Source organism: Parvibaculum sedimenti (genome assembly GCF_009184905.1).
In the GTDB taxonomy this organism is placed as follows: Bacteria; Pseudomonadota; Alphaproteobacteria; order Parvibaculales; family Parvibaculaceae; genus Parvibaculum; species Parvibaculum sedimenti.
This window is the reverse complement of sequence record NZ_WESC01000001.1, coordinates 337,327-386,972: the sequence shown is the minus strand read 5'-3', so window position 1 is coordinate 386,972 and position 49,646 is coordinate 337,327. Positions and strand designations below refer to the sequence as shown.

46 protein-coding genes, 1 tRNA gene, 1 other RNA gene and 1 pseudogene are annotated in these 49,646 nt (G+C 63.5%); 18 read left to right on the top strand and 31 right to left on the bottom strand.

All coding sequences use genetic code 11. The features are described from left to right. The 3 genes and pseudogenes from F2P47_RS01890 to F2P47_RS01880 form a co-directional block, all read right to left on the bottom strand. Window positions 1–297: pseudogene (locus tag F2P47_RS01890) on the bottom strand (transposase); the annotation flags it as partial. Between the two features lie 320 nt (window positions 298–617). Next, a tRNA-Arg gene (locus tag F2P47_RS01885) sits at window positions 618–694 on the bottom strand. A gap of 102 nt (window positions 695–796) precedes the next feature. Then, window positions 797–1,840, bottom strand: a complete 1,044-nt coding sequence (locus F2P47_RS01880) for a P1 family peptidase (RefSeq protein WP_152214449.1) — start codon at window positions 1,838–1,840, stop codon at window positions 797–799. A 61-nt stretch (window positions 1,841–1,901) separates the two neighbouring features. Between F2P47_RS01880 and ggt the strand changes: the two genes are divergently transcribed. Continuing rightward, window positions 1,902–3,626 carry a gamma-glutamyltransferase gene (gene ggt / locus F2P47_RS01875; protein WP_152214448.1) on the top strand — a complete coding sequence of 575 codons (1,725 nt, stop codon included), beginning with the start codon at window positions 1,902–1,904 and terminating at the stop codon, window positions 3,624–3,626. Here the strand turns inward: ggt and glk are convergent. From glk to F2P47_RS01855, 4 genes are all read right to left on the bottom strand, one after another. After that, complete coding sequence (gene glk, locus F2P47_RS01870) at window positions 3,623–4,615, bottom strand: glucokinase (RefSeq protein ID WP_152214447.1); 993 nt, start codon at window positions 4,613–4,615, stop codon at window positions 3,623–3,625. The two genes, ggt and glk, sit on opposite strands and share 4 nt — an antisense overlap. Next, window positions 4,612–6,102 (bottom strand): sensor histidine kinase, encoded by a 1,491-nt coding sequence (locus F2P47_RS01865; protein WP_152214446.1) that lies wholly within the window; start codon window positions 6,100–6,102, stop codon window positions 4,612–4,614. Before F2P47_RS01865 ends, glk begins: the two co-directional genes overlap by 4 nt. 71 nt (window positions 6,103–6,173) lie before the next feature. After that, window positions 6,174–7,598, bottom strand: coding sequence for a dihydrolipoyl dehydrogenase family protein (locus F2P47_RS01860; protein ID WP_152214445.1), 1,425 nt, complete (start codon window positions 7,596–7,598; stop codon window positions 6,174–6,176). Window positions 7,599–7,627: 29 nt separating this feature from the next. Then, window positions 7,628–8,356 (bottom strand): TVP38/TMEM64 family protein, encoded by a 729-nt coding sequence (locus tag F2P47_RS01855; protein ID WP_246176695.1) that lies wholly within the window; start codon window positions 8,354–8,356, stop codon window positions 7,628–7,630. 305 nt (window positions 8,357–8,661) lie between these two features. Between F2P47_RS01855 and rpmH the strand changes: the two genes are divergently transcribed. The 6 genes from rpmH (at window position 8,662) to F2P47_RS01825 (ending at window position 13,914) form a co-directional block, all read left to right on the top strand. Continuing rightward, window positions 8,662–8,796, top strand: a complete 135-nt coding sequence (gene rpmH / locus F2P47_RS01850; protein WP_152214444.1) for a 50S ribosomal protein L34 — start codon at window positions 8,662–8,664, stop codon at window positions 8,794–8,796. Between the two features lie 70 nt (window positions 8,797–8,866). After that, window positions 8,867–9,310, top strand: a complete 444-nt coding sequence (rnpA, locus tag F2P47_RS01845) for a ribonuclease P protein component (protein ID WP_152214443.1) — start codon at window positions 8,867–8,869, stop codon at window positions 9,308–9,310. Next, window positions 9,303–11,135 (top strand): membrane protein insertase YidC, encoded by a 1,833-nt coding sequence (gene yidC / locus F2P47_RS01840; RefSeq protein ID WP_152214442.1) that lies wholly within the window; start codon window positions 9,303–9,305, stop codon window positions 11,133–11,135. Before rnpA ends, yidC begins: the two co-directional genes overlap by 8 nt. Window positions 11,136–11,139: 4 nt before the next feature. Further along, window positions 11,140–11,907: a ribosome biogenesis GTP-binding protein YihA/YsxC gene (yihA, locus tag F2P47_RS01835; protein WP_152214441.1), complete on the top strand. Its 768-nt coding sequence runs from the start codon at window positions 11,140–11,142 to the stop codon at window positions 11,905–11,907. A 19-nt stretch (window positions 11,908–11,926) separates the two neighbouring features. Continuing rightward, on the top strand, window positions 11,927–12,859 hold the full coding sequence (gene argB / locus F2P47_RS01830) for an acetylglutamate kinase (RefSeq protein ID WP_152214440.1): 933 nt from the start codon (window positions 11,927–11,929) through the stop codon (window positions 12,857–12,859). Window positions 12,860–12,906: 47 nt separating this feature from the next. After that, window positions 12,907–13,914: a DUF1036 domain-containing protein gene (locus F2P47_RS01825; protein ID WP_152214439.1), complete on the top strand. Its 1,008-nt coding sequence runs from the start codon at window positions 12,907–12,909 to the stop codon at window positions 13,912–13,914. Here the strand turns inward: F2P47_RS01825 and F2P47_RS01820 are convergent. After that, a complete protein-coding gene (locus F2P47_RS01820; RefSeq protein WP_152214438.1) occupies window positions 13,907–15,184 on the bottom strand; it encodes a DUF2336 domain-containing protein in 1,278 nt (425 codons plus the stop codon). The two genes, F2P47_RS01825 and F2P47_RS01820, sit on opposite strands and share 8 nt — an antisense overlap. Before the next feature lie 169 nt (window positions 15,185–15,353). Between F2P47_RS01820 and F2P47_RS01815 the strand changes: the two genes are divergently transcribed. After that, complete coding sequence (locus F2P47_RS01815) at window positions 15,354–16,046, top strand: pyrimidine 5'-nucleotidase (RefSeq protein WP_246176694.1); 693 nt, start codon at window positions 15,354–15,356, stop codon at window positions 16,044–16,046. Between the two features lie 3 nt (window positions 16,047–16,049). Here the strand turns inward: F2P47_RS01815 and F2P47_RS01810 are convergent, their stop codons facing one another. The 8 genes from F2P47_RS01810 to ileS form a co-directional block, all read right to left on the bottom strand. Beyond that, entirely contained in the window at window positions 16,050–16,469 is a 420-nt protein-coding gene (locus F2P47_RS01810) for a VOC family protein (RefSeq protein ID WP_152214436.1), read from the bottom strand. 168 nt (window positions 16,470–16,637) lie between these two features. Beyond that, window positions 16,638–18,455: a DNA mismatch repair endonuclease MutL gene (gene mutL, locus F2P47_RS01805; protein WP_152214435.1), complete on the bottom strand. Its 1,818-nt coding sequence runs from the start codon at window positions 18,453–18,455 to the stop codon at window positions 16,638–16,640. A 4-nt stretch (window positions 18,456–18,459) separates the two neighbouring features. Then, a complete protein-coding gene (locus F2P47_RS01800; protein WP_152214434.1) occupies window positions 18,460–19,791 on the bottom strand; it encodes a glucose-6-phosphate isomerase in 1,332 nt (443 codons plus the stop codon). Between the two features lie 142 nt (window positions 19,792–19,933). Beyond that, on the bottom strand, window positions 19,934–21,334 hold the full coding sequence (locus F2P47_RS01795) for a M16 family metallopeptidase (RefSeq protein ID WP_152214433.1): 1,401 nt from the start codon (window positions 21,332–21,334) through the stop codon (window positions 19,934–19,936). Then, complete coding sequence (locus F2P47_RS01790; RefSeq protein ID WP_246176693.1) at window positions 21,331–22,770, bottom strand: M16 family metallopeptidase; 1,440 nt, start codon at window positions 22,768–22,770, stop codon at window positions 21,331–21,333. Before F2P47_RS01790 ends, F2P47_RS01795 begins: the two co-directional genes overlap by 4 nt. An 87-nt stretch (window positions 22,771–22,857) precedes the next feature. Continuing rightward, window positions 22,858–23,442 carry a DUF3035 domain-containing protein gene (locus tag F2P47_RS01785; RefSeq protein ID WP_152214432.1) on the bottom strand — a complete coding sequence of 195 codons (585 nt, stop codon included), beginning with the start codon at window positions 23,440–23,442 and terminating at the stop codon, window positions 22,858–22,860. Window positions 23,443–23,519: 77 nt separating this feature from the next. Beyond that, window positions 23,520–24,056, bottom strand: coding sequence for a signal peptidase II (gene lspA / locus F2P47_RS01780; RefSeq protein ID WP_152214431.1), 537 nt, complete (start codon window positions 24,054–24,056; stop codon window positions 23,520–23,522). 3 nt (window positions 24,057–24,059) lie between these two features. Continuing rightward, entirely contained in the window at window positions 24,060–26,939 is a 2,880-nt protein-coding gene (ileS, locus tag F2P47_RS01775) for an isoleucine--tRNA ligase (protein ID WP_152214430.1), read from the bottom strand. Between the two features lie 254 nt (window positions 26,940–27,193). Between ileS and F2P47_RS01770 the strand changes: the two genes are divergently transcribed. Then, the gene (locus F2P47_RS01770; RefSeq protein ID WP_152214429.1) at window positions 27,194–27,961 is read left to right on the top strand and encodes a transporter substrate-binding domain-containing protein; all 768 of its coding nucleotides are present in this window, start codon (window positions 27,194–27,196) and stop codon (window positions 27,959–27,961) included. Between the two features lie 54 nt (window positions 27,962–28,015). Here F2P47_RS01770 and F2P47_RS01765 read toward each other — a convergent pair whose 3' ends face one another. From F2P47_RS01765 to F2P47_RS01755, 3 genes are all read right to left on the bottom strand, one after another. Further along, window positions 28,016–28,444 carry a PaaI family thioesterase gene (locus tag F2P47_RS01765; protein ID WP_152214428.1) on the bottom strand — a complete coding sequence of 143 codons (429 nt, stop codon included), beginning with the start codon at window positions 28,442–28,444 and terminating at the stop codon, window positions 28,016–28,018. Beyond that, window positions 28,444–29,319 carry an isocitrate lyase/PEP mutase family protein gene (locus F2P47_RS01760; protein WP_246176692.1) on the bottom strand — a complete coding sequence of 292 codons (876 nt, stop codon included), beginning with the start codon at window positions 29,317–29,319 and terminating at the stop codon, window positions 28,444–28,446. Before F2P47_RS01760 ends, F2P47_RS01765 begins: the two co-directional genes overlap by 1 nt. 498 nt (window positions 29,320–29,817) lie before the next feature. Further along, entirely contained in the window at window positions 29,818–30,393 is a 576-nt protein-coding gene (locus F2P47_RS01755) for a cupin domain-containing protein (RefSeq protein WP_152214471.1), read from the bottom strand. Window positions 30,394–30,585: 192 nt separating this feature from the next. On the opposite strand from F2P47_RS01755, the gene aptA reads away from it, so the two are divergent. After that, complete coding sequence (aptA, locus tag F2P47_RS01750; RefSeq protein WP_152214427.1) at window positions 30,586–31,914, top strand: omega-aminotransferase AptA; 1,329 nt, start codon at window positions 30,586–30,588, stop codon at window positions 31,912–31,914. A 66-nt stretch (window positions 31,915–31,980) separates the two neighbouring features. On the opposite strand, the gene F2P47_RS01745 is transcribed toward aptA, so the two are convergent. From F2P47_RS01745 to F2P47_RS01730, 4 genes are all read right to left on the bottom strand, one after another. Next, on the bottom strand, window positions 31,981–33,288 hold the full coding sequence (locus tag F2P47_RS01745; RefSeq protein ID WP_152214426.1) for an alkyl sulfatase dimerization domain-containing protein: 1,308 nt from the start codon (window positions 33,286–33,288) through the stop codon (window positions 31,981–31,983). A 110-nt stretch (window positions 33,289–33,398) separates the two neighbouring features. After that, entirely contained in the window at window positions 33,399–34,250 is an 852-nt protein-coding gene (locus F2P47_RS01740) for an SDR family oxidoreductase (RefSeq protein WP_152214425.1), read from the bottom strand. Between the two features lie 130 nt (window positions 34,251–34,380). Further along, window positions 34,381–34,830 (bottom strand): GNAT family N-acetyltransferase, encoded by a 450-nt coding sequence (locus F2P47_RS01735; protein WP_152214424.1) that lies wholly within the window; start codon window positions 34,828–34,830, stop codon window positions 34,381–34,383. 4 nt (window positions 34,831–34,834) lie between these two features. Beyond that, a complete protein-coding gene (locus F2P47_RS01730; RefSeq protein WP_152214423.1) occupies window positions 34,835–35,599 on the bottom strand; it encodes an SDR family NAD(P)-dependent oxidoreductase in 765 nt (254 codons plus the stop codon). A 178-nt stretch (window positions 35,600–35,777) separates the two neighbouring features. On the opposite strand from F2P47_RS01730, the gene F2P47_RS01725 reads away from it, so the two are divergent. After that, entirely contained in the window at window positions 35,778–36,443 is a 666-nt protein-coding gene (locus F2P47_RS01725) for an OmpA family protein (RefSeq protein WP_152214422.1), read from the top strand. Between the two features lie 20 nt (window positions 36,444–36,463). Here F2P47_RS01725 and F2P47_RS01720 read toward each other — a convergent pair whose 3' ends face one another. Continuing rightward, the gene (locus F2P47_RS01720; protein ID WP_152214421.1) at window positions 36,464–36,943 is read right to left on the bottom strand and encodes a glutathione peroxidase; all 480 of its coding nucleotides are present in this window, start codon (window positions 36,941–36,943) and stop codon (window positions 36,464–36,466) included. A gap of 98 nt (window positions 36,944–37,041) precedes the next feature. Between F2P47_RS01720 and F2P47_RS01715 the strand changes: the two genes are divergently transcribed. From F2P47_RS01715 to F2P47_RS01695, 5 genes are all read left to right on the top strand, one after another. Next, window positions 37,042–38,406: an Ntn hydrolase family protein gene (locus F2P47_RS01715; RefSeq protein WP_152214420.1), complete on the top strand. Its 1,365-nt coding sequence runs from the start codon at window positions 37,042–37,044 to the stop codon at window positions 38,404–38,406. A 111-nt stretch (window positions 38,407–38,517) separates the two neighbouring features. Further along, on the top strand, window positions 38,518–39,774 hold the full coding sequence (locus F2P47_RS01710; RefSeq protein WP_152214419.1) for an EAL domain-containing protein: 1,257 nt from the start codon (window positions 38,518–38,520) through the stop codon (window positions 39,772–39,774). A gap of 140 nt (window positions 39,775–39,914) precedes the next feature. Continuing rightward, window positions 39,915–40,760 (top strand): 2,3,4,5-tetrahydropyridine-2,6-dicarboxylate N-succinyltransferase, encoded by an 846-nt coding sequence (gene dapD / locus F2P47_RS01705; protein WP_152214418.1) that lies wholly within the window; start codon window positions 39,915–39,917, stop codon window positions 40,758–40,760. Between the two features lie 46 nt (window positions 40,761–40,806). Next, entirely contained in the window at window positions 40,807–41,988 is a 1,182-nt protein-coding gene (dapE, locus tag F2P47_RS01700; RefSeq protein WP_422562104.1) for a succinyl-diaminopimelate desuccinylase, read from the top strand. Beyond that, on the top strand, window positions 41,985–42,581 hold the full coding sequence (locus F2P47_RS01695) for a hypothetical protein (protein ID WP_152214416.1): 597 nt from the start codon (window positions 41,985–41,987) through the stop codon (window positions 42,579–42,581). Before dapE ends, F2P47_RS01695 begins: the two co-directional genes overlap by 4 nt. Here the strand turns inward: F2P47_RS01695 and truA are convergent. The 3 genes from truA to def are packed head-to-tail and all read right to left on the bottom strand — an operon-like array spanning window position 42,578 to window position 44,800. Next, a complete protein-coding gene (gene truA / locus F2P47_RS01690) occupies window positions 42,578–43,318 on the bottom strand; it encodes a tRNA pseudouridine(38-40) synthase TruA (RefSeq protein ID WP_152214415.1) in 741 nt (246 codons plus the stop codon). The genes F2P47_RS01695 and truA overlap by 4 nt on opposite strands. Further along, window positions 43,318–44,256 carry a methionyl-tRNA formyltransferase gene (gene fmt / locus F2P47_RS01685; RefSeq protein ID WP_152214414.1) on the bottom strand — a complete coding sequence of 313 codons (939 nt, stop codon included), beginning with the start codon at window positions 44,254–44,256 and terminating at the stop codon, window positions 43,318–43,320. Before fmt ends, truA begins: the two co-directional genes overlap by 1 nt. A 19-nt stretch (window positions 44,257–44,275) precedes the next feature. Next, window positions 44,276–44,800, bottom strand: a complete 525-nt coding sequence (gene def, locus F2P47_RS01680; protein WP_152214413.1) for a peptide deformylase — start codon at window positions 44,798–44,800, stop codon at window positions 44,276–44,278. Between the two features lie 79 nt (window positions 44,801–44,879). Here def and F2P47_RS01675 point away from each other — a divergent pair, with 79 nt between their 5' ends. After that, entirely contained in the window at window positions 44,880–46,004 is a 1,125-nt protein-coding gene (locus F2P47_RS01675) for a DNA recombination protein RmuC (protein ID WP_152214412.1), read from the top strand. A 6-nt stretch (window positions 46,005–46,010) separates the two neighbouring features. After that, window positions 46,011–46,538 (top strand): NADPH-dependent FMN reductase, encoded by a 528-nt coding sequence (locus F2P47_RS01670; RefSeq protein ID WP_152214470.1) that lies wholly within the window; start codon window positions 46,011–46,013, stop codon window positions 46,536–46,538. Here F2P47_RS01670 and recR read toward each other — a convergent pair. The 4 genes from recR to ffs all read right to left on the bottom strand — a co-directional run bounded on the left by recR (window position 46,535) and on the right by ffs (window position 49,608). After that, a complete protein-coding gene (gene recR / locus F2P47_RS01665; RefSeq protein ID WP_152214411.1) occupies window positions 46,535–47,134 on the bottom strand; it encodes a recombination mediator RecR in 600 nt (199 codons plus the stop codon). The two genes, F2P47_RS01670 and recR, sit on opposite strands and share 4 nt — an antisense overlap. Window positions 47,135–47,273: 139 nt before the next feature. Beyond that, window positions 47,274–47,591 carry a YbaB/EbfC family nucleoid-associated protein gene (locus F2P47_RS01660; RefSeq protein WP_152214469.1) on the bottom strand — a complete coding sequence of 106 codons (318 nt, stop codon included), beginning with the start codon at window positions 47,589–47,591 and terminating at the stop codon, window positions 47,274–47,276. A 5-nt stretch (window positions 47,592–47,596) separates the two neighbouring features. After that, a complete protein-coding gene (locus F2P47_RS01655; protein WP_152214410.1) occupies window positions 47,597–49,486 on the bottom strand; it encodes a DNA polymerase III subunit gamma/tau in 1,890 nt (629 codons plus the stop codon). A gap of 25 nt (window positions 49,487–49,511) precedes the next feature. Beyond that, window positions 49,512–49,608: signal recognition particle sRNA small type (gene ffs / locus F2P47_RS01650), an RNA gene on the bottom strand. Window positions 49,609–49,646: the final 38 nt, after the last annotated feature.

Here is a 49,646-nt window from a genome sequence, read left to right as displayed (position 1 = left end):
GAGCGACAGCCTCTCGCTTGGCGGCGGGCCCTACCATTTTTTTGCCAGAAGCTCGCGAAGAGCAGACGCATCGAGCACCGCATCGGCGAGCAACCGCTTCAGCTTCCCGTTCTCGTCTTCCAGCGCCTTCAGCCGTCGGGCCTCCGACACGTCGAGGCCGCCATACCTGGCCTTCCAGTTGTAAAGCGTCGCTTCCGAGATCCCGTGCTTGCGAGCCAGGTCCGCCGCCTTCGCGCCGGCCTCGTGTTCCCGCAAGACCCCGATGATCTGCTCTTCCGTAAAACGCTGCCTCTTCATCGTCCGTCTCCCTTCCATAGGGCCGGACTCTAAATCCTTCTGGACGAAAATCTCAGTGGCACGTCACCTCCATTCCTAAGGCCTGCCCTCCCGCACCCGCGCAGAGTTCAACTGAAAACATCATGATAAATACGCTTCCCTCTTCACCCATCGTCGGGCGATTTCGAAATTAACTTTACTAAGGATTCGACGGTTGGGGAGCAGATGTTTTGCTTTCTCTCGTAAGCAAGATGACCCTCGAATCCAAAGCGGTTGGGTACCTATGTGGTACTCAAGGCGCAGCGCCTGAACGCTAACCAGTCATAAGTGATTGATTTTATTGGTGCGCCGAGAAGGATTCGAACCTCCGACCCTCAGATTCGTAGTCTGATGCTCTATCCAGCTGAGCTACCGGCGCTTGACCCGTGACGTGGGCCCGAAGGCCTCGTCTCAAGGGCGGGCAACTCTTAAAGGGTAGCGCGGCCGAAGGCAAGGGGCCGATTCAGGCTTTTCGACAGGTTTATTTCCCGTACCGTTCCCGGTAACTCGCAGCCCCGCCTAGGCTTTCCGCCTCATAGACGCCTCGGGCCACCGATCTTGCCACGCAATCGGCGGCGATGGAGCCCAACCAGGCGAGCCGACCCGCCCGGTTTTCGGGGCCGAGCGCCACCTTGCCCGTCGCCAGCACGAAGATGACATCGCCATCCACCGGGGCATGAACGGGCCTGATCGCACGGGCGAGCCCGTCCTGCGCCATGATGGCGAGCCGGCGGGCTTCCGCGGACGTGATATCCGCATTGACGGCGACGACGCCGATCGTCGTGTTTGTGCCGGGAGTGATGCCGGCAAGGGCCGCCTTTGTCTCGTCGAAGGGGTCTCTGGCGGCCAGTCCCGACATCTCGCCCGGCCAGCCATGCCCGCCGAACTCACCGTCCATTTCATAAGGCGCCGCCCAGAAGGCGCGGCTGCCCGGCATGACGACCGAGCCAAAGGGATTGGAGGCGATCAGCGCGCCGACCTTGAGCCCGTCCTCGGACACGGCGGAAGCCGAGCCGAGACCACCCTTGAGCAGGCCCGCCCGCGCGCCGAAGCCCGCGCCCGCATTGCCGAGCGAGAAGTGCCGCTCCGCCTTTTCGCAGGCCGCCCGGCCGAGGGCACGGTAAGGCGGCTCCTCGCCCCAGTCCTTGTTCCCGCCATTGGTCAGATCAAAGAGAATCGCGGAGGGGACGACTGGCGCGACCAGCGGCGAATTGCCAAGCGCATAGCCGCGCCCCCGCGCGCCGAGCCAGGCGACCGCGCCTGACGCCGCGTCGAGTCCATAGACGGAGCCGCCCGAGAAGACGAGCCCATGCACCGCATCGACAAGACAATCGGGATCGAGCGCGTCGGTCTCGCGCGTGCCTGGTCCACCGCCGCGTACATCGACGGCCGCGATCGCCGCTTCATCGGGCAGCACCACGGTCACGCCCGTTCGCACATGCGCGTCCTCGGCATTGCCGACAGCAATACCCTCGACATCGGTGATGAGATTGAGCTTTCCCTTGCGGATGGTGCCGATGTTCATAAGCTGTCCCAGATTGGTTGCCCGCGCGAGCCGGACGCCACCGAGTGAAGGGGATCAACGCATGCCGCTCAAGCGAATTCTGCCCGTCATCGTCGCGGCGATCCTCGTCGTGGCGATTTCGCTCTGGTGGACCTTCGGCCAAGGTACGCGGCATTCCTACATGGTGGCTGCCGCCAACCCCTATGCGAGCGAGGCGGGCGCACAAATCCTGAAAAGAGGTGGCAGCGCCGTCGACGCGGCCATCGCCATTCAGGCGGTGCTTACGCTGGTCGAGCCCGAATCGTCGGGACTGGCAGGCGGCGCCTTCATGCTGCACTGGGCGCCCCGGACGGGCAAACTCGACGCCTATGACGGGCGCGAAACGGCGCCGGCGGGCGCGACGCCCGACATGTTCCTCGATGCGCAGAAAAAGCCCCTCGGCATTCGCGACGCGGTTCTGAGCGGACGTTCGGTCGGCACGCCCGGCGTGGTGCGCATGCTCTGGCTCGCACATGAGAAGTACGGAAAGCTCCCCTGGGCCGATCTTTTCAAGCCCGCGATCAAACTTGCGACCGAAGGCTTCAAGATTTCGCCAAAGCTCGCCGCAACGATCAAGCGCGACACAGCACTCCCCTCCATGCCGGTGGTTCAGGACTATTTCTACAGCAAGGATGCGAGCGGCAACCGCGTGCCGCTGGCGGCGGGCGCAATGCTCAAGAACCCCGAACTCGCTGAAACGCTGAAACTTATCGCGGCGAAGGGGCCAGACGGCTTCTACGCAGGCCCCGTGGCGCAGAAGATCGTCGATGCCGTCACCCATGCGCCGGCGCTCCCCGGCACTCTCTCGCTCGCCGATCTTTCCGCCTATCAGGCGAAAGAGCGCGAGCCGCTCTGCCGCGCCTATCGAGACTATCGGGTCTGCACCATGCCGCCGCCCACATCCGGCGGCATCACGACCTTGCAGATTCTCGGCATTCTCGAAAATTTCGACATGGGCCAGATCGAGCCCATGTCGCTCCCGGCCGTGCATTTCATCGCGGAGGCTGAAAAGCTCGCCTATGCGGACCGCGCGAAATTCATCGGCGATCCCGATCATGTGCATGTGCCTGTCGATGCCATGCTCGATGCAAGCTATCTGCACAAGCGCGCGGGCACCATAGATCCGAGCCGCTCCATGGGCCGCGCCAACCCCGGAGAGATCGACGACCAGCGCGCGGACGCCTATGGCATCAATGCCGACATCGCGCGCCCCTCCACCAGCCATTTCAGCATTTTCGATCCCGACGGGAACGTCGTCTCGATGACAACCTCGATCGAGGCGCCTTTCGGAAGTCATCTGATGGCGGCGGGCATGATGCTCAACAACCAGCTGACGGATTTCTCTCTTGTGCCCGAAGTGAACGGCGCGCCTGTGGCGAATGCCGTTGCGCCGGGCAAGCGGCCCATGTCGGCCATGGACCCCGTCATCGTTTTCGACAAAGGCGGAGATTTCTTCGCCGCCGTCGGCTCGCCGGGCGGCAGCCGCATCATCGGCTATGTAACGGAGACGCTGATCGGCCTGCTCGACTGGAACATGAACATGCAAACGGCGATTGCGCTGCCTCGTTTCGTCGACCGCAATGGCGCGCTTGAGATCGAGAAGGGAACCGATCTGGAAAAGCTGACGCCGCAATTGCAGCAGCTCGGCCACGAGGTAACGCCGGTCGAACTCAAAAGCGGACTGCACGGCATCAGGCTGACCTCACTTGGCCTCGATGGCGGCGCCGATCCGCGCCGTGACGGCATTGTCGTCGAGGGCGCGCGCTAGATCGCTTCCCTCGCCGCATGCGCGAGGCCCAGAAGCGCCGTGTCGCCGCGCATGATGACCTGCACGGGGATCGCGGCGAGATAAGGCTCAAATCGTCCCTTCGCCTCGAAATGTCGCCGGAAGAGCGCTTCATCGAAAAGCCCGCGACCTCTCGCAATCCAACCGGGCACGATGCCACCGCCAATGAAGATGCCGCCCTTCGCGCCCAGCGTGAGCGCGAGATTGCCGGCCACCGAACCGAGCCAGCCGCAGAACATCGACACGGCCTCGACGGCATGAGGCGAGCCCTTCGCCGCCGCCAGGTCCGAGATGTCGGCGCCGGTCGGCTGTCCATCGACGGCCACACTGTCGAGCGCGGCAAGCGTCGTGTAGAGCGCCACGAGGCCCGGCCCCGAAAGCACGCGCTCGACGGAGACGCGGCCGTGTACCCTCATGAGATGCGCCAACACCTCGATCTCGCGCGTATTGGTCGGGGCAAGATCGACATGACCGCCCTCGCCCGGTATCGCAATGTAGCGCCCGCCATCCGGCACAAGGCCCGCAACGCCGAGGCCGGTCCCTGCGCCGAGAATGCCGATGGGCGAATGTGGATCGGCCTTGCCGCCCCCTAGCCGGTGAAGCTCATGGGCCTTCAGCTCCGGCACGGCGCGGGCGAGCGCCGCGAAGTCATTGATGAGCACGGGCCTCGCAACGCCGGTCGCATCGGCAAGCGCCTTCACCGAGACATCCCATGGGCAATTCGTCATCTGAATGCGCGCGGTCGCGCCTTCGCCCTCCACCGGCCCCGCCGCGCAGACGGCCACGGCATCGAGGCGCGGCCGTCCCTTCAGATCGAGAAAGGCAGCAAGCGCCACTTCGAGCGCGGCATAGTCGACCGTGTGAAAAACCGTCGGTGCATCGACCGCAATGTCGTTGCCGGTCGCACGCGCCAGCGCGAAACGCGCATTGGTGCCGCCAATATCGGAAACGAGAAAGAGACATTCGCTCATTGCGCAGCGACACCGAGTTTCGATGCGTTCTGTCTTTCCGCCTCGCGACAGTCGAGCATACTATCCTCCGCTGGTATGCAGACGCGAAATGTCGTGCCCTTTTCGCCGGTCGTCAACACGTCGATGGCCCCACCATGGCCGCGCGCAAGCTCGTCCGCAATGGCAAGCCCGAGCCCCGTGCCGCCGGAGCGCGCGCTACCTGCGAAAGGCACGAAGAGATGGGCCCGCGCCTTGTCGGGAAGGCCGGGGCCCGTATCGGACACGTCTATATGGACATGATCGCTTGCGAGATGGCCGGCGATGCGGATTTCGCCCGCGCGGTTCACGCCCTCTATCGCCTGCACGGCATTGCGACCGAGATTGAGCAGGATGCGGAAGAGGTGATCGCGGTCGGCGACGAGCGACAGATCGGCGGGCACTTCGTTCACCCATTGGATGCGGCCATCTATCGGCAGGCCGACAAGCTCGCGCACTTCGTCGACAAGCGGCGCGAGTGCAAAGCGCGCGCGGCGCGGCGGCTCCTCATCCGCGCGGCCGAAGCGCAACGTCCTGGTGCAAAGGTCGATCGCACGGTCGATGGAGGCAAAGAGACGCGGTGCAAGATGTTGCACCGTCGGATCGTTCACCGCGCCGATACGGTCCGAAATCAACTGCGCATTGGCGAGAATGTTACGCAGATCGTGGTTGATCTTGCTCACCGCCGCGCCGAGCGACGCAAGCCGCGCCTGCTGGTTCAGCGTCGCGCGAATTTCGCGCTGCATGGCCCCGAGTTCGCGCTCGGCGACGCCGATCTCATCTTCGCGATCCGACGGCGCGATGACGCGGCGCGCGTCTTCCGGGTTCTTGCGAAAGGCGACCATGTTCTCCGTGATACGGCGCATGGGCCGCACGAACACAAGATGCAAAACCAGATAGACGAGGCCCGCGGTCATCACCGAAATCACGATGGAGAGCCAGAAGATATTCGCGCCGTAATGCAGCATGGCGTGACGCAGCGGCGTCTCGCTGATGACGATCTCGATGAAATCGCCCGCGCCGAAGCGTGGAAAATCCGTCACCTCGATCACGCGCCCATCGCGGGAGAAAAGCGTGTGAAAGGCATCCATGATGAGCGTCGTGGGCATGGCGTCGCGAAGATCATAGGTCGCATCAATGCTGGGTGGCATCTTCTCACTCAGCATCAACCGGTGCTGGTTGTCGCGATGGAGCGAGACGGCAAAGACTTGCGCGTTTTCCAGAAGCTCCTGCTGAAGCGCTGGCGAGACCATGTTGTCCGGCGTCGCTTCGAGGGCGAGCGCCGCGATCTGCGCCGCGCCCAGATTCTGCTCGAGCCAGGTTTTGCGAAAATTGGCGATGGAAGGAACGAAGATCAGCACTTCGCTCAGCATCACGAAAAGAATGGTCAGCACGAGAAGCCGCCGCGACAGGCTCTGGGCAAGGCCCAGTCGCCAGCGGCCGGTTCTTGCTCCTCCTTCGCCCTCAGCCATTGACAGCTCTCCCTCGCGACCCTATCGGCCGCAAGCGCCATTCTAACCCATAAGCGCTGGCTTGGGATGCCTCAGCCGAAAAGTCCGAGGAAACGGACGAGCGCCCTCGTCTTCATGCTGAAAAGCGTGGGCGTGTAGTAGGACGAGGCAGCACGCTTCGATATCTCCGAAAGCGTCGGATAGGGGGCGACGATACCCGCCATGGCCGAAAGCTTCAGCGCCTGCGACTTTGCCAGCACCCAGGGCAGGATCAGCTCGCCCGCATGGGGGGCGACGATGGTGCAGCCGAGCACACGGCCATGCACATCGGTGATGACCTTGATAAGGCCGTCGGTCTCGTGTGTCGCCTGTGCGCGGTCGTTTTCGGCAAGGTGCCAGCGCAGCACATTGATCTTCATGTGGCGGGCGCGGGCTTCTGCCTCCGTCTCACCGACATGGGCAAGCTCGGGATCGGTGTAGGTAACATAGGGAATCGCGCCGTAATCGACTTTGGCGGGCAGGCGGAACAGCGCGTTCCTGATGACGATGCCTGCGTGATAATTCGCGACATGGGTGAACTGCATCCCGCCGATGACATCGCCGATGGCAAAGACGCGCTTGTTCGCGGTGCGCAGCCGGTCATCGACCTTGATGCCATGCGCGTCGGCCACGATGCCCGCCTTGTCGAGATCGAGCCCGTCGACGGATGGCTTGCGCCCCGTCGCGACGAGCAGATGCGAGCCTTCGATGACGCGCCGCCCGCTCGCTTCCTCGACGGTGACGGAAATGCGGCCCGCCGCGCCTGCCACGCCCGTCACCTTCACGCTTTCGAGAATCTCGACGCCTTCACGGATGAGCCGGTCGATCACGAGCGCGGTGAGTTCGGGATCGTCCTTTGCCAGCGCCTTCGCGGCCTCGATCACCGTCACCTTGCAGCCGAGGCGGTGATGCGCCTGCGCCATTTCCATGCCGATGGGACCGCCGCCAATGACGATCAGATGATCGGGGCGCTCCGTCTGATCGAAGATCGTTTCATTGGTGAGAAAGGGGACTGTATCGAGGCCGGGGATCGACGGAATGGCGGGATGCGAACCGGTGGCGATGACGAAACGGCGCGCATGAATCTCCTTGTTGCCGGCAATGACGGTGCGCGCATCCTTGAACCGCGCATGGTCCTTGATGACGGTGACGCCGAGTCCTTCGAAGCGCGCGACGGAATCGTTCGGCGCGATAGCGGCGATAACGCCTTTCACATGCGCGTTGACCTTTGCGAAGTCGATCTGTGGCGTCACCGGCGCAATGCCGAAGGCTTCGCCCTCACCCATCATATAGGCGTGGGCTCCAGCGGCGATCAGCGCCTTGGACGGCACGCAGCCGGTGTTGAGACAATCGCCGCCCATCTCCCCGCGCTCGATCAGAACGGTGCGCGCGCCCATCTGCGCCGCGCCCGCTGCCACCGACAATCCGCCGGAACCCGCGCCGATGATGCAGATATCGGCCTTGATCTTGTTCGTCATGTCCGACTTATCCGTTCAGTGTTGTCCGCTCAGGGCTTGCGAAAGCGGCGATAGAGCGCCGGGACGAGGGAGAGCAATGCGAGCGCCAATATAGGCAGGATGACGCGCGGCTCGAATATCAATCCGAGGTTCGGCTCCTCGCCGCGCTCGAAGACCGCGCCGAGCCCGGCGCCGAGACTCGCGAAAACGAATGTGCCCGGAACGATGCCGATGAATGTCGCGCCCACGAACGTCGAAAGCCGGACGCCGAGAAAGGCGGGGGCCAGATTGACCAGCCAGAAGGGAAAGGCCGGGACCAGTCGCAGAAACAGAAGATAGCTGAAGGCATTGGCGCGGAAGCCTTCCTCCATGCGCGCGACGGCAGACCCCGCCTTGGCCCGCAGGAGATCGCCCAGCGCCGATTTCGCCGCGATGAAAAGAACCGTCGCCCCCGCCGTGGCCGCAACGACCGTCGCCGCGCCGCCCAGAACCGCACCGAAGAGAAAGCCGCCAGTGAGCGTCGCGACCAGCGCGCCGGGCAGCGAGAAGGCCACCATCAGCGCATAAAGGCCCATATAGACGACAATGGCCCAGAGCCGGTTCGCCTCGACCCATTGGGTCAGCGCCTGGCGGTTGTCGCGCAGCGTGTCGAGCGTTACATAGCGATGGAGCCCCAGAGCGAAGAACAAGCCGAAGCCCAGCGCGAGAATCGCCAGCGGCCAAAGCCTGCGGATCGAAAAACGCCTCGCCGCTTCGGGTGCCGACTGCTCTATGGTCATGAATAAGCCCTCCGGGTGAAACAAATAAGGAACAAACCCCTCATTTTCCCCGTTCCAGACCATACGCGAATTTCCGATACGCAAACCGGCCAAGGCCCCCACCTCACCCGATTGTGACCGGAGTTCAGCCGCGGTGAGGATGTCCCGTAGTTCATTGACTTGAGGCGGATTTATCGACTATACACCCCGCCAGACAGCCGTCAGGCGGCAACGCCGACGGCCTTTGTATTCTTGGCACCCATGAGTGCCGGCCGGGTGGCCCCGACAAGGGGGCAAAACTCGAGCAGATCCGCCGGAGAAGAGACGTGAAACGGACTTATCAACCGAGCGAACTCGTCCGCAAGCACCGCCACGGCTTCCGTGCGCGCATGGCGACGAAGGGTGGCCGCAAGGTTATCGCCGCCCGCCGCGCCCGTGGACGCAAGCGGCTTTCGGCCTGATCCGGCTATCCTTCCTCCGCGGATACACCGCGCGAACGGGCCCAATATCACAGGCCCACTGGACAGCCGCATGACCCGCCGCACCGACATCGCCAGATTGCGGAAGCGGCGCGACTTTCTCGCCGCAGCGGGAGGCCGCAAATGGGCGGCCATGAGTCTTGTCCTGCAGGCGCGCGAACGCGCCGATGAGGACGAGCCGCGGGTGGGCTTCACAGTCACAAAGAAAGTGGGCGGCGCCGTCGTCCGCAATCGCGCAAGGCGGCGCCTCAAGGCCGCTGCCAGCGAAATCCTTCCGCTTGCCGCAAAACAGGGCTACGACTACGTGCTGGTCGGCCGAGCGAGCACGCTGACGCGGGCATGGCCCGATCTCCTCGACGATTTGCGCGCCGCCATGACGAAAGTTCATGGGGCAAAACCTCACGGGTCGCAGCGCCCCGCGCGCGGCCGTCCCTCCCAACGAATTACCGAGGGCCAACCGAGCTCCGGGGGCAAGGAAGACACGTCTCATGGGTGATAATCGCAACTTCATCATCGCCATCCTCCTGTCGGTGCTGGTCTTTGTCGGCTGGCAGCATTTCGTGGTGACGCCGCGCATGGAGGCGGAGAAGGCCAAGCAGGCGCAAACGACAGCGCCCGCAGGCGCCGCCCAAAGCACAGCACAAGGCGGTGCGACGGCTCCGGCGGTTCAGGGCGGTGTGGCTTCCGTTCCCCCGACCGGCGCAACCATCACAGCCGCAAGCCTACCCCGCGAGGAAGCGCTGAAGCAGAGCCCCCGCGTCGAGATCGCCTCGGACCGCGTCGACGGCTCGATCTCGCTGAAGGGCGCGCGCATCGACGACCTCTCCCTGCGCGACTATCGAGAGACGGTCGAGAAGACGAGCCCCGAAATCGCGTTGCTCTCGCCCGCCCACACCGACAAGCCCTATTTCGCCGAGTTCGGCTATGTGGCCGCCCCGGGTGCCGCCGTGAAGCTTCCCACCAGCGATACGCTCTGGACGGTCGAGGCGGGTTCCACCCTCACACCGAAGACGCCGGTCACGCTCGCCTGGGACAATGGCGAAGGCCTCGTCTTCCACCGCACGATCTCGCTCGACGAGAATTTCCTCTTCACTGTCACCGACAGCGTCGAGAACAAGTCGGCAGCTTCCGTCTCGGTCTACCCTTATGGCCTCGTCTCGCGCACCGGCCAGCCCGAAGGCAAAGCCTTCTACATTCTGCATGAAGGCTTCATCGGCGAGTTCAAGGACAATGGCGAGACGGCGATCAAATACGCAGCGGCGATCAAGAATGGCCCGCAGACCGTTTCCGACACCGAAGGCTGGCTCGGCATCACCGACAAATATTGGGCTGCCGCCCTCGTCCCGCAGGCAGGCCGCCCCTTCGTCGCGAATTTCAGCGCGGAAGCCGCGCCCAATGCCGACCCGCAGCATGAACGCTTCCAGGCCGATTTCCGCTATGAGGCGCTCACCATCGCGCCGAATTCGAGCGCAACGGTCAACAACCGCCTCTTCGCCGGAGCCAAGGTCTCCAAGGTCATCAACCAGTACAAAGATCAGGGCATCTACCGCTTCAACCTGCTGATCGACTGGGGCTGGTTCTGGTTCCTGACGCAGCCGGTCTTCAAGGCGATCGACCTCATCGCGCGCGCCACGGGCAATTTCGGCATCGCGATCCTCATCGTCACCGTGCTCATCAAGGCCGCCTTCTTCCCGCTCGCCAATCGCTCCTATGAGTCGATGTCGAAGATGAAGAAGCTCCAGCCCGAGATGGAACGCATCAAGGAAGTCCATAAGGACGACAAGATGCGCCAGCAGCAGGAGATCATGGAGCTCTACAAGAAGGAAAAGGTGAACCCGATCGCCGGCTGTCTGCCGATGGTGATCCAGATTCCCGTCTTCTTCTCGCTCTACAAGGTTCTCTTCGTCACCATCGAAATGCGGCATGCGCCGTTCTTCGGCTGGATCCACGACCTCTCGGCGCCGGACCCGACGACGCTCTTCAACCTCTTCGGCCTCATTCCCTGGGCGCCGCCCGCCTTCCTGCTGATCGGCGCCTGGCCGCTCATCATGGGCTTCACCATGTTCGTGACCCAGCGCATGAACCCGGCGCCCGCCGACCCGGTGCAGCAGCAGATCTTCACCTGGATGCCGGTGATCTTCACCTTCATGCTGGCGAGCTTTCCGGCCGGTCTCGTGATCTACTGGGCCTGGAACAACACGCTGTCGGCTTTGCAGCAGGGTGTCATCATGCGCCGCCAGGGCGTGAAGATCGAAATCTTCAGCAATCTCGGCATCGACAAGCTCTTCGCGCGTCGTGGCGCTGATAGCGGAAAGTCGTGACACCATGACCGGCAAAGGGCCGAACACACCGGAAAGCCCGGAACCGGAAAGACCAGCACCGGAAAAATCAGCCCCGGACAAGGCAAGCCTTGAAGGCAAAGGGCTCATCGCCGGCGACATCGAAGCCGGACGCTGGCTCTTTGCCCAGCCCTGCGAATTCCTGCGCGGCGTGGTCGATCTCGACGGGCTGCCTCCCATGGGCGGCCCCGAAATCGCCTTTGCCGGCCGCTCCAATGTCGGCAAGTCGAGCCTCGTCAACGCGCTGACGGGCCGCTCGACACTGGCACGCACCTCGAACACGCCAGGCCGCACGCAGCAGCTCAACTTCTTCGCACTGGGCCAGCCAGGCAATCCGGCACTCATCCTCGTCGACCTGCCGGGCTATGGCTATGCGCGGGAGACGAAGGCGACGGTCGCCGCCTGGACGCGGCTCGTCATGGATTACCTGCGCGGCCGGACGTCGCTCCGCCGCGTGATCGTCCTCATCGACGCCCGCCACGGCTTGAAGGAGAACGACCACGAGACGATGAAGCTGCTCGACACGGCCGCTGTCTCCTATCAGGTCGTTCTCACCAAGATCGACAAATTGAAGCCGAGCGAGGTCGCCCCCCGGCTCGAAGAGGTGCGCGAGGGCATCCGCCGCCACGTCGCCGCCCATCCGACCGTCATCGCCACTTCGTCGGTCAAGGGCGAGGGCATTGCCGAGCTCCGGGCCGAAATTGCCGGATTGGCCGATCCGCAAGCCATCGGCTATAAAGCGCGGGAACAATAAAGCGGGGAGCGCGCGCTTCATGTCGTCGGACCACCACCACGGACATAACCCGGCCGATGAGGCACGGGATCTGGAACGGGCCAACGTGCTCTCCGAAGCGCTGCCCTACATGCAGCAATATGACAAGCGCACCATCGTCGTGAAATATGGCGGCCACGCGATGGGCGACGAGGCGCTCGGCCTTGAATTCGCGCGCGACATCGTGCTGCTCAAGCAATCCGGCATCGACCCGATCGTCGTTCATGGCGGCGGTCCGCAGATCGGCGCCATGCTGAACCGCCTCGGCATCAAGAGCGAGTTCTCCGGCGGGCTTCGCATCACCGACAAGGCGACAGTCGAAGTCGTCGAAATGGTGCTGGCGGGCTCCATCAACAAGAATCTCGTCTCGCTGCTCAACCGCGCGGGCGGCCAGGCGGTCGGCCTTTGCGGCAAGGACGGCAACCTCATCGTTGCCAGAAAGGTCGAGCAGAAGATCCACGACCCGGAATCGAATATCGAGAAGATCCTCGATCTCGGCTTCGTCGGCGAGCCGGCAAAGATCAATCCGGAAATCCTCAAGACGATCATCGCCTCCGACATCATTCCGGTGATCGCGCCGGTGGGCGTTGCGCCGAACGGTGACACCTACAACATCAATGCCGACACAGCAGCGGGCGCGATTGCAGGCGCCATGGGCGCGACACGCCTTTTGCTCCTCACCGATGTGCGCGGCGTGCTCGACAAGCAGGGCAACCTCATCGAGGAACTGACCGTCGACGAGGCGAAGGCCCTCATCAAGGACGGTACGATCTCGGGCGGCATGATTCCCAAGATCGAAACCTGCATCGACGCGGTCGAGGGCGGCGTCGAGGCGGTCGTCATCATCGACGGACGTGTGCGCCACTCGGTCCTGCTCGAACTCTTCACCGAGCATGGCGCAGGCACGCTGATCACGAAGAAAGCCTCGGCTTGAGCCGAAGGCGGCAACCTTCCTTCCTCTCACCTCCCCTCAGCGGGGAGGTGAGATTTCTTCTCGGCCTTTGCTTCCTTCTTTCCACGCTGATCCTTCTCCCCTCCCCCGCCCGCGCCGACTACAAGCTCTGCAACACGACGAGCTATGTACTGCAGGGCGCGGTCGGCATTCAGGGCAAAGGGCCGACACCGGAATCGCATTCGCAAGGCTGGGTTCGCATTCTTCCCGGCGATTGCGCGAGCGTTCTCGCAGGCCCCATCATCGACGCGAATTACTTCGTCTTCGCGCGGTCCATTGATGCCCATCAAGGTCCGACGAAATATTTTTCCGGCAACGAACGCTTCTGCACGCTGCCGAAAGACTTCCTGATCACGGGACGCGAGAGCTGCGCGCTCAGGAGCTATGAGTCGAACGACTTCATCCGCGTCGACACAAAAGCCGGCGACGACTGGACGACGACATTCGGCGAGCCGCGCAAATATTCGCTGGATGACGCGCGTATCGCAGGCGCGCAGCGTCTTCTCCACGACAATGGTTTCCGTATCGCGAAGATTGACGGCATTGCTACCAAGGCGACCACGCGCTCGGTCATGGCATTCCAGCGCGCCGGGGGAAACGAGCCCAATGGCGTGATCGACGATGCGCTCATCACCACGCTCATCGCTGGCGCCGAGGAAGAGCAGAAGCGCGCCGGCCTCGATCTCTGCAACAAGACAAATTACCTTGTCTGGGCCGCGATCGGACTGAGCGGGCCGGACGACGAGATGTCCAGCGGCTGGATTCGCATAGAACCCCGCCAATGCGCCAAGGCGATCAAGGGACGGCTCACTCAATCGAGCTACTACGTCTATGCGGAAGCAGCCGACGACAAGGGACAGACCGCGCGGCTGGACGGCCGTCCACTCGTCTGGTCGGGACGCGACACCTTCTGCACCAAGACGACGCGCTTCGAGATTACGGGCCGCGACGCCTGCACCGCGCGCGGCTTTGACGAAAGGCGCTTCATGCGTGTCGCAACGGGTGGAAAGCCGGTTTTCGCGGTAACGCTTAAGTAGACAGACGTTCCGGCACGCCGAGATAGCGCAGATGCCAAAGCATCTCGCTCTCATCCATCGGATAGTCGACGCCGCCACGCGGCAGGACGCGCGCATCGACCGGCACATTGGCGACGAAGATCTGAACGGCAAGCGCGGTTCGCATGGCAAGCCCTGCCCGCCAGCAAATCGCCGCGATGCCCTTGCCGCTTTTCACTTCGATCGCCCTTGCGACAGCCGGTTCGGGCGCGCCGCAGAGAAGCGACAGGGCAAGCGTCACCGCGCCCTTCTGCTTCAAGGAGGCTGCCTTTGTTACCTGATCGTCGCCAAGCGTTCCGGCCGCGAAGGCCTTCTTGATCGCGGCCGCCGCAGCGTCGGGCGTCGCATCCTCGACCTGGCGCTCCTCGATGCGCGACTGCGCGCGCGCCTTGAGCCAGGTTTGCGTTTCCGCGTCGAGCTGGTGATGACGTCCGATTTCGTCGACAAGCGCGCGGGAAACGAAAACCGCAATGCGCCGGATCGCGCGAAGCGACAGCGAGGGCCGCATGACAAGCGGCAAATGCCACGCCTCGATGGTCGCCGCCTCGCGGATTACCTTGTCGAGCGTTTCCTCGCGAATATCCGCTCGGGGATTGGCGAGGAGTTGCGCCACCGCCGGAATGTCGAGCGTGGCGACGATGGCATCGGCGACATAGCTGCTGACATTGCGACGGCGCGCGATCGATTCCAACGCACCATGAACCCGTGTCGTCGCAACGATCTCCACCAGATCCTCGTCGGAAAGGAGCGGCGAATATTCGAGCACCGGCCCGCAAACCATGATTTCCGCATCACGGGCAAGCCGGAGCGCAATGCGCTTGGGAATATGCGGGCAGGATTTTATTTCCTCCGCGACGATGCGGCGAACGCGGGCAAGCTCGTCCTGCGCGAGCTTTTCCAGAAGCACCAGCATGCGATCGCGCACCTGACGGCGCTCGCTCTCATCCATGTCGGGAACGATGCGGCTGATCTTGCGCGCAAGTTCCGAGCGCACTTCGCCATCGGCGTCGATCTGCAGAAGTTCGTCAGCCTGAATGGGCGTCGCATGATTGGCCGCGACCAGTGTGCGGATGGAGGCATCTTCATCGCCCGCGAGATAGTAGAGCGTCTCGGGCGGTGCGTCGGTTCGCGCGGCAAGCTCCCGCTTGATCTCCGAGGACTGGCTCTCGAGCGCCAGACGCGCATCCTCGTAGCGCAAATCCCGGGGGAGTTTGCGGCGGGAAAAGAACTGCTTCAGACGATCAAGGCGCATGGGGCACTCCGCTAGGGCAATCTTCCCCGTGGGGCGCTTAAAGGGGCGTTAAGAATTGCCGGCGCCTTGAAACGACTTGTCAGAAAGACGGCGAAGCGCCACATATGATCTGCTTCCGTTCCCCTTCGGGCCGAGCCTTATGAATTCGTCAACCAAAGCAGCCCTCCCCATGACTCCCGCAGCCGATTTCGAGCATGTGGAACATTGGGTCTTCGATCTCGACAACACGCTCTATCCGCCGGAATGCGACCTCTTCGCGCAGATCGATGTGAAGATGTGCGAGTTCATCATGCGGGCCCTCGACGTCGACGCCATCGAAGCGAAGCGGGTGCAGAAGGACTTCTATGTCGAACACGGGACGACGCTCGCGGGCCTCATGGCCGTTCACGAGATCGAACCCGCCCACTTCCTCGCCCATGTCCACGACATCGATGTGAGCGTCGTCGCCCCCGACGAGGCGCTCGGCCGCGCCATTGCAAGCCTTCCGGGGCGGAAGATCATTTTCACCAATGGATCGGTGACGCATGCGAAGAACGTCGTGGGCCGGCTCGGCATCGCGCATGTCTTCGACGGCATCCATGACATCGTCTCGACCGGCTACAAGCCGAAGCCGATGCGCGAAGCCTATGAGCGCTTCGTGCAGCAAAGCGGCATCGCGCCCGAACGCGCAGCCATGTTCGAGGATATTCCGCGCAATCTCGAAGTTCCGCATGACCTCGGCATGAAGACGGTCTGGGTCCGCCCCGCGGGCGAAGGCGGGACGGAACGCTACCAGCGGCTTTCGCATGAGGGCGGCGAGGCACCGCATGTCCACCATGCGACCGACGACCTCAGGACATTTCTGGAAAGCCTCGCTCGCTGACGCTCAGACGCCGAAGCTGACGAAGCCTTCGGGGTTGATCGCCCAAGCGGGGTTCCAGGCGATTTCCCAGGCGTGGTCGTCTGGATCGGCGACGTAGCCGGAAAAGCCCCCATGCAGCGGCGCGATTGGCGCCTTGAGCAGGCGACCTCCGGCACGGGTCAGCGTATCCATCAGCCGTTGCACGTCCTCCCGCATCGCGACGTTATGCGCAAGCGCGAAGGCGCCGGGACGAACGAGCACCCGCCCCATGTCGGCCTCGAGCGAGGCCTGCACCCAAGTGCCGAGCACGAAGCCGTTCATCTGATAGAAGACGATCTCCTCGTTTTCAAAGACCGGCGTCCAGCCGAAGCCTTCAACATAGAAACGCCGCGAGCGCGCGAGATCGGCGATGCCGAGCGTGATGACAGAAATCTGTTGTTGCATGGACCACGTACCTTTGCTGCGTCCGTGCGGTATCGCACGAGCTTCAAGGTCGCGGGACTTGGCGTGAACGCCAGACAGAGCCCCCTCGCGGGGACGACCGGGCTAACCACACCGGTCCGCCTTTTTCGACCGTGGAAGATTAGAAGTGCAAAGGGGAGGGAATCAAGCCTAGCGGCGTCCGAACAACCGCTCGATATCGGTGAGCTTCAGTTCGACATAGGTCGGGCGGCCGTGATTGCACTGGCCGGAATGGGGCGTCGCCTCCATCTCGCGCAGCAGGGCGTTCATTTCCTCGGCGGTGAGACGACGACCGGAGCGCACGGAACCGTGGCAGGCGATGGTGCCGCAAACGTCTTCGAGCTTTTCCTTGAGCGATAGCGCTTCATCCATCTCCGAGAGATCGTCGGCGAGGTCGCGCACGAGACCGCCCACGTCGAGCTTGCCGAAAATGGCCGGCACCTCGCGCACGACAACGGCGCCGGAGCCGAAGCCCTCAAGCACAAATCCAAGCTCCGCCAATTCTCCCGCGCGTGCGGCGAGCCTTTCGGCTTCGGCCTCGTCGAGCTCCACGACTTCAGGGATCAACAGAATCTGTCGCGTAACGCCGCGTTCCGCCATCGCCTTTTTCATGCGCTCATAGACGAGGCGTTCATGCGCGGCATGCTGGTCGACGATGACGATGCCGTCCGCCGTCTGTGCCACGATATAGGTTTCATGCAACTGCCCTCGCGCGACGCCGAGGGGAAGGTTTTCCGCCGGCGGCGGCGCATCGGTCGCGGCTTCCGTGACGACACGCGCGGCCTGCCCGCCGAGATCGGCAAAGGCACCCTGCCATTTCGGCGCAGTCTCGGCGACGCCCGGCGTCTGCATCGGCGCATAGCTGCGCGTAAAGCCGCCGCTTGAGAATGCAGGCTGCGCGACAGGCCGCAGCGCGCCAAGCGCGGCATCGGCAACAGTCGTCGAAGCACGGTGGCCGGCCTCGTGCAGCGCATGACGCAACGCACCGACGATGAGGCCGCGCACCAGCCCGGCGTCGCGGAAGCGCACTTCGGATTTCGCCGGATGAACGTTCACGTCAACCTCGCGCGGATCGAGGTCGACGAAAAGCGCGACGGCAGGGTGGCGATCGCGGGCGAGATAATCCGCATAGGCACCGCGCACCGCGCCGATGACGAGCTTGTCGCGCACCGGCCGGCCATTGACGAAGAGGAACTGCATCTGCGCGGTGCCGCGATTATAGGTCGGCAAGCCGGCAAAACCCGTGAGCGCGATGCCCTCGCGCATGGCTTCGATGGCGAGTGCGTTTTCCGCGAAGTCGCGGCCCATGATCGCGCCAAGGCGACCGAGGCGGCCCACCTCGCCCGGCATTTCGGCTTCGAGGCGGAGAATGTTTCGGGCTTCGCTCGTCAGCGAAAATGCAACTTCCGGATGCGCCATGGCGAGGCGTTTCACGATATCGGTGACTGCCAGCGTTTCGGCGCGCTCGCCCTTCAGAAACTTCAGGCGCGCGGGCGTGGCAAAGAAGAGGTCGCGCACTTCGATGCGCGTACCCATAGGCCCCGCCGCGGGCTCGACCGGCGACACATGCCCGCCTTCGACCGTAACGCGATGCGCGGCGTCGCTGCCCACGACTCGGCTCAGGATCGAGAGACGCGCCACCGCACCGATCGACGGCAAGGCTTCGCCGCGAAAGCCGAGGGTCGCAATGTCGAGAAGATCCTCGCGACCCGTCTCGTCCACCCGGAGCTTGGAGGTCGCATGGCGCTCAATGGCGAGCGCCAGATCTTCCGGCGACATGCCGCAGCCATCATCGGTGATGCGGATGAGATCGCGGCCGCCGCCCGAGATGATGATGTCGATATGGCGCGCGCCCGCGTCGAGCGCGTTTTCGATGAGTTCTTTCACCGCACTCGCAGGCCGCTCCACCACTTCGCCGGCGGCGATGCGGTTGATCGTTCCCTCGCTGAGACGATGAATGACGCCCATGGAGTTATTTCATCTCCGCCAGATATTTCTTCGCAAGGATCTTGCCTTCCTCGACGGCGGGCTGGTCGAAGGGATCGATGCCGAGCATCTTGCCGGCGATGATCGTCTCCAGCATGAAATGCATGAGGAGCGCGCCGAGCGTGCGCTCGCAAAGCGTCTTCATCTTGAAGGTGCGGACCGGGCGTCCGTTCCGGATCAGCGTATCGACGGTGGCGCGCGCCTCGGCATCGACGAGATCGCCGATGTGGTGGCCCGCAAGCGACGCGAAGGCGGGTTCATTGGCGAAGCCTTCCGCAACCTCCAGCCCCTCGCCCGCCGTTTCGGTCAGGAAAACCGAATACATCTTGTCCTTCGGCCCGCCGAGATAAAGCTGCAACTGGCTGTGCTGATCGACCGGCCCGATGGCGCGCACCGGCGTTGTGCCGTGACCGCTCTTGCCCAGGCTTTCGGCCCAAAGCTGCGCGTGCCAGGCGAGGAAACGTTCCAGCCGGTCGGCATAGGCCATGAAAACCGAGAGGTTCGCGCCCTTTTCGCGCTGCAGCGCCAGCGACAGCGCCGCGCCGATGGCAGGCGCGACTTCAGCGGCGGGCTTGCCTGCAAGGATAGGCGCGAGCACCTCGCCCGCGCCCGCGCGAACGGCTTCGATGTCGAGGCCGAGAATATGCGCCGGAAGCAGGCCCACATTGGTCAGCACGGAATAGCGGCCACCGACGCCGGTGTCGTGCTCAAGCGTCGCGAAGCCGTATTTTTCGGCAAGCGCGCGCAGTGGGTTGGCCTTGCCCGCCTGCGCTGGCTCAGTGAGCACCACGAAATGATGCTTCATGTATTTACCGCCACCGGCCTTCTCGATGGCGGTCATTGCGGCGAGCGTCTGGATCGAGGTTTCGACCGTGCCGCCAGACTTCGAGACGACGAGAAAGCGCGTGGTCCTGAGATCGCATGACGAGATCGCGGCCTGCATGGTCCGCGCGTCGAGATTATCGAGGAAGAAGATGCGCGGGCCCTTCTGCACATGGCCCTGCGTGCCCCAACTGGTCAACTGCGCAAGAGCCTGCGCGCCGAGCGACGAGCCGCCCGTGCCAAGCACAAAGAGATCGGTCGTGTTGTCGAGGAGCTTCGCCGCCGCAGCGCGCAAGGGCTCCAGATCGTCCTTGCGCTCCGGCAGGTGCAGCAGGGCGAGCGACTTCTTTTCGTAGGCTTCGCGAAGCCAGGCGAGCGCCCCTTCGGCTTCCTTCAGCGCCGCTTCATAGGCCGTGCGGGAAAGACCGCCCTGACCGATCTTTTCTTCCAGGCAGGCGTCAACATTCTGTTCGTAAGGCAGGCTCGTCTGAGACATGGCTTGCTCGTTGGTTCCACAGCAGATGGCCCCGGTTCATCCGAGAATCGGTCCGGGCACTCCCCTCGGGTTTTACTGATTCAACAATAACCCTTGGGCAGCAGCATCAACAGGGATCGTGACCATTTCGAGGCAGTTTGCTCTACTGCGACGCGCCGGGCGCCCCTTCGGTCGGCCGGCCCGTGGGTTCGGGCATGGGACGGAGCTTCGTCCCCTCAGGGAGCTTTTCCGACATGTTGGGTTCGCCGACGATCGAAACGATGAGTTCGTTGCCCGCCAGAAGCCGCTTGGCGACGCGAGCAATATCCTCCTTCGTCACCGCCTCGATCATGGCGTTGCGGCGGTCCACATAGTCGATGCCGAGATTCTCGGTCTGGATGCCGATCAGTTCGCCCGCGATCTTGCGGTTGGAATTGAAGCGCAGCGGATAGGAGCCGGTCAGGTAGGTCTTGGCGTCGGCTAGTTCCTTGTCCGTGACCCCGCCAGCCGCCATGCGCGCAAGCTCCTTGCGGATCAGCGAAAGCGAAAGCCCGACGCTCGCATTCTTGGTGCCGAGTTCACCCATCATCATCGCGCCATGGCGCAGCGGCACAAGATAGCTCGACACCGAATAGGCGAGCCCTCTCTTCTCGCGCACCTCTTCCATGAGCCGCGAGGAAAAGCTGCCGCCGCCGAGCACGTAATTCATGACGAAGGCAGGAACGAAATCCGGGTCGGCGCGCTTCAACCCCTGACGTCCGAAAATGACGACGCTTTGCGGGAAGGGACGCTTCTCGATGACGGTCTTCGTTTTGGCCGCCACCTTCACTTCGGGAATCTTCGGCAGCCGCGCATGTGCGGGCAACGCGCCGAATGTCCTGTCGAGCAGGGGGGCAAGTTCGGCGGGCGTGATCGGGCCGACGACCGCGATCTTCATATTGTCGCGGGCAAGCACATTGCGCTTGAAGGCATGGAGATCGGCAACGGTCAGGCCGGCAAGCGATTTCAGCGTGCCGTCGCTCGGGCGCGCATAGGGGTGACTGCCATAAGCGGCCTTGTACCAGTCCTGCGCGGCGATCCAGCCCGGATCCTCCATGTTCCGCGCGATGATGGTCGCGATCTGGGCCCGAATGCGCTCGACTGCATCCGGGTCGAAGCGGGGCTTGGTGACCGCAAGGCCGAACAGCGCGAAAGCCTCGTCGCGCTTGTCGGCCAGCGTCTTGAAGCTCGCCTCGAAATAATCCCGATCCTCGGAAAAACCCATGACGGCGCCGGTGGCCGCGAGCTTCTTCTGGAAGGTCTCGGAATCGAGGTCGCCCGCACCTTCGTCGAAGAGACCGGAGGCCAGATTGGCAATGCCCTCCTTGCCCTTGGGATCGCTGGCGGAGCCGCCCTCCCAGGAGACATGCATGACGATGACGGGCACCGCCGATTCCTCGACGAGCCAGGCCTCAATGCCGCCGGGGCTCACCACGCGCTCGATCTTCATCGCCTCTGCGGGCGCGGCCATGAGGGAGAAGGCCGCAAGCGCGGCGCAGAATGAAAGAAGGCGCCGGCGCATCATGGCTTTTCCTCCGGCAGAAGCTCGCCCGTGACCGTGTTCGATTTATCGAAGACCTTGTGCGCTGCGGCGAGAACGTCATCGGCGGTAACAGCCCGAATGTAATCGGGCCATTCAAAAACCTCGCGGGCGGATACGCCCGTCATCAGCGCGCTGCCATAGGCATAGGCGAGCGTCTGCTGCGTATCGCGCGCATAAATGTCGCTGGCGACGAGCTGTGTCTTTGCGCGGTCGAGTTCGTCGGCAGCAACGCCGTCCTTCAGGAGGCGCGCGACTTCAACGGCGATTGCCTTTTCCGCATCGGCGAGATTTCCACCGAGGCGCGGCAGCGCATAGATGCCGAAATCGCCCGCATCAAGATTGTCGCCGTCATACCAGGACTGAACGGAGCTCGCGACCTTCTCGCGCACGACGAGGGCCTGATAGAGGCGGCTCGTCGTGCCGCCACCGAGAATTTCGGCAAGCACGTCGAGCGCAGCCGCTTCGCGCGGACCGGCGCCTGCCTGAGAGGGCGCGGGATAGAAGCGAAGCCAGGTCGGCTCCTGCACGCGCGGGTCGTGCAGCGTGACGCGCTCGGGCGCCTTCGGCCATTCGACGGCGGGGCGCTTACGAACATAGGTCGGGGCGCGATCGGGGATGGAGCCGTAATACTTCTCGGCAAGCGGCTTCAGTTCCGCGCCGGTGATGTCGCCAGCAACGATCAGGATCGCATTGTTGGGCGTATAGAACCGGCGATAAAAATCGAGCGCGTCGGCTGTCGAGAGCTTCTCGACCTCCGACTTCACGCCGATCACGTCGCGGCCATAGGGGTGCTTGCCGTAGAGCTTCGCATTCATTGCGGATTGCAGCAGCGCCACCGGTTCGTTTTCGAGCCGCATACGGAGTTCTTCGAGAACGACATCGCGCTCGGGCAGAACTTCCTTGTCAGTGAGGCGCAGGCCGGTCATGCGGTCCGCTTCCATCGACATGACGAGGGGAAGGCGGTCCTTCGCGATCGCCTGGTAATAGGCGGTGAAGTCGTAATTGGTGAAGGCGTTGTCCTGACCGCCATTGCGGGCGATCGTCTTGGAAAATTCGCCGGGCGCGATCTTCTCCGTACCCTTGAACATCAGATGTTCGAGGAAATGCGCCAACCCCGTCTTGCCCGGCGTCTCGTCGGCCGCGCCAACGCGGTACCAGACCATGTGGGTGACGACGGGGGCGCGATGATCCGGGATAACGAGGACGCCCATACCATTGGCAAGGCGGAACATCTCGGGCGCCCGCGGATCTTGAGCGACCGGGCGCGGATCGGACCCGGGCTCCGCCCCTTGCGCCGAAGCGGCCGGGCTCGACGGTAGCGTCGCCTGCGGCGCGGCATCGGCTGCGGAAACGAGGAAAACAGCCAGAAGAGCCGTGGCTGTCAGATGACGAAGGCGGAATTCATGGGAAAGAAGCAAGCACTCGCTCCACTGCCGGAGGGGCGGGACGGAGAAGGCCCGCTCTATGGGAGCGAGCCTTCGTTCAACTTCTTTGCGATGGGTCTATCAGAAGATCGACGACCAGAGGCCGCTGAAGAACCCGGGCTTCTCCGGCGCCCTGGAGGGCGTATCGCCCTCTGTGACCGGCTTGCCCTGGGCTTCGTTCTGTTCGACGCGCTTCTTTTCGGCGGCCGCGTCGACCAGACGCTCATCCGGCGGCGTCTTCTGCTGCCAGAAGAGGATGTCGTCGGTGAGCTTCGCGTCCTTTTCAACCAGCGTCCGCGTTTCGTTGTTCACGACCGCGCGGATGTTGGGATCGGCCTCTGCTGCGCCCGTCTCGGCAAGCAGCGCCTGCTCGCCGGAACTGGTGGCGCCCGATGCGGCAGCGGCTTCCTCGCCGGTCAGCGCGGCCTGAGCCCTCGCCGACGGCTGCATATTGGCTTCCTGCGGCCGGGGTGCGCCGGGCTGCGGAGGACGGAGCGAGAACTCCGGCGGGATGACGAGCGGCGCCTTGGTGACGACCGAGAATTCGTCCGGGGCATCCTTGGAATAGCCGAGCGCATCCTTGATGCCGCCGCCGCCGCAACCAGCGAGCGCCAGAGACAGGGCGCCAAGCATACCCAGGCTAAAAATCCGCCTGCTCTTCAGCATTACCGTCATGTCCTTCAGCTTTGGGCCTTGTGCCGCTGGCCCTACCGGGCGTCTCAGGCACGCTCGTCCTTGCGCGCCTAGCCCTGGTCACTCTGTTCGGAGTTAACCGGTCCGAACACACCCGGAAGTGCGGATTCCAGCAGGATCAGGCCGACGCCCATCACGATCCAGATATCCGCTACATTGAAGATATACCAGTAAAAGCCGAAGGCGTGAAAACTAAAAAAGTCAGCCACCGCGCCATAGACGAAGCGGTCGAGGACATTCCCCAGCGCGCCGCCGATGACGAGGCCGATCGCCACCGCGGTAATCCTCAACTGCGCTTTCGCTAACCATAATCCCAGCCCTCCGACGACGAGCAGGGCGAAAAGAATGAGCGCGATGCGACCGATTGTCGTTTCGGCCTGGAAGAGGCCGTAGCTCACGCCCTTGTTCCAGGCCATGACGAGGTCGAAGAACGAGGTCACCTGATAGCGACCCCGATCGGCCATGTCGAAGACATTGAGCATCCACCATTTGTGGAAGCGGTCCGAGGCAAAGCCGAGCACGGCGACAAGCGCGCCCAGCCCCGAAAGGGGGCCCCAGACCGGCCTTCCTGCAATGGAGAGCGCCATGGCTTATCCTTTTTGGCGGGCGTCGAATTCCTGAACGGCGGCGGCGTCGCGCGGGGTCAGGTCCGGGAAACCCGGTACGGAGCCCACTTCGGGAAGGATCTTCCAGGAACGCGCGCATTTCTTGCCCTGCGCGAGCTGCGGCACGACGGCGACCCCCGGCACATCCTCCAGCCTGAACGCATCGGCGGGGCCTTCTCCGTCGATGAGCTGCGCCTGCGAGGTGATCGCGATTTCGGCGAGATCGAGGCCTTCCATCGCGGCCAGCAGCTCGGCGTTCGTGACATAGACGTCGGGTGCCGCTTCGAGGCTGGCGCCGATGCGCTTCTCGCGGCGCTCGACTTCCAGCGCGCCGGTAACGACGCGGCGGAGTTCGCGCACCATATTCCACTTTTCCCAAAGTTCACCATTGTGGAACTCGGGGCACGCTTCAGGGAACAGCCTCAGATGGACGGAGTCGTCGTCAGCTGGGAACCTGGTAAGCCAGACCTCTTCAGTCGTGAATGGCAGAATAGGCGCTAACCAGGTTGTCAGATGGGTGAAGAGAATATCCAAAACGGTGCGACAGGATCGACGCCGGATAGAGGACAGTGGGTCGCAATAGAGCGCGTCCTTGCGGATATCGAAGTAGAAAGCCGAGAGATCGACCGTCATGAAGTTCAACACGCGGTGTAAGACGCGCTTGAAATCATAATCATCGTAGGCCATCTCAACTTCGCCTTTGATGTCCTCCAACGCGTGCAAAATATAACGCTCGAGTTCCGGCATGTCCGCGAGCGGTACACGCTCCGCATCGCTGAAACCGGTGAGGCTGCCCAGCATGTAACGGAACGTGTTGCGCAGCTTGCGATAGGCCTCGACGTTCGACTTGATGATTTCCGGCCCGATGCGCTGGTCTTCCCAGTAGTCGGTGGACGCAACCCAGAGACGCAGAATGTCGGCGCCGTTCTGTTTGATGATCGCCTCTGGCTCGATCGCGTTGCCGAGCGACTTCGACATCTTGAGGCCCTTGTCGGTCAGCGTCATGCCATGCGTCAGCACCTGTTTGTAGGGCGCATGGCCGCGCGTGGCGCAGGACTCCAGCAGGGAGGAATGGAACCAGCCGCGATGCTGGTCCGAGCCCTCAAGATAGAGATCGGCGGGCGAACGCAAATCGGCGCGCTCTTCAAGAACGAAGGCATGCGTGCAGCCTGAATCGAACCAGACGTCGAGAATGTCGGAGACCTTTTCGAAATCATCCGGATTGTAGGCCTGCCCCAGGAAATAGCTCGCGGGCTTGTCGAACCAGGCATCGGCACCTTCGGCCCTCACGGCTTCGACGATGCGATTGTTGACCGCTTCGTCGCGCAGGATCGCGCCGTCATTCTTGCCGACGAACAGCGTCAGCGGCACGCCCCAGGCGCGCTGGCGGGAGACGACCCAGTCCGGGCGGCCTTCGACCATCGAATAGATGCGGTTGCGGCCCGCGGCGGGCACGAAGCGCGTCTTGTCGATTTCGGCGAGCGCGATTTTCCGCAGGTCATTCACCTCCATGGAGATAAACCATTGCGGCGTGTTGCGAAAAATGAGCGGTGCCTTGGAGCGCCATGAATGCGGATAGGAGTGGGTGAGCTTGCCCTGCGAGAGCAGCCTGCCCGCCTTCTGCAACTCCTCGATGACGGCGGCGTTGGCCGTTCCTTCCTTGCCCTGACGGGTCAGCACGAATTTGCCCGCGAAGAGCGGCACGTGATCGTAATAGACCCCTTCGGCATTCACCGTGTCGGGAATGCCCTTCTGGCCGAAATTCGACATCCAGAGTTCGTAGTCGTCCTGACCGTGGCCGGGCGCGATATGAACGAAGCCAGTACCGGTTTCATCGGTGACAAAGTCGCCAGCGAGCAGCGGCACGTCGAACTCATAGCCCTGTCCGGCGAAAGGATGCGCGGTCGTCGCAATCGTCGACGGATCAACGGCGAGCTTGCGCTCCCATGCGGAGACTTTCGCCGCCTTGAACACTTCATCGGCGAGACCGTCGGCGAGCACGAGGAGATCGCCGACCTGCGCGCCGCTGTTTTCCTCAACCGCTTCGACGCGATAAAGTCCGTATCCGATTGTTTTCGAGAAGGCGATGGCGCGATTGCCCGGGATGGTCCAGGGCGTTGTCGTCCAGATGACAACCGACGCACCGTCGAGCTCCGCCGGGCCCTTGCGAACAGGGAACTTCACGAAGATCGTGCGCGACACGTGGTCGTGATATTCGACTTCCGCCTCCGCGAGCGCCGTCTTTTCGACGATGGACCACATGACGGGCTTCGAGCCGCGATAGAGGCCGCCGCCTTCGCGGGCGAATTTCAGGAATTCGTTGACGATTGTCGCTTCCGCGCCGAAGGCCATGGTGGTGTAGGGATTGTCCCAATCGCCAATGACGCCGAGACGCTTGAACTGGGCCTTCTGCACCTCGATCCAGTGGGCGGCGAAGTCGCGGCATTCGCGGCGGAACTCGGAAGAGGGAACCTCATCCTTGTTCTTGCCCTTGGCGCGGTACTTCTCCTCGATCTGCCATTCGATGGGCAGGCCGTGGCAGTCCCAGCCGGGAACGTAATTGGCGTCGCGGCCCATCATCTGCTGCGAGCGGACGATGATGTCCTTCAGCGTCTTGTTGAGCGCATGGCCGATATGGATGTTGCCATTCGCATAGGGCGGGCCGTCATGCAGGATGAAGGGCTCGCGGCCCCTGGCTTCGAGGCGCAGGCGGCTGTAGAGGTCCATCTTCTCCCAGCGGGCGAGCCATTCGGGCTCGCGCTGCGGAAGGCCTGCCTTCATCGGGAAGGGCGTTTCGGGAAGGAAGATCGTCTCGCGGTAATCGCGGGCGGGCGTCTCGTTATCGGTCTTGCTGTCGCTGGCCATCAGGGTCTCGAGCAGTTCGGGGTTTGCGTCATGGGTTCTCGTCCCGGCCCGAGGCGCTGGATCGGGCCCCGTGGGACCCTCAGCGGCAGGCCGGGCCGCTAATTCGCGCAGACCCTGCTATATGGCTCAAATGACGCATTTTCATGGGCCGCTTTCTAGCAGCGGTATCCCTAACAGTCCAGTAAAGGGCACTTATCCCCGGCAGGGAGCCGAGGGGTTAGGCTCGGGGAGGATTGGTTTTGGAGGATCGGGCGATGGGTTTTCGGGTTCTTTTGCTTTTTGTGGGGCTGATGGCGCTCGCCCTGCCCCTGCCGGCCGGCGCGGGACCCCGGCTCGATGCCATCCGGGCGTCCCGCGAGCTTCGGATCGGGCTCACCGGGGATTACCGGCCCTTTTCGACCCTTGAGGGCGGCGAGTTCTCGGGGCTCGACGTCGATCTCGGGCGCTCGCTCGCGGCTTCGCTGAAGGTAAAGCCCCGCTTCGTCAAAACGAGCTGGCCGACGCTTTCGGCGGACCTCGATGCGGGCAAGTTCGACATCGCCATGGGCGGCGTCTCGGTGACGCCCGCGCGGGCGAAGATCGGCCTCTTTTCGGCACCTGTCCTCAGCGACGGGAAAACGCCCGTCACCCGCTGCTCGCTGGTGGAGCGCTTCCAGACGCTCAAACAGATCGACCAGCCCGGCGTCCGCCTCATCGTCAATCCGGGCGGGACCAACGAGAAATTCGCCCGCGCCCACATCCATCGCGCGACGGTGATCCTCCACAAGGACAACGGCACGATCTTCGACGAGATCGTGGCGGGCCGCGCGGACCTGATGATTACCGACGCCGTGGAAGCGCGGGTGCAGGCGAAGCTCCAGCCGACGCTTTGCGCCGTGCATCCCGACCGTCCCTTCGACCATGCGGAGAAGGCTTACCTCCTGCCGAAGGATGAGGAGTTGAAGCGTGCCGTGGACAGCTGGCTTGCAGAGGCGAAGCGCTCGGGCGAATTCGCGCGAGGGTGGAAGAAGTGGGTGGAGTGAGGCGTCGGCCTCCTCTCACATGTCATCCCGGGCTTGTCCGGGGTGACAGACAATTCAGGCCGGAATGATCCGCTCCACCGCCCTCGCCTTCAGCGCGAGCTTGCCGTCGGCATTCGTGAAGGTCGCTTCCACATAGGCCTGCGTCTTCGAGACGTTCACGACGTGGCCTTCGCAGGCAAGAATGCCTTCCGTCACGGGGCGGAAGAAATGCATCTGGAGGTCGCTGGTAGTGAAGTTCTGCTCGTCCTTCAGCATGGTCATCAGCGCGAAGGAACAGGTCTGGTCGGCGAGCGTAGCGAGATAACCGCCGAAGATCGCGACAGGGTTCAGATATTGCGGATCGACGGGCCAGTCGTAACGGATGCGGCCCGGTTCGATCACAGTGAGCTTGCCCGCATAGAGATTGAGCGCGGCTACATGCGGCGGCGCTTTTTCCATCTCGCCCGACGCAATACGTTTCAGGATGTTCGACCAGCTCGGCATCACTTCTCCTCGGCTGCGATGCGCGCGGCGCTGGCAAGCATTTCCGGCAGGCCAACGATCTCGTTGTAACGCTGGAAGGTGACGCGGGTGTCGTCGGCGGGCAGCCCCTCGCCTTTCAGCAGCGTCGCATAAACATCCTGCAAGCGCTTCGTCACCGCAAGAAGCGCGGCGACAGGGAAGATGGCGATCTTGAAACCAAGCTCCTCCAGAACCTTCGTCGAGAGATAGGGCGTCTTGCCATCCTCGACCATGTTGGCGAGCAGCGGCACCCCCTTGAACGTCGTGGTGACGCGCTCAAGCTCCGCCATGTCGCGCGGTGCTTCGATGAAAAGAATGTCTGCGCCCGCCTTGAGGAAGGCTTCGCCGCGCCGCAGCGCCTCGTCGAGATCATGCGTCGCGCGGGCATCGGTGCGCGCCATGATCTTGAAGTCCTTCGAGTTGCGCGCTTCGGCGGCGGCGCGGATCTTCTGCGCGGCCTCCTCCATCGAGACAACTTCCTTGCCTTCCATATGGCCGCAGCGTTTCGGGAAAACCTGATCCTCAAGCTGGATGCATTGGGCACCCGCCGCTTCATAGAGCCGCGTCAGACGCGCGGCGTTGAGCGGCCCGCCATGACCATTGTCGCCATCCGCGATGAGGGGCGCAGGCATCGCCGCATCCGCGATGGCGCGAACGCGGTCGGCCATTTCGGTGGCGGACATGAGGCCAATATCGGGCAGGCCGAGCGTCGAACCCGCGACGCCGAAGCCCGTCATGTAGACGGCGGGGCTGCCTGCCTGCGCAGCGATCTTTGCCGACAGCGCGTCATAGGCGCCGGGCGCGACGATGATGCCGGGTTCGGCGAGAAGCGTGGCAAGGGATTTTATCTCATTCACTCTTCAGCTCTCCATTATCGGCACATCTTGGGCCACCCACTACCGCGCCGCTCGCCTATTGGCCGAAGGCCGCACAGGGTATGATGAAATGATTTGTTCGTCTCAGGAGGAACTAATGCTCACTAACATCAATGGTTGGCAGCGACTTGGCATTGTCGTTTCAGTTCTTTGGATTATAGGTGCCGCGCTCTTTCAACGAACCTCAGACGTTGACAGAGCACAAGATTTTATGAACGAGACCTACCAGACCTGTATAGATCTAAAAAAGCAGCACAACGACTTCAACTTCGGACCTTGCATGGACGAGGCGGAAAAAAATTACGCCATCTTCGTCAAAGACAGTTGGGGTAACGTAGCGTTTACGGCCCTCGCACCAATTCCAATAGGCTGGCTCCTCGCCTACACAGTTATCGGAATTTTTAGGTGGGTCCGCCGCGGGTTCCACACTCCTAACGACTTAAGCCGTTAAATCGATCCAGGCCGGGGCGAGGCAAAAAATCAAAAGCTCGGCGGGCAGCAGGCCGAAACGATGACGCAGTCGATGGTGCCGGGATTGCGGAAGCGGTGGGGAAGGCGCGAGTCGAAATAATAGGCGTCGCCCGGCATGAGCTTGCGAGTCTCGCCGCCGACCGTCAGTTCGATCATGCCGGAAACGACGATGCCGCTTTCCTCGCCGATATGGGAGAGCATGTCGTCGCCCGTGTCCGCGCCGGGGGCATAGCGCTCATGCATCATCTGGATGGCGCGGCCTTGCGTATCGCGGCCGACGAGGCGGAAGGAGATGGGCCCGCTCGCAATCTCGCGGAGTTCCTTGGCCTGATAGAAAACCTTCGAGCGCGGCTTGAGTTCGAGCGTCAGAAAGTCGGCGAGGGAAATCGGGAAACCGTCGAGCACCTTCTTCAGCGAGCCGAGGGAGGGGCTGACGCGGTTCTGCTCGATGAGCGAGATGGTGCCGTTGGTGACGCCGGCGCGCTTGGCGAGTTCGCGCTGGGAAAGCCCGTGCATGGTGCGGAAGGCGCGGAGCCGCGCACCGACGTCGGGCGTGTCGCCCTCGCCTTCGGGCAGGGCAGGCATCGTGGCAGCGCCATGGGCACGACGGAAATTCCCTGCCGCCGGATTCACCACGCCCTTGCCGATCTTCGTCGCGCCCTTTGCCATAACGTTTAAAATACTCGACATGCGGCCAAAGTCACGCCCGAAACCCCTTGATTTGCGCCCGCTTGCGGCTTTGAATTGTACCGCTTTCGTCAACAGGAGTGACCTTCCATGAGCGCCGACGCCGCCGCGCCGAACGACCTCGAGTCGAACTGGCTGCCCTACACCCCCAACCGCCAGTTCAAGCGCGAGCCGCGCATGATCGCGCGCGCCAAGGGCGTCCACTATTACAAGCCCGACGGCGCGGAAGTGCTCGACGCCACGGCCGGCCTCTGGTGCTGCAATGCGGGCCATTGCCGCGAAGACATCGTGAAGGCGATCCAGGATCAGGCCGCCGAGCTCGACTTCGCGCCGACCTTCCAGTTCGGTCACCCCAAGGCCTTCGAACTCGCGAGCCGCATCGCGAGCCTCGCGCCCGGCGACCTCGACCATGTGCTTTTCTGCAATTCGGGCTCTGAGGCAGACGAGTCAGCGCTGAAGATCGCGCTCGCCTATCACCGCATCAAGGGCGACGGCGGCCGTACGCGCCTCATCGGCCGCGAGCGCGGCTATCACGGCGTCAATTTCGGCGGCACGGCCGTCGGCGGCATGGTCGCCAACCGCAAATGGTTCGGCAATCTGGTGGCGGGCGTCGATCACCTGCCCCACACTTATAACCGCGCGGAGCAGGCCTTCACGATCGGCCAGCCGGAATGGGGCGCACATCTCGCCGACGATTTGCAGCGCCTTATCGACCTCCACGACGCGTCGACCATCGCCGCCGTCATCATCGAGCCGATGTCCGGCTCGACGGGCGTTCTGCCGCCGCCCAAGGGCTACCTGCAGAAGATCCGCGAAATCTGTACGAAACACGGCATCCTGCTGATTTTCGACGAGGTCATCACGGGCTATGGCCGACTCGGCTACGCTTTCGCCGCCGAACGCTTCGGCGTGACGCCCGATATCATCACCTTCGCCAAGGGCATCACCTCAGGCACGGTGCCGATGGGCGGCGCGATCGTCAGCAAGCAGATCTACGACACGTTCCAGACCGGCCCGGACCACGCGATCGACCTTTTCCACGGCTACACCTATTCCGGCCATCCGCTGGCGGCAGCCGCCGGTCTCGCGACGCTCGACATCTACCGCAAGGAAGGGCTGTTCGAGAAAGCGCGCGCGCTGGAGCCCTATTTCGCCGATGCACTGATGAGCCTCAAGGATCACAAGCTCATTGCCGATATCCGCGTCATCGGGCTTGCCGGCGCGGTCGATCTGGTTCCGGTCGAGGGTGTGCCGGGCAAGCGCGGCTTCGACACCATGTGTCACGCCTTCCACCACGAGAACATGATGGTGCGCGTCTCGGGCGACTGCATCGCCTTCTCGCCGCCGCTGATCATCGAAAAGGCGCAGATCGACGAAATCTTCGGCCGCTTCCGCAAGGTTCTCGACCACATCGCATAAGGGCGTTCCTGACCAACGCCTGCCGCGCCCTCCGCGTTCTCTCCACGCGGAGGGCGTTTCTTCTTGTCAGAGCTTCTTCGCCGACTCGCGTTCGGCCCAGCCATAAATGCCCTTGGCCATAAGCGAGGCTTCTGACTTACGGCGTTTGCCGTAAATGGCGGCGCGGGCCGCATGTACGTCGCGATTGTCCGGCGCCGCCTGCGCGGCGAGTTCGGCCAGGTGACAGGCAAGACGTAGATCGCCCTGATCTGCCAGCGCCTCGGCGCGGCGCGCGAGCGCCAGCGGGCCGCCCGCGAGGCTCGCGAGTTCGGCGGCGAGTACCGCGTCGGGCGCGGGCTTCAGATGCGCGGGATTGCCATCGTACCAGCCGCCATAGAGACGCCAGACATTGTGGATGATGAATTCCGGCTCGTCATAGACGGGACGGAGATAGGGCTTGTCCATCAGCGACGAGGGCAGCTTCACCGCATGAACGATCTCGTCGAGGCGGGCGCCCGCATTCATCATGTCGAGCGTCTGGCTCACCAGCATTTCGAGCGCGGTGGCGATATTGTCGAGCACGCTTGCGATGCGTGCCTTTCCGCTGATGGGAAGGCCATGGGCGGAAAGAAGCAGTTCCGGCTCCAGCGCAATCATCTCGCGCAGCGCCTTCGCCCATTCGAGCGGATAACGCTGAACCTTCTGCGGGTTGCCCGCATTGGGGAACACCCAGGTGACAAAATCGCCCGAGCAGATCGCCTTGCGCTCAGGCACCCAGGCCCAGAGATGATCGTCCGTTTCGCCGAGGGCGTGGCGCAGTTCGAAGCGCGTATCGCCGGACTTGAATTCGAGGCGGTCGCGGAAGGTCGTGTCGGGCTCGACCCAGGGGTCGGGGCCGAAGCGGCCGGCAGGCGGCAGAACCTTTCCTTCTGCATCGGTCACGCCCATGCGGAGTTCCGTCGCGGGCGCGAACTGGCGCGCATTGATGGTGAAGTTGTAGCCGTTGGTGAGTTCGTAGCGGCGGAAGCGCGGGCTCACATTCTCGTGCCCGATGATGCGCGGTCGGCGCGCCTTCTTCTCGCAGGCCTCGCAGACGAAGGCGCCCGTGCCGCCGACATGGTCGGCATGGCCGTGGGTGTAGCAGATGTTCGAGACCGGCTCGTCGGTCCAGCGCCGCAGGGAGGCGAGCACGCCCTTGCCGAAAGCTTCAAGGCTCGTGTCGAAGAGGACGAGCCCATCGCCGGTGCGGAAGGTCACGACATGAGAGAAGGCTTCGATGAGCGCGATGCCGTCGGCAATCTCCGACAGCTCCGTTGTCGGACGGTTGACGAGCCCCGCCCCCTCATAAATGTCATTATCGATATAGCGCGCGGACAGGGCGAGCAGATCGGCCATATTGTTTCCTCCGAACGGACACCCGAAAGGACCGGGCGACGCCATGGGTCGCCCGGTCGCCGCTCAAAGTCGACAAAATTCGGCTTCGGTTCCGTATTGCGGAATTCCGGTCAGGGCTTCAAGAGGCCGACATTCCTGCCGATCAGGCGGTCGACGAAGCGCTTGGGGAGAAGCTGGGGGATCGTCCAGTTCTGGAGCCGCTGCCGCACGACGGCGTAGCGCACCTTGGGGTTCTTCACCGTCAGCGCCTTCAGGATGGCGCGGCCGAGGCGTTCGGGCGTGAGACCTGTCTTGGCGCTCTTGAGGAAGAAGGTGCGAAACTTCACCAGGCTCGGGTAATAGGGGCTGTTCAGATAGGGCGTGATGTCGACCTCCTCGGCCTTCGCCCAGATCTGGGTTTTCACCGCGCCGGGGCCGATGATGATGACGTCGATGCCGAAGAGAAGAAGTTCGCGGCGGAGACTTTCGGAGAGGCCTTCGAGCGCGTATTTCGACGCCGAATAGGGGCCGACGAAGGGGGCGGCCTGCTTGCCGCCGACCGAGCTGATATTGACGATGCGGCCCGGCGCGCCCTTGAGCGAGGTGTCGGCGCCGAGGAGCGGCGCGAAGGCCTGGGTGACGATCAGGGGCCCGGTGACGTTCACTTCCATCTGCTGGCGGAACTCATCGAGCGGAAGTTCGAGCAGGGGCCCGGAGACCGCAATGCCCGCATTGTTGACGAGGCCGAAGAGCGTTTTGCCCTTCAGCGCCGCGCGGACCTCGTCGGCGCCGCGCTTCACGGCGGCGACATCGGTCACGTCGAAGAGGAGCGGCGTGAACCTCTCGCCGAATTCCTGTTTGAGCCTTTGCGCATCCGCTTCCTTGCGGACGCTGCCGAAGACATGGAAGCCCGCTTTCGTCAGAACCTTGGTCGCGCCCCAGCCGATGCCGGTCGACACGCCTGTTACCACCACGCTCTTCATTGAACCCTCCCCTGAAACGCTTCGTCAGAAGCGCTTCAAATGTTGCACGGCGCATTTTCGGACGGCGAACCGGCGTCCACTTCGCCTGAAAATGCGCGATGACCGAAAAGAAACAAGTGGTCATTCGGAACTAAAGATCAAGGTCGTAACGCAGCCAATTCGTCCGGGTGGCAAGTTTGTCGTAAAGCGCCTGGGCGGTCGCATTGTCCCGCGCGGTCTGCCAATAAAGCCGGAGCCAGCCTTCCTTGCGGCCGCGCGCGGCAAGCGCCTCGATGAGGGCGCGGGCCGCGCCCTGCCCCCGCGCCTTCGGAAGGACGAAGAGGTCTTCGAGATAGCAGAGCGGCTTCGGGCTCCATGTTCCGGCGTGAAGCAACGCATGGGCGAAGCCCAGCGGCCTGTCTTCGCCATCCACCGCGACGAGGCCGATGAGCGCGCCGGAGAGAAGGCGCGCCCATGTATCCCCGGTCACTTCCGGCGCGAGCGCCGTTTCGTAGAAGGCGAGATAGCCCGCCCACAATCCATCCCACGCCGCGCGGTCGCGCGTTTCGAGAGGGCGGATGGTGAGCGGGCTTTTCTCCATGAGATCACGCTATCGTGACGCCGCCATCGATGACGAGCTGCTGGCCGGTCATGAAGGCGCCGGCGGGACCGGCGAGGAAAACGGCCGCGCCCGCGATTTCATCCGGCATGCCAATGCGCTTCAGCGGCGCGGTCGATGTCGACTTTTCGAGAATGTCGGGATTGTCCCAGAGCGCCTGCGCGAAGCGCGTCTTGATGAGCCCCGGCGCGATGCAGTTCGCGCGCACATTGTGATGGCCATATTCGACAGCGAGGTTGCGCGCGAGCTGAAAGTCCGCCGCCTTGGACAGGCAATAGGCGCCGAGCACGGAAGAACCGCGCAGGCCGCCGATCGACGAGATGATGATGATGGAGCCGTCCTTGCGCTCGACCATCTGGGGAATGACCATGTTGCAGAGCCAGTGGTTCGACTTGACGTTGGACGACATGATCTTGTCGAAAGCATCGTCGGGAATATCCTTCGACGAACCGAAGAAGGGATTCACGGCGGCATTGCAGACAAGAATGTCGACCTTGCCCCAGGTCTTGTTCGTCGTGTCGACGAGACGCTGCAGATCTGCCTTGTCGGCAATGTTGCAGGGAACGGCGATGGCCGCGCCCGCATGCCTGGCGTTGATCTCGCCCGCGACCTTGTCGCAGGCATCAGCCTTGCGGCTCGACACGACGACCTTGGCGCCATGTTCGGCGAGGCGATGCACGATGGCCTCGCCGATGCCCTTGGTCGAGCCTGTGACGATGGCGACCTTTCCAGTCAGATCGAATAGCGACATGGCGACTTCTCCCTTTTGGTTTTTTAAATGCGTCAATTCGGTTCTCGCATCGACGAAGCTTTGCTAGTTTAAGCATCGTCACACGACGGCTGGGGATCTTTTACACCATCGGCGCCGGATGCCACAGGCATGGGGCCGCATCCCTCGTCGCATCGTCAATTTGTGAGCGGGAGTTGCCATGCGCGGGGGACGGGCGTTTCTATTGATTGCTGCTGCGGCAAGCCTGCTCGCGGCCTGCCAGACGGCGGCGCGCGCACCCACGCCTGTCCCGGCCCCCGCGCCCACCTATTCGATGGCAAGCGCCGACGCGGCAGCCAGGCGGGTCCAGGCCATGCTGAAGAAGGGCTTGAAACCAATTCCCGCCAGCGAGGTCAGCGCCTATATGGACAGCACGGAACATGACCTCATTTCCGAGCTGTCGGACCACGGTTTCAGCATCACCCGCGTCGGCAACTCGATCCATCTCAACATGGAGGGAAGCGCCGCCTTCGCGCCGAACTCGACAGTGATCGCACCCAAATCCGCAGCAGCGCTGAAGCGGCTGGCCCATATCATTAAGGTCCACGAGCGCATCCTGATCGACGTGACCGGCCACACCGACAATGAGGGCAAGGCAGAGGCGAACCGCAATCTTTCGGAAGGGCGCGCGCGGAGCGTCGCACAATTCCTGATCGACCAGGGCGCGGATGGAAAGCGCTTCCTCCTGCGCGGTGCGGGCGCGCGCGAACCCATCGCCAGCAATCGCACGGCGAAAGGCCGGGCGCAGAACCGCCGCGTCGAGATCAAGCTCTCGCCCTTCACCGATGCCAAGGGCCGAGGCTACAAGGAGTCGTTTGCGCCGTAAGGCGGGGTGCGCCTTAAGGCTCAGGCGCCGAGAAGCGCTTCGATCTCGTTCACCAGCTCGGTGCTTAGCGGGCTGACCTTGCTCGAATAGACATTCACAAGCTCGCCCTCGGGGCCGATCAGATATTTGTGGAAGTTCCAGCGCGGCGCCGCGCCCTCGCCGCCGACCTCGGCCACCCATTTGTAAAAGGGATGCGCCTCTTCGCCGATCACGGCCTCTTTCGCGGTCAGCGGAAAATCGATGTCGTAATTCACCTCGCAGAATTCGAGGATCTCGGTCTCCGTGCCCGGCTCCTGCGCGCCGAAATCATTGGACGGCACACCGATGACGACGAGGCCCCGCCCGCGATAGCGCTCCCACAAGCCTTGCAGCTCGCGATACTGAGGTGTGAAGCCGCAGCGGCTCGCCGTGTTGACGATGAGAATGGCGCGGCCCTCGAATTGCGAGAGCGGAAGCGCCTCGCCCTTGATGGTGCGGAACTCGAAGAGATGCGCGCTCATGGTTTCCTCCCGATGCTCGATGACTGAGCCTAGCACGGAGATTTTCACTCTTCACCACTTCGGCACCGCAGTTAAGATGCCTGTAACAGGGGGTGCCGATGTGCGACACGATGGTGGCCGGGCCGAAGGCGACAAAGAGCGGCGGGCTGCTCTTTGCCAAGAACTCCGACCGCGGAGCCAATGAGGCCCAATATCTGGACTTCCGGCCGCGCGCGACACATGCGCCCGGCGCCACGTTGCGCTGCACCTATATCGAGATTCCGCAAGTGGCCGAGACCCATGCCGTGCTGCTGTCGCGGCCTTTCTGGATGTGGGGCGCGGAGATGGGGGCGAATGAGCATGGCCTCGTGATCGGCAATGAGGCCGTCTTTGCAAAGATCGCCCCGCAGAAAGAACAGGCGCTGCTCGGGATGGACCTGCTGCGGCTCGGCCTCGAGCGCGCGAAAACGGCGGCAGAAGCGCTCGATGTCATCACCGCGCTGCTTGGCCGGCATGGTCAGGGCGGGAACTGCGCCCCTCTCGGCAAGTTCGAGTACCACAATTCCTTCCTCATCGCGGATACGGGCGGCGCGGCCTATGTGCTCGAAACGGTAGGGCGCGAATGGGCGGTGGAGCGCGTCGACGGGTTTCGCTCGATCTCCAACACCTACACGATCAGCGCGAAATTCGACGCCACGAGCGAGAACCTCATCCGGCAGGCGATCAGGCGCGGTTTTGCGAAGGAGGGCGCGGCGTTCGATTTCGCGGTGGCCTACGCGGATCGCCTGCGCTCGACGCTTGGCCATGGCGTGAAGCGCTGGTGCCGGACGACCGACCTTCTCGGCACATCGAAAGGCCATACGCCGCAAAGCCTGATGGCGATCCTGCGCGATCACGGGGAAGAGGCGGCGCGAAATTCCGACTGGCGGCCGGATGGCATCATGGGCGGTGGCGTTTGCGCCCATGCCTCATGGGGACCGATCCGCCAATATGGGCAGACGACGGCCTCATGGGTCGCCGATCTCACCCCCGGCCGCGCCGTTCACTGGGTGACGGGAACATCCTCGCCCGACACGTCGATCTTCAAGCCGGTCTTCTTCGGACCCGGCTTCGAGGGGGCGGCGCTCCCGGATTTCGGCCCCGCCCCGACCGACCGCTTCGACCCGGCAACGCTCTGGTGGCGCCATGAGCGCCTGCACCGGGCCGTGCTGGAAGACTACGCGCCGAGGCTCGCCGCTTTTGCGGGTGAGCGCGACCGATTGGAAGCGGGTTTCTTCGAGCGTGTGGACGCCCTGCTCGCCCGGGGCGGACGTGCCGAAGAGGCCGCACAACTCTCGCGCGACATCTGGGCCGAGGCCGCCGAGGCGGAGGAACGCTGGCTCGCCCTTGTGCTGGCCATGCCCAAACGGAAAGGCAAGGGCGGCTCCCTTCTTTACCGGATGCATTGGCGCGAGCTCGCGAAACTGGCCGGAATACCGGGCTGACGGCCCATCCCTCCGGCTTGCCATGGTTAACTTTTTCTCAATGCCTGCCGGGCATGCTTCAGCTTCAAAGTTCCATCGGGGACCGCGCCTTTTCAGGCGCGGGTTTGGGCCATGAAGCAGATCAAGCACACGCTCGCCGCCTTGCTCTATATCCTGCCGTCGATCGGCCTCGCGCTGGCGTTGCCGGAGGTTGCCGGGTTTGATCCGAAGCTCGCGATACTTGCAGGCCTCATTTGCTGCTTCATCGGAATGGAGCTTCATGCCGCCGTCGCGCGGGGATTCGAGCGCCGCCAGGTCAGGCTTGAGCTTGCCGAACTCACCGGTGTCGCCGCCGGGCTTTCACGCGAACTCGATCAGGCCGCCCGGCGCATCGTCGAACTCGAACAGCGCGTCGAACACGAAACGACGGAACGCATGGAGCGCATCTTCTCGGAAATCCGCGTCATCGAATCGCTGGTAAAGCGGCTCGCCGAAACGCGCGAGGCGCCGCCCATGCCGGTTCCCTCGCAGCTCATCGGCGCGCCTGCCCTGCAGGCGAGGCTTGCGAAGGAATTCGCGGCGCCGGAACCCGATATCTCGACCCTGAGCGACGCCGAGCTTCTGGAAACGATCCGCCGCTCGCTCGAAGCCAACCGCGTCGACCTCTATCTCCAACCCATCGTCGGCCTCCCCCAGCGCAAGGTGCGCTATTACGAAGGCCTGTCGCGGCTCCGCTCGGAGCGCGGCGCGCTCATCATGCCCCGCGATTACATGCGCGTGGCAGAACCCGCCGGCATGATGCCGACCGTCGACAACATCCTGCTTTTCCGCTGCATTCAGGTCGTGCGCAAGCTCGCCCAGCGCAACAAGAATGCGGGCGTCTTCTGCAACATCTCCGCCTTCTCGCTGCTCGATGCGGACTTCTTCCCGCAATTCGTCGAGTACATGCAGCACAATCAGGATCTCGCGCAGCACCTGATCTTCGAGTTCAGCCAGCAGACCGTGAACGGCATGGGCCCGATCGAGGAAGAAAGCCTGAGGGCGCTGGCCGATCTCGGCTTCCGCTTCTCGATGGATCAGGTCACGCACCTCAAGATCAACGCGACCGAGCTTCACGACCGCAACTTCCGCTTCATGAAGATCTCCGCCGCGACGCTGATCGACGGCGATCACAGCTCATCCGACATTCACGCCGCCGACATCCGCGAAGTGCTGCGCCGCAACGGCATTCAGCTCATCGTCGACAAGATCGAGACGGAGCGCGAAGTCGTCGACGTCCTCGACCTCAATGTCGAATATGGGCAGGGCTATCTCTTCGGTGAGCCCAAGCCGGTCCGCGAAGAAGTGACCCGCCAGTCGATCGACGCGGCCATCGCGGCGGCGGCCTGAGACCCCTTTCCCAACGGGGTCATGGCCCGGACAAGCGGGGCCATGCCAATGAATGATTAGTCTCCGGACACCCCTCGGTTGACAGGGCGGGACCCACGGCTATCTTGCCCGCCTACACCCACCCCCGAGGGAGCCGCCCCATGAGCACCGCCCAACTCAAGTCCGTCATCGAACGCGCCTTCGACGAGCGCGATCAGGTGAATACGGGCACCAAAGGCGAAGTGCGCGAGGCGGTCGAGACCGCGCTCAACCTGCTCGACAAGGGCGAGGCCCGCGTGGCCGAGAAGATCGGCGACAGCTGGGAAGTGAACCAGTGGCTCAAGAAGGCCGTTCTGCTCTCCTTCCGCCTCAACGACATGGGCCTTATCGCTGGCGGCCCGGGCGACAACACCCATTGGTGGGACAAGGTTCCCTCGAAGTTCGAAGGCTGGGGCGAGGCAGAATTCCGCAATGCCGGGTTCCGCGCCGTGCCGGGCGCCATCGTGCGCCGTTCGGCCTATATCGCGCCGAGCGTGGTGCTGATGCCCTCTTTCGTGAACCTCGGCGCCTATGTCGATGAAAGCACCATGGTCGACACATGGGTCACGGTCGGCTCCTGCGCCCAGATCGGCAAGAATTGTCACCTTTCGGGTGGCGTCGGCATTGGCGGCGTGCTGGAGCCGTTGCAGGCGAACCCGGTCGTCATCGAGGACAATTGCTTCATCGGCGCACGCTCGGAAGTCGTCGAAGGCGTGATCGTCGGCGAGGGCTCGGTGCTCTCCATGGGCGTCTTCATCAGCGCCTCGACCAAGATCATCGCCCGGGCGACGGGCGAGATCCATATCGGCAAGGTGCCGCCCTATTCGGTCGTCGTGCCAGGCTCGCTGCCGGGCCGCGCCAATCCCGACGGATCACCCAGCCCGAGCCTCTATTGCTGCGTCATCGTCAAGACGGTGGACGCCCAGACGCGCTCCAAGACCTCGATCAACGAGCTGCTGCGCGACTGAGGCCGTCATTTGACGGTTTTTCAGGGGCGCGGTACACGGGATGACCATGACCGCAGCCTATGACCCGCTTGAGATCGCCGTCGAACTGATCCGCTGCCCCAGTGTGACGCCCAGGGACGAGGGCGCGCTGGCGACGCTGGCGGGCTATCTCGCGCCGCTCGGCTTTTCCTGCGAGCGCATGCATTTCAGCGACGAGGGCACGCCCGACGTCGACAATCTTTATGCGCGGCTGGGCTCGGGCGCGCCTCATTTCTGCTTCGCGGGCCACACCGATGTCGTGCCCGTGGGCGACGCGGCCGCATGGTCGGTCGATCCCTTCGCGGGCGAGATCAAGGCGGGAAAGCTTTTCGGGCGCGGAGCCGCCGACATGAAGGGCTCGATGGCGAGCTTCGTCGCCGCCGCCTCTCGCCTCGTGCGCGAAGGCAAGCTCATCGACGGCGAGGGCTCGATCAGCCTCCTCATCACCGGCGACGAGGAAGGCCCCGGCATCAACGGCACAAAGAAGATGCTGCAGGCGCTCAGCGCGCGTGGCGAGAAGATCGACCATTGCCTCGTCGGCGAGCCGACATGCGTTGCGAAGCTCGGTGACATGATGAAGATCGGTCGGCGCGGCAGCATCAATGGCTGGCTCACCGTGCGCGGCACGCAGGGCCATGTCGCCTATCCGCACTTGGCCGACAATCCCATTCCGCGCCTCCTTGAAATGCTCAAGCGCCTCGATGCGCGCGTGCTCGATCAGGGCAATGCGCATTTCCAGCCGTCGAATTTCGAGATCACGTCTGTCGACGTCGGCAACGAGACGACGAACCTCATTCCCGGCACGGCGCGGGCGATGATGAACATCCGTTTCAACGACGAGCATACGGGCGCGTCGCTCGAAGCGTGGATGCGCGGCGTCTTCGATCAGGTCGTGCAGGAGATGGGCGGCGCTTACGAATTCAGGACGCAGATTTCGGGCGAATCCTTCATTACGCAGCCCGGCACCTTCTCGGCACTCATCGCCGCCGCCGTTACGAAGGTGACAGGCCTCACGCCGGAGCTTTCGACCAGCGGCGGCACGTCGGACGCGCGTTTCATCCGCGCCTATGCGCCAGTCGTCGAATTCGGCCTCGCCAACCAGACGATGCACAAGGCGGACGAGCATGTCCCCGCCGGGGATATCGGCCGTCTGGCCGATATCTACGAGATGATCCTCCGGGGTTATTTCGCGGGCGCCGTCGCGTCATGAATGCGAATGAGATCGTGCGAAGCCTGACCGGCGCATGGCATATCGCGCGGCGCGACCCGGAAGCCGCGCGATATTTCGACCTTTCCGCCAATGGCTTCTTCCGCTCCTTCGCGGCGCTCGCTCTTTCGCTACCGCTCATCCTGATCGCCAGTGTCGCGCTCTGGCGCATGGGGCAGACGATCGACGCCATCGGCGAGCTCGACTTCTCGTCCTTTGCGACGGTGCAGATGGGTGGGGAGGCGCTGAACTGGGTTGTCTATCTCGTCGTCATGACGCAGGTGGCGCGGCATCTCGAACTCGGCGCGAGCTACAGCGCCTATGTCATCACCTTCAACTGGGGCGTACTGATGACGTCCGGCCTGATGCTACTGCCGCTCATGCTTTTCCTCATCGGCATCATTGGCGACCAGTTCGCCGTCATGCTGACGCTGCCCGTCTTCCTCCTCGCCGCATGGTATCGCTGGCAGATCGCGCGCGAAGTGCTGGGCGCGACACCTTCAGCCGCCATGGCCATTCTGATTCTGGATTTCGTGCTCGGCGCCCTGCTCGATCAGGGATTGAGCCGCTTGCTGCTGACACCCATAGGCGCCTAGTCGTAATCCACTTTAAGCAGATAGAGCCCGTCCGGTGGCGCAACGGGGCCGCAGGCGGCGCGGTCGCGGGCCTTCAAGGCGCGGTCGAGATCGCGGGCGGTCCATTTGCCTTCGCCGACGAGTTTGAGCGAGCCGACCAGCGAACGCACCTGATTGTGCAGGAATGACCGCGCGCGGGCGATGATCTCGATCTCCTCGCCATAGCGCGACACCGAGAGTTCATCGAGCGTCTTCACCGGCGACTTCGCCTGGCACTGCATGGAGCGAAAGGTCGTGAAGTCGTGCTTGCCGACAAGCACCTGCGCGGCCGCATGCATCGCGTCTGCATCGAGCGGCTTGTGGACGAGCCATGCCTGACCGCGATCGAGCGTCAGCGGGGCGCGGCGATTGACGATGCGATACAGGTAGTGGCGGCGCGTGGCGGAGAACCGCGCCTCGAAATCGTCGCCGACTTCCTCGACCTCGACGATGGAGACGGGATGCGGACGCATATGCGCGTTGACCGCATCGCGCAGCGTGTCGGTGCGCACAGACGTCGGCAGATCGACATGGGCGACCTGACCCAGCGCATGGACGCCCGCATCGGTGCGGCCCGCGCCATTGACGCGGATGTCCTCGCCGCAAAAGCCCTTGAAGCCCGCTTCCAGCGCATCCTGCACGGAGCCGCCTTCGGCCTGGCTCTGCCAGCCGACGAAATTCGTGCCGTCATATTCGATGGTGAGCTTGTAGCGGGGCATCAGACGAGCCTTTCGCCAACGGCGAGCGGAAAGCCGCGCAGGAAATCGCCCGCCTTCATCGGGCCCTTGCCCGCGCGCTGCAACTCGGCGATGTGGAGCGCAGCTGACCCGCAAGCGATCGTGATGCCGCCTTCGAGCGAAAGCACTTCGCCGGGCGCGCCGCTGCCCGCAACGGGTCTTTCACGCAGAACCTTGATGCGGACGGGCTTGCCGTCGCGCATCACCTCGAAAAAGGCGCCGGGGAAAGGCGTGAGGCCCCTGATGTGACAATCGAGCGCCGCCGCATCGCGCGTCCAGTCGATGCGGGCTTCTTCCTTCTCGATCTTTTTCGCGTATGTGACGCCCTCTTCCGGCTGCGGCGTCGCCTGGAGCTGCCCGCGTTCGAGAGCGGCGAGCGCACGCACCATTAGCAAGGCGCCGATTTCCGAAAGCCTGTCGTGGAGGCTTCCTGCGGTGGTGTCGGAGGCAATGGCGACATGCTCGGCAAGGAGCACAGGGCCTGTGTCGAGGCCCGCCTCCATCTGCATCACCATGACGCCGGTTTCCGCATCGCCCGCCATGATGGCCCGCTGGATGGGCGCGGCGCCGCGCCAGCGCGGCAGGAGCGAGGCATGGAGATTGAGACATCCGAGGCGCGGCGCCTCTAGCACGGGCTTCGGCAGGAGGAGCCCATAGGCGACGACGACCGCGACATCGAGGTCGAGATCGGCAAAGGCCTTCTGCTCTTCTTCCGATTTCAGCGAGACGGGGGTGCGGACCGCAATGCCGTGCTCGGCGGCAAAGCGATGAACCGGCGACGGTTGCTCGGCCATGCCGCGGCCTGCCTTGCGAGGCGGCTGCGAATAGACAGCCACGATCTCATGGCCGGCCGCGATCAGCTCGGCCAGAACTGACACGGAAAAATCGGGGGTGCCCATGAAGGCGAGACGAAGGGTCATGCGCGCCTTCTGCCGGCCCTCAGGCCGGTTCCTTTTCCTGGAACTTCTTCGCCTTGGTGAGCTTCTTCAGGATCATCGAGCGCTTGAGCTTCGACAGATGGTCGATGAAGAGAACGCCCTTCAGGTGATCCATTTCATGCTGGATGCAGGTGGCCAGCAACCCCTCGCAATCAAGCTCGCGGATTTCGCCCTGATAGTCGAGGAAGCGCACGCGGCACTCGGCCGGACGCTCCACATCCTCATAGAGTTCCGGCACCGAAAGGCAGCCTTCCTCATAGACCGCGTATTCGTCCGAGGTCCAGATGATCTCCGGATTGATGAAATAGCGCGGCTCGGGCGGTTCGCCTTCGCGGGCGAGATCCATGACGATGACCTGCTTCGGCACACCGATCTGGATCGCCGCGAGGCCGATGCCCGGCGCGTCGTACATCGTCTCGAGCATGTCGTCCATGAGACGGCGCAGCTCGTCATCCACCCGTTCGACGGGTTTCGAGACCTGTTTGAGGCGCGGATCGGGCGCTGTGAGGATTTCGCGGATAGCCATGGCCTTGAGATAAGCTGCCGGGCCTCAGTGGTCAAGAATCGGCTATAGTTGCCGAAATGTTCACGAAAAGGCGCTCGCCATGTCCGACCCCGCCTCCTTCCTGCTCGGAGTCCTTCTCGCCGGCCTTCTGGCCGCGCTGGCAATCTGGCTGATGCGCGCCCGGCCCAGGACGGAACCGGACCGGCTGGAGACTGAATTCGCGCGGCTCGCAGGCCTGCAGGCCGAACTCGCCGGACGCCTGTCGGCCATGGCGGATGCGCAGACGCAGGCGCAGGGCGAGCTTGCCCGCACACTGAACGAGCGGCTGGATCAGGTGGGCCATCGCGTCGGGACGAGCCTTGAAGAGACCTCCGCCAAGACGGCCGAAACGCTCGGCAATCTTGCCGCCAGACTCGCCGTTATCGACGAAGCACAAAAGAACATCACCGACCTGTCGAGCCAGGTCGTCGGCCTTCAGGACATTCTCGCCAACAAGCAGGCCCGCGGCGCCTTTGGCGAGGTGCAGTTGCAGGACATCGTGAAGAACGCTCTGCCGCCTTCGGCTTACGCATTTCAGGCGACACTCAAGAGCGGCGTGCGCGCGGACTGCCTCATCCACCTGCCGAACCCGCCCGGCTCGATTGCCATCGACGCCAAATTCCCGCTCGACGCCTATCACGGGCTTCGCAACGCCAAGGACGATGGCGAGAGGAACCTTGCCCAGCGCCAATTCCGCGGCGACCTGCTGAAACATGTGTCCGATATTTCCGGCAAATACATCGTGCCGGGCGAAACGGCGGAATCGGCGCTGATGTTCCTGCCCTCCGAAGCCGTCTATGCCGAACTTCACGCGAATTTCCCGGATGTCGTCACGAAGTCCTATCAGGCGCGCGTCTGGATCGTTTCGCCGACGACGCTGATGGCGACGCTCAACACGGTTCGCGCCGTACTGAAGGATGTCGAGATGCGCAAGCAGGCGGGCGTCATCCAGAAATATGTCGGACTGCTCCTCAAGGACGTGGAGCGCCTTGATGATCGCGTCGAGAATCTCGAAAAGCATTTTCAGTCCGCTGAAAAAGACATTCGCGAGATTCGCACCTCGGCCGACCAGATCACCAAACGCGGCGAGAAGATCCATGACGTCGAGCTTGGCGAGGCCGAGGCGCAGGAAGCGCTGGCCGCCACCGGCAGGCGCGTCGAACGCGACCTCCTGACGAGCAAGTAATTGCCGATGCGCATCCTCGCCATTTCGGGAAGCCTTCGGGGCGCCTCATCGAACACGCAAGCGCTACGCGCGCTGACTTCGCTCGCGCCTGCAGGCGTTGAGGTCGTGCTTTATGAAGGCATCGGGGAATTGCCGCATTTCAATCCGGATATGGACGGCGACGCGCCGCCCGGCGCTGTCGTCCACTTTCGCGCGGCGCTCGCGGGAGCTGATGGTGTCGTCTTTTCAAGCCCGGAATATGCCCATGGCGTTCCCGGCGTATTGAAGAATGCGCTGGATTGGGTGGTGGGAAGCGGCGAATTCGCGGAGAAGCCCGTCGCGATCGTCAATGCGAGTCCCCGCGCGGTGCATGCGCTGGCCTCGCTCACCGAGACGCTGACGATGATGGCGGCGCGGATCGTGCCCGAGGCGTCGATTGCCGTTCCGCTGCTCGGACGCGCCTTGCCCGAGGGCGGTATTCTGGCGGATGCAGAGATTGCCGATGCGCTCGGGAAAGCCATCGCGGATTTCGCCCGCACGATTGGCCGAGGCTAGAACGGCCTGCGCGACTTCATGGCGGCGGCAAGCGTTCCATCGTCCAGATAATCGAGCTCGCCGCCGACCGGCACACCATGCGCGAGGCGCGAGATGGTGACGCCGAGGCCTTCGAGGCGATCGGTGATGTAATGCGCGGTCGTCTGGCCGTCCACCGTCGCGTTCATGGCGAGGATGACTTCCTTGATGCCGTTCTTCTCGACACGCTCGGCAAGCGACCCGATGTTGAGATCGTTGGGGCCGACGCCATCAAGCGCAGAGAGGACGCCGCCCAGCACGTGATAGCGGCCCTTGTGGACGCCCGCGCGTTCAAGCGCCCAGAGGTCGCCCACTTCCTCTACCACGCAGAGCGTCGTCGGTTCGCGGGTGGGGTCGGAACAGATGGCGCAGGGGTCTTGCGTATCGACGTTGCCGCAGATGGAGCAGATACAGGCCTTCTCCGCCGCATCGGCCATGGCGACGGCGAGCGGCGCAAGCAGCGTTTCCTTCTTCTTGATGAGCTGGAGCACGGCGCGGCGCGCGGAGCGCGGGCCAAGCCCCGGCAGCTTCGAGAGAAGCTGGATCAGCCGTTCGATTTCTGGTCCGGTTACCGGCATGTGAAGTATTCACTCCAATCGTCATGCCCGGGCTTGACCCGGGCATCCAGAGCCGCAGATGCAATGCCCGATATGCTGGATTGCCGGGTCAAGCCCGGCAACGACGAAGTAAGTATTCCGCCGCTCGAAACACCGGCCATCAAAGACTGAAGCCGGGCGGCAGCGGCAGACCGCCGGTGACGGCCTGCATCTTCTCGGCAGCCGCGCGGTCGGCCTTCGCCTTCGCATCGGCGCAGGCAGCGACGATCAGGTCTTCGAGGATTTCGCCCTCGCCTTCCTTCAAAAGGCTCGGGTCTATCGACACGCTTTTCACCGCACCCTTGCCGCCCATCGTGACGCGCACAAGACCGCCGCCCGCGCTGCCTTCGACTTCCAGCGCCTCGAGCTCGCCCTGCATGGTCTCCATCTTCGACTGGAGAGCCTTTGCCTGCTTCATGATGTCGGTGAAGTTCTTCACGCTACTCAATCCATATATTCGTCGGGGGTGAAATCATCGGAGCCAAGCTCGTCCGCACTGGCGGACACGACCTCGCCGCTCGCGGCGAGTGGCATGACCGGAAGCTCGTCGGCGCGCGGATCGCGCACATTGACGATTTCGGCGTCGGGGAAGGCGGCGAGCGCCGCCTTGACCAGCGGATCGGCGCGGGCATCGTCTTTCAACTTCTGCTCGCGCGTCGTCGCCTGCTCCTTCAGCGTCGGAGCGCCTTCCTCGCGCGAGAGCGAGACGACCCAGAGCGAGCCGGTCCAGCGCTTCAGCCGCTCGGAAAGTTCAGTGGCGAGGCTGCCCGGCGCACCTTCGAGAAGGCGAATCTCGATGCGCCCCTGCTCGAAGCGCACAAGGCGCACGCCGGTTTCAAGCGCATGCTTGAGCCTGATGTCGCGCTTCTCGGCCAGCAGCGCGATCACATCCTCGAAGCGCTTGAGCGTCGGGCCTTGCGTCGCCACGGCGGGCGCGGGCTCATAGGTCTGCTGCGGACTCTGCTGCGCTTGGCCGCCAGCGACCGAACGCAACTGCGCGCGTTCGCCACCACCACCGCCAGAAGGCGCGGAGCCGGGCGCGGGCCGGGAAAGCGCGCCGCCGCCCTTCAACTGCTCGATGAGTTCTTCCGGTCCCGGCAGATCGGCGACATAGGCAATGCGCACCAGCACCATTTCCGCCGCCGCGATCGGACGCGTCGCACCCTGCACTTCGGTGAGACCCTTCAAAAGCATCTGCCATGTGCGCGAGAGAACGCGGATGGGCAGCCGCGCCGCCATGTCCTGTCCGCGCATGCGCTCGGTTTCCGACATGGCAAGATCGTCGGCCGCGCCCTGCACGAGCTTCAACCGCGTCAGCCAATGGACAAGATCGGCGAGATCGGAAAGCACGACAGCGGGGTCGGCACCGACATCATATTGGGCGCGAAGCTCGTTCAGCGCGCCGGCGACATCGCCCTTCATCACGAAGTCGAAGAGATCGAAAATGCGCGCGCGGTCGGCAAGGCCCAGCATGTCGCGGACTTCAGATTCGCGAATGAACGCCTCGCCCATCTGGCTGCCATGCGCGATGGCGCGGTCGAGCAGGGAGAGCGAATCGCGGGCCGAACCGTCGGCGGCGCGGGCGATGAGCTTCAACGCCGCTTCCTCGACCTCGACATTCTCCTTTTTCGAGATGCGGCCCAGAAGCCCCGACAACTCATCGACGGAGAGACGGCGCAGATCGAAACGCTGGCAGCGCGAAAGGACTGTTACCGGCACCTTGCGGATTTCGGTTGTCGCGAAAATGAACTTCACATGCGCCGGCGGTTCCTCAAGCGTCTTCAGAAGGCCGTTAAAGGCGGCCTTCGAGAGCATGTGGACCTCGTCGATGATGTAGACCTTGTAGCGCGCGGAAACCGGCAGGTAGCGCACACTTTCGATGATCTCGCGAATATCGTCGATGCCGGTGCGGGAGGCCGCATCCATCTCCATCACGTCGACATGGCGGCTTTCCATGATCGCTTCGCAATGAACGCCGAAACCGTCCATGTGGATGGTCGGCGCGGTGACGCCCGGCTTTTCGTAGTTGAGCGCGCGGGCGAGGATGCGGGCGGTGGTCGTCTTGCCGACGCCGCGAACGCCCGTAAGCATGAAGGCGTGCGCAATGCGGCCCGTCTCGAAGGCATTCGAGAGGGTCCGGACCATGGCTTCCTGGCCGACGAGATCCTCGAAGCTGGAGGGGCGGTATTTGCGGGCGAGGACCTGATAGCCGGAGGCCTGCTGGCGCGCGGGCTTCGCCTCTCCGCCCAGGAGAGCGAAACCGGGCTCCTCGGCAGGGTCCGGCCGGTGCGGCTCGTCTGCCAAGAGCGCCGGATTTTCCTCGCTGCCGTCCATGAGCGCCTTTCAAGGAAAAGAAAAGGTGGGAGGCTGGACGAACGACCCGAGCCGAACTCGTTACGGCTGCTTCCTTCCGGACCTGACCGGATTGGCGAGGGACTCGTCCATCGCCAACCTCCCGAGCCGACTATATCAGGGGAATCGATCCGCATTGCAA

Bases quoted from the DNA above. Each gene is read 5' to 3' on its own strand.
- aptA (WP_152214427.1), top strand. From the start codon at position 30,586: ATGAGCGCCGACGCCGCCGCGCCGAACGACCTCGAGTCGAACTGGCTG.
- lspA (WP_152214431.1), bottom strand. From the start codon at position 24,056: ATGGCGCTCTCCATTGCAGGAAGGCCGGTCTGGGGCCCCCTTTCGGGG.
- F2P47_RS01810 (WP_152214436.1), bottom strand. From the start codon at position 16,469: ATGCAACAACAGATTTCTGTCATCACGCTCGGCATCGCCGATCTCGCG.
- F2P47_RS01655 (WP_152214410.1), bottom strand. From the start codon at position 49,486: ATGGACGGCAGCGAGGAAAATCCGGCGCTCTTGGCAGACGAGCCGCAC.
- F2P47_RS01735 (WP_152214424.1), bottom strand. From the start codon at position 34,830: ATGGAGAAAAGCCCGCTCACCATCCGCCCTCTCGAAACGCGCGACCGC.
- yidC (WP_152214442.1), top strand. From the start codon at position 9,303: ATGGGTGATAATCGCAACTTCATCATCGCCATCCTCCTGTCGGTGCTG.
- truA (WP_152214415.1), bottom strand. From the start codon at position 43,318: ATGCCCCGCTACAAGCTCACCATCGAATATGACGGCACGAATTTCGTC.
- dapE (WP_422562104.1), top strand. From the start codon at position 40,807: ATGACCGCAGCCTATGACCCGCTTGAGATCGCCGTCGAACTGATCCGC.
- F2P47_RS01670 (WP_152214470.1), top strand. From the start codon at position 46,011: ATGCGCATCCTCGCCATTTCGGGAAGCCTTCGGGGCGCCTCATCGAAC.
- F2P47_RS01715 (WP_152214420.1), top strand. From the start codon at position 37,042: ATGTGCGACACGATGGTGGCCGGGCCGAAGGCGACAAAGAGCGGCGGG.
- F2P47_RS01755 (WP_152214471.1), bottom strand. From the start codon at position 30,393: ATGCCTGCCCTGCCCGAAGGCGAGGGCGACACGCCCGACGTCGGTGCG.
- F2P47_RS01785 (WP_152214432.1), bottom strand. From the start codon at position 23,442: ATGCTGAAGAGCAGGCGGATTTTTAGCCTGGGTATGCTTGGCGCCCTG.
- mutL (WP_152214435.1), bottom strand. From the start codon at position 18,455: ATGGGCGTCATTCATCGTCTCAGCGAGGGAACGATCAACCGCATCGCC.
- ggt (WP_152214448.1), top strand. From the start codon at position 1,902: ATGCCGCTCAAGCGAATTCTGCCCGTCATCGTCGCGGCGATCCTCGTC.
- F2P47_RS01740 (WP_152214425.1), bottom strand. From the start codon at position 34,250: ATGAAGAGCGTGGTGGTAACAGGCGTGTCGACCGGCATCGGCTGGGGC.
- F2P47_RS01745 (WP_152214426.1), bottom strand. From the start codon at position 33,288: ATGGCCGATCTGCTCGCCCTGTCCGCGCGCTATATCGATAATGACATT.
- rnpA (WP_152214443.1), top strand. From the start codon at position 8,867: ATGACCCGCCGCACCGACATCGCCAGATTGCGGAAGCGGCGCGACTTT.
- recR (WP_152214411.1), bottom strand. From the start codon at position 47,134: ATGCCGGTAACCGGACCAGAAATCGAACGGCTGATCCAGCTTCTCTCG.
- F2P47_RS01765 (WP_152214428.1), bottom strand. From the start codon at position 28,444: ATGCCGAGCTGGTCGAACATCCTGAAACGTATTGCGTCGGGCGAGATG.
- dapD (WP_152214418.1), top strand. From the start codon at position 39,915: ATGAGCACCGCCCAACTCAAGTCCGTCATCGAACGCGCCTTCGACGAG.
- F2P47_RS01795 (WP_152214433.1), bottom strand. From the start codon at position 21,334: ATGATGCGCCGGCGCCTTCTTTCATTCTGCGCCGCGCTTGCGGCCTTC.
- F2P47_RS01865 (WP_152214446.1), bottom strand. From the start codon at position 6,102: ATGGCTGAGGGCGAAGGAGGAGCAAGAACCGGCCGCTGGCGACTGGGC.
- yihA (WP_152214441.1), top strand. From the start codon at position 11,140: ATGACCGGCAAAGGGCCGAACACACCGGAAAGCCCGGAACCGGAAAGA.
- argB (WP_152214440.1), top strand. From the start codon at position 11,927: ATGTCGTCGGACCACCACCACGGACATAACCCGGCCGATGAGGCACGG.
- F2P47_RS01710 (WP_152214419.1), top strand. From the start codon at position 38,518: ATGAAGCAGATCAAGCACACGCTCGCCGCCTTGCTCTATATCCTGCCG.
- glk (WP_152214447.1), bottom strand. From the start codon at position 4,615: ATGAGCGAATGTCTCTTTCTCGTTTCCGATATTGGCGGCACCAATGCG.
- F2P47_RS01770 (WP_152214429.1), top strand. From the start codon at position 27,194: ATGGGTTTTCGGGTTCTTTTGCTTTTTGTGGGGCTGATGGCGCTCGCC.
- F2P47_RS01880 (WP_152214449.1), bottom strand. From the start codon at position 1,840: ATGAACATCGGCACCATCCGCAAGGGAAAGCTCAATCTCATCACCGAT.
- ileS (WP_152214430.1), bottom strand. From the start codon at position 26,939: ATGGCCAGCGACAGCAAGACCGATAACGAGACGCCCGCCCGCGATTAC.
- F2P47_RS01730 (WP_152214423.1), bottom strand. From the start codon at position 35,599: ATGTCGCTATTCGATCTGACTGGAAAGGTCGCCATCGTCACAGGCTCG.
- F2P47_RS01815 (WP_246176694.1), top strand. From the start codon at position 15,354: ATGACTCCCGCAGCCGATTTCGAGCATGTGGAACATTGGGTCTTCGAT.
- def (WP_152214413.1), bottom strand. From the start codon at position 44,800: ATGGCTATCCGCGAAATCCTCACAGCGCCCGATCCGCGCCTCAAACAG.
- F2P47_RS01720 (WP_152214421.1), bottom strand. From the start codon at position 36,943: ATGAGCGCGCATCTCTTCGAGTTCCGCACCATCAAGGGCGAGGCGCTT.
- fmt (WP_152214414.1), bottom strand. From the start codon at position 44,256: ATGACCCTTCGTCTCGCCTTCATGGGCACCCCCGATTTTTCCGTGTCA.
- F2P47_RS01800 (WP_152214434.1), bottom strand. From the start codon at position 19,791: ATGTCTCAGACGAGCCTGCCTTACGAACAGAATGTTGACGCCTGCCTG.
- F2P47_RS01695 (WP_152214416.1), top strand. From the start codon at position 41,985: ATGAATGCGAATGAGATCGTGCGAAGCCTGACCGGCGCATGGCATATC.
- F2P47_RS01860 (WP_152214445.1), bottom strand. From the start codon at position 7,598: ATGACGAACAAGATCAAGGCCGATATCTGCATCATCGGCGCGGGTTCC.
- F2P47_RS01675 (WP_152214412.1), top strand. From the start codon at position 44,880: ATGTCCGACCCCGCCTCCTTCCTGCTCGGAGTCCTTCTCGCCGGCCTT.
- F2P47_RS01725 (WP_152214422.1), top strand. From the start codon at position 35,778: ATGCGCGGGGGACGGGCGTTTCTATTGATTGCTGCTGCGGCAAGCCTG.
- F2P47_RS01820 (WP_152214438.1), bottom strand. From the start codon at position 15,184: ATGCGCCTTGATCGTCTGAAGCAGTTCTTTTCCCGCCGCAAACTCCCC.
- F2P47_RS01855 (WP_246176695.1), bottom strand. From the start codon at position 8,356: ATGACCATAGAGCAGTCGGCACCCGAAGCGGCGAGGCGTTTTTCGATC.